This window comes from Corynebacterium pilosum DSM 20521 = CIP 103422 (assembly GCF_000373805.1).
GTDB lineage: Bacteria > Actinomycetota > Actinomycetes > Mycobacteriales > Mycobacteriaceae > Corynebacterium > Corynebacterium pilosum.
The window spans coordinates 1-57,509 of sequence record NZ_KB892471.1 but is presented as its reverse complement, the minus strand read 5'-3'; the positions used below and the strand labels follow the sequence as shown (position 1 = coordinate 57,509).

Annotated in this window: 52 protein-coding genes and 1 pseudogene (1 of these 53 running past the window's edge); 26 read left to right on the top strand and 27 right to left on the bottom strand. The window is 59.9% G+C overall.

The window, feature by feature from the left end; genetic code table 11:
• Both B097_RS0111480 and B097_RS0111475 read left to right on the top strand, forming a co-directional pair.
• Positions 1 to 287, top strand: partial view of a hypothetical protein gene (locus B097_RS0111480; protein WP_018582672.1) — the 3' end only. Its footprint begins 370 nt before the window's first position; only the last 287 of its 657 coding nucleotides appear in the window; its start codon lies off the left edge, out of view; its stop codon occupies positions 285 to 287.
• An 80-nt stretch (positions 288 to 367) separates the two neighbouring features.
• Positions 368 to 1,894 (top strand): DUF8451 domain-containing protein, encoded by a 1,527-nt coding sequence (locus B097_RS0111475; protein ID WP_018582671.1) that lies wholly within the window; start codon positions 368 to 370, stop codon positions 1,892 to 1,894.
• Positions 1,895 to 1,905: 11 nt separating this feature from the next.
• Here the strand turns inward: B097_RS0111475 and B097_RS0111470 are convergent, their stop codons facing one another.
• The 7 genes from B097_RS0111470 to B097_RS13385 form a co-directional block, all read right to left on the bottom strand.
• Positions 1,906 to 3,087 (bottom strand): N-acetylmuramoyl-L-alanine amidase, encoded by a 1,182-nt coding sequence (locus B097_RS0111470; RefSeq protein WP_026254499.1) that lies wholly within the window; start codon positions 3,085 to 3,087, stop codon positions 1,906 to 1,908.
• 111 nt (positions 3,088 to 3,198) lie between these two features.
• Positions 3,199 to 3,522 carry a thioredoxin gene (trxA, locus tag B097_RS0111465; protein WP_018582669.1) on the bottom strand — a complete coding sequence of 108 codons (324 nt, stop codon included), beginning with the start codon at positions 3,520 to 3,522 and terminating at the stop codon, positions 3,199 to 3,201.
• Between the two features lie 29 nt (positions 3,523 to 3,551).
• Positions 3,552 to 4,505 (bottom strand): thioredoxin-disulfide reductase, encoded by a 954-nt coding sequence (gene trxB, locus B097_RS0111460; protein WP_018582668.1) that lies wholly within the window; start codon positions 4,503 to 4,505, stop codon positions 3,552 to 3,554.
• Between the two features lie 83 nt (positions 4,506 to 4,588).
• On the bottom strand, positions 4,589 to 5,185 hold the full coding sequence (locus B097_RS0111455) for a sigma-70 family RNA polymerase sigma factor (protein WP_018582667.1): 597 nt from the start codon (positions 5,183 to 5,185) through the stop codon (positions 4,589 to 4,591).
• 151 nt (positions 5,186 to 5,336) lie between these two features.
• Positions 5,337 to 8,867, bottom strand: a complete 3,531-nt coding sequence (locus B097_RS0111450) for a murein biosynthesis integral membrane protein MurJ (protein WP_018582666.1) — start codon at positions 8,865 to 8,867, stop codon at positions 5,337 to 5,339.
• 86 nt (positions 8,868 to 8,953) lie between these two features.
• On the bottom strand, positions 8,954 to 11,605 hold the full coding sequence (locus B097_RS0111445; protein ID WP_244911210.1) for a hypothetical protein: 2,652 nt from the start codon (positions 11,603 to 11,605) through the stop codon (positions 8,954 to 8,956).
• Entirely contained in the window at positions 11,602 to 12,552 is a 951-nt protein-coding gene (locus B097_RS13385; protein ID WP_081618064.1) for an NUDIX hydrolase, read from the bottom strand. The genes B097_RS0111445 and B097_RS13385 overlap by 4 nt, the downstream gene beginning before the upstream one ends.
• Before the next feature lie 78 nt (positions 12,553 to 12,630).
• Here B097_RS13385 and B097_RS0111435 point away from each other — a divergent pair, with 78 nt between their 5' ends.
• Genes B097_RS0111435 through B097_RS0111420 form a run of 4 tightly spaced genes read left to right on the top strand, consistent with a single transcriptional unit; the run spans position 12,631 to position 15,802 of the window.
• Positions 12,631 to 14,079, top strand: coding sequence for a CCA tRNA nucleotidyltransferase (locus B097_RS0111435; RefSeq protein ID WP_018582663.1), 1,449 nt, complete (start codon positions 12,631 to 12,633; stop codon positions 14,077 to 14,079).
• On the top strand, positions 14,072 to 14,680 hold the full coding sequence (locus tag B097_RS0111430) for a YqgE/AlgH family protein (protein WP_018582662.1): 609 nt from the start codon (positions 14,072 to 14,074) through the stop codon (positions 14,678 to 14,680). The genes B097_RS0111435 and B097_RS0111430 overlap by 8 nt, the downstream gene beginning before the upstream one ends.
• Positions 14,681 to 14,693: 13 nt before the next feature.
• Positions 14,694 to 15,461: an AzlC family ABC transporter permease gene (locus B097_RS0111425; protein ID WP_018582661.1), complete on the top strand. Its 768-nt coding sequence runs from the start codon at positions 14,694 to 14,696 to the stop codon at positions 15,459 to 15,461.
• On the top strand, positions 15,461 to 15,802 hold the full coding sequence (locus B097_RS0111420) for a branched-chain amino acid transporter permease (RefSeq protein WP_018582660.1): 342 nt from the start codon (positions 15,461 to 15,463) through the stop codon (positions 15,800 to 15,802). Before B097_RS0111425 ends, B097_RS0111420 begins: the two co-directional genes overlap by 1 nt.
• On the opposite strand, the gene B097_RS0111415 is transcribed toward B097_RS0111420, so the two are convergent.
• Positions 15,799 to 16,104: a hypothetical protein gene (locus tag B097_RS0111415; RefSeq protein ID WP_018582659.1), complete on the bottom strand. Its 306-nt coding sequence runs from the start codon at positions 16,102 to 16,104 to the stop codon at positions 15,799 to 15,801. The genes B097_RS0111420 and B097_RS0111415 overlap by 4 nt on opposite strands.
• A 10-nt stretch (positions 16,105 to 16,114) precedes the next feature.
• A complete protein-coding gene (locus tag B097_RS0111410; RefSeq protein ID WP_018582658.1) occupies positions 16,115 to 17,107 on the bottom strand; it encodes a bile acid:sodium symporter family protein in 993 nt (330 codons plus the stop codon).
• Positions 17,108 to 17,140: 33 nt separating this feature from the next.
• Between B097_RS0111410 and B097_RS0111405 the strand changes: the two genes are divergently transcribed.
• On the top strand, positions 17,141 to 18,214 hold the full coding sequence (locus tag B097_RS0111405; protein WP_026254495.1) for an NADH:flavin oxidoreductase/NADH oxidase: 1,074 nt from the start codon (positions 17,141 to 17,143) through the stop codon (positions 18,212 to 18,214).
• 9 nt (positions 18,215 to 18,223) lie between these two features.
• On the opposite strand, the gene B097_RS0111400 is transcribed toward B097_RS0111405, so the two are convergent.
• Genes B097_RS0111400 through B097_RS0111390 form a run of 3 tightly spaced genes read right to left on the bottom strand, consistent with a single transcriptional unit; the run spans position 18,224 to position 21,094 of the window.
• Entirely contained in the window at positions 18,224 to 18,586 is a 363-nt protein-coding gene (locus B097_RS0111400) for a Rieske (2Fe-2S) protein (protein ID WP_040429636.1), read from the bottom strand.
• 22 nt (positions 18,587 to 18,608) lie between these two features.
• A complete protein-coding gene (locus B097_RS0111395) occupies positions 18,609 to 20,198 on the bottom strand; it encodes an efflux permease Rv1217c-related protein (protein ID WP_018582655.1) in 1,590 nt (529 codons plus the stop codon).
• 2 nt (positions 20,199 to 20,200) lie between these two features.
• Positions 20,201 to 21,094 (bottom strand): ABC transporter ATP-binding protein, encoded by an 894-nt coding sequence (locus B097_RS0111390; RefSeq protein ID WP_018582654.1) that lies wholly within the window; start codon positions 21,092 to 21,094, stop codon positions 20,201 to 20,203.
• Positions 21,095 to 21,236: 142 nt separating this feature from the next.
• On the opposite strand from B097_RS0111390, the gene B097_RS0111385 reads away from it, so the two are divergent.
• On the top strand, positions 21,237 to 21,935 hold the full coding sequence (locus B097_RS0111385; RefSeq protein WP_018582653.1) for a hypothetical protein: 699 nt from the start codon (positions 21,237 to 21,239) through the stop codon (positions 21,933 to 21,935).
• Between the two features lie 74 nt (positions 21,936 to 22,009).
• Here B097_RS0111385 and trpA read toward each other — a convergent pair whose 3' ends face one another.
• From trpA to B097_RS0111350, 7 genes are all read right to left on the bottom strand, one after another.
• Positions 22,010 to 22,852: a tryptophan synthase subunit alpha gene (gene trpA, locus B097_RS0111380; RefSeq protein WP_018582652.1), complete on the bottom strand. Its 843-nt coding sequence runs from the start codon at positions 22,850 to 22,852 to the stop codon at positions 22,010 to 22,012.
• Between the two features lie 2 nt (positions 22,853 to 22,854).
• Positions 22,855 to 24,117 (bottom strand): tryptophan synthase subunit beta, encoded by a 1,263-nt coding sequence (gene trpB / locus B097_RS0111375; RefSeq protein WP_018582651.1) that lies wholly within the window; start codon positions 24,115 to 24,117, stop codon positions 22,855 to 22,857.
• 24 nt (positions 24,118 to 24,141) lie between these two features.
• Positions 24,142 to 25,569, bottom strand: coding sequence for a bifunctional indole-3-glycerol-phosphate synthase TrpC/phosphoribosylanthranilate isomerase TrpF (trpCF, locus tag B097_RS0111370; RefSeq protein WP_026254494.1), 1,428 nt, complete (start codon positions 25,567 to 25,569; stop codon positions 24,142 to 24,144).
• Positions 25,556 to 26,584 (bottom strand): anthranilate phosphoribosyltransferase, encoded by a 1,029-nt coding sequence (trpD, locus tag B097_RS0111365; protein WP_018582649.1) that lies wholly within the window; start codon positions 26,582 to 26,584, stop codon positions 25,556 to 25,558. Before trpD ends, trpCF begins: the two co-directional genes overlap by 14 nt.
• A 3-nt stretch (positions 26,585 to 26,587) precedes the next feature.
• Entirely contained in the window at positions 26,588 to 27,241 is a 654-nt protein-coding gene (locus B097_RS0111360; protein ID WP_018582648.1) for a glutamine amidotransferase-related protein, read from the bottom strand.
• Complete coding sequence (locus B097_RS0111355; RefSeq protein WP_018582647.1) at positions 27,238 to 28,800, bottom strand: anthranilate synthase component 1; 1,563 nt, start codon at positions 28,798 to 28,800, stop codon at positions 27,238 to 27,240. Before B097_RS0111355 ends, B097_RS0111360 begins: the two co-directional genes overlap by 4 nt.
• 252 nt (positions 28,801 to 29,052) lie before the next feature.
• Complete coding sequence (locus B097_RS0111350) at positions 29,053 to 29,493, bottom strand: SdpI family protein (protein ID WP_018582646.1); 441 nt, start codon at positions 29,491 to 29,493, stop codon at positions 29,053 to 29,055.
• Positions 29,494 to 29,689: 196 nt separating this feature from the next.
• Here B097_RS0111350 and B097_RS0111345 point away from each other — a divergent pair, with 196 nt between their 5' ends.
• Positions 29,690 to 30,964 carry a dicarboxylate/amino acid:cation symporter gene (locus B097_RS0111345; RefSeq protein ID WP_018582645.1) on the top strand — a complete coding sequence of 425 codons (1,275 nt, stop codon included), beginning with the start codon at positions 29,690 to 29,692 and terminating at the stop codon, positions 30,962 to 30,964.
• A gap of 338 nt (positions 30,965 to 31,302) precedes the next feature.
• Entirely contained in the window at positions 31,303 to 33,168 is a 1,866-nt protein-coding gene (locus tag B097_RS0111340; protein WP_018582644.1) for a purple acid phosphatase family protein, read from the top strand.
• Between the two features lie 153 nt (positions 33,169 to 33,321).
• Here B097_RS0111340 and B097_RS0111335 read toward each other — a convergent pair whose 3' ends face one another.
• The 4 genes from B097_RS0111335 to B097_RS12990 form a co-directional block, all read right to left on the bottom strand.
• Positions 33,322 to 34,110, bottom strand: coding sequence for a metallophosphoesterase family protein (locus B097_RS0111335; protein ID WP_018582643.1), 789 nt, complete (start codon positions 34,108 to 34,110; stop codon positions 33,322 to 33,324).
• A 30-nt stretch (positions 34,111 to 34,140) separates the two neighbouring features.
• Positions 34,141 to 35,469, bottom strand: coding sequence for an MFS transporter (locus B097_RS0111330; protein ID WP_026254493.1), 1,329 nt, complete (start codon positions 35,467 to 35,469; stop codon positions 34,141 to 34,143).
• The gene (locus B097_RS0111325; protein WP_018582641.1) at positions 35,450 to 36,712 is read right to left on the bottom strand and encodes an alpha-hydroxy acid oxidase; all 1,263 of its coding nucleotides are present in this window, start codon (positions 36,710 to 36,712) and stop codon (positions 35,450 to 35,452) included. The genes B097_RS0111330 and B097_RS0111325 overlap by 20 nt, the downstream gene beginning before the upstream one ends.
• Before the next feature lie 72 nt (positions 36,713 to 36,784).
• Entirely contained in the window at positions 36,785 to 37,180 is a 396-nt protein-coding gene (locus B097_RS12990; RefSeq protein WP_018582640.1) for a YbaN family protein, read from the bottom strand.
• 79 nt (positions 37,181 to 37,259) lie between these two features.
• On the opposite strand from B097_RS12990, the gene B097_RS0111315 reads away from it, so the two are divergent.
• The 8 genes and pseudogenes from B097_RS0111315 to B097_RS0111275 all read left to right on the top strand — a co-directional run bounded on the left by B097_RS0111315 (position 37,260) and on the right by B097_RS0111275 (position 45,655).
• Positions 37,260 to 37,610: a hypothetical protein gene (locus B097_RS0111315; protein WP_115324683.1), complete on the top strand. Its 351-nt coding sequence runs from the start codon at positions 37,260 to 37,262 to the stop codon at positions 37,608 to 37,610.
• Entirely contained in the window at positions 37,607 to 37,993 is a 387-nt protein-coding gene (locus B097_RS0111310) for a hypothetical protein (RefSeq protein ID WP_244911209.1), read from the top strand. The genes B097_RS0111315 and B097_RS0111310 overlap by 4 nt, the downstream gene beginning before the upstream one ends.
• Before the next feature lie 488 nt (positions 37,994 to 38,481).
• Entirely contained in the window at positions 38,482 to 39,573 is a 1,092-nt protein-coding gene (gene rhuM, locus B097_RS0111305) for a RhuM family protein (RefSeq protein WP_018582637.1), read from the top strand.
• A 469-nt stretch (positions 39,574 to 40,042) separates the two neighbouring features.
• A complete protein-coding gene (gene nrdI, locus B097_RS0111300; protein ID WP_115324682.1) occupies positions 40,043 to 40,495 on the top strand; it encodes a class Ib ribonucleoside-diphosphate reductase assembly flavoprotein NrdI in 453 nt (150 codons plus the stop codon).
• A gap of 16 nt (positions 40,496 to 40,511) precedes the next feature.
• Positions 40,512 to 41,522 (top strand): annotated as a pseudogene (gene nrdF, locus B097_RS12985) (class 1b ribonucleoside-diphosphate reductase subunit beta).
• 132 nt (positions 41,523 to 41,654) lie between these two features.
• Positions 41,655 to 44,066: a DUF262 domain-containing protein gene (locus B097_RS0111290; RefSeq protein WP_018582635.1), complete on the top strand. Its 2,412-nt coding sequence runs from the start codon at positions 41,655 to 41,657 to the stop codon at positions 44,064 to 44,066.
• Positions 44,067 to 44,342: 276 nt separating this feature from the next.
• Positions 44,343 to 44,678, top strand: a complete 336-nt coding sequence (locus B097_RS0111280) for a HigA family addiction module antitoxin (protein ID WP_018582633.1) — start codon at positions 44,343 to 44,345, stop codon at positions 44,676 to 44,678.
• Between the two features lie 215 nt (positions 44,679 to 44,893).
• Positions 44,894 to 45,655: a hypothetical protein gene (locus tag B097_RS0111275; protein ID WP_018582632.1), complete on the top strand. Its 762-nt coding sequence runs from the start codon at positions 44,894 to 44,896 to the stop codon at positions 45,653 to 45,655.
• 84 nt (positions 45,656 to 45,739) lie between these two features.
• Here B097_RS0111275 and B097_RS0111270 read toward each other — a convergent pair whose 3' ends face one another.
• The gene (locus B097_RS0111270) at positions 45,740 to 46,009 is read right to left on the bottom strand and encodes a DUF1540 domain-containing protein (protein ID WP_018582631.1); all 270 of its coding nucleotides are present in this window, start codon (positions 46,007 to 46,009) and stop codon (positions 45,740 to 45,742) included.
• A 400-nt stretch (positions 46,010 to 46,409) separates the two neighbouring features.
• Here B097_RS0111270 and B097_RS0111265 point away from each other — a divergent pair, with 400 nt between their 5' ends.
• The 8 genes from B097_RS0111265 (at position 46,410) to B097_RS12975 (ending at position 54,743) form a co-directional block, all read left to right on the top strand.
• On the top strand, positions 46,410 to 46,640 hold the full coding sequence (locus B097_RS0111265; RefSeq protein ID WP_026254490.1) for a type II toxin-antitoxin system ParD family antitoxin: 231 nt from the start codon (positions 46,410 to 46,412) through the stop codon (positions 46,638 to 46,640).
• An 86-nt stretch (positions 46,641 to 46,726) separates the two neighbouring features.
• The gene (locus B097_RS0111260) at positions 46,727 to 47,857 is read left to right on the top strand and encodes a hypothetical protein (protein ID WP_018582629.1); all 1,131 of its coding nucleotides are present in this window, start codon (positions 46,727 to 46,729) and stop codon (positions 47,855 to 47,857) included.
• Positions 47,858 to 48,442: 585 nt separating this feature from the next.
• Positions 48,443 to 48,763 carry a hypothetical protein gene (locus B097_RS13535; RefSeq protein ID WP_147287092.1) on the top strand — a complete coding sequence of 107 codons (321 nt, stop codon included), beginning with the start codon at positions 48,443 to 48,445 and terminating at the stop codon, positions 48,761 to 48,763.
• Positions 48,723 to 49,877, top strand: a complete 1,155-nt coding sequence (locus B097_RS12980) for an ImmA/IrrE family metallo-endopeptidase (RefSeq protein WP_081618063.1) — start codon at positions 48,723 to 48,725, stop codon at positions 49,875 to 49,877. Before B097_RS13535 ends, B097_RS12980 begins: the two co-directional genes overlap by 41 nt.
• A 128-nt stretch (positions 49,878 to 50,005) precedes the next feature.
• Positions 50,006 to 51,580, top strand: a complete 1,575-nt coding sequence (locus tag B097_RS0111245; protein ID WP_026254489.1) for a type I restriction-modification system subunit M — start codon at positions 50,006 to 50,008, stop codon at positions 51,578 to 51,580.
• On the top strand, positions 51,580 to 52,755 hold the full coding sequence (locus B097_RS0111240) for a restriction endonuclease subunit S (RefSeq protein ID WP_018582625.1): 1,176 nt from the start codon (positions 51,580 to 51,582) through the stop codon (positions 52,753 to 52,755). Before B097_RS0111245 ends, B097_RS0111240 begins: the two co-directional genes overlap by 1 nt.
• Positions 52,755 to 53,666 (top strand): restriction endonuclease, encoded by a 912-nt coding sequence (locus B097_RS0111235; RefSeq protein WP_018582624.1) that lies wholly within the window; start codon positions 52,755 to 52,757, stop codon positions 53,664 to 53,666. Before B097_RS0111240 ends, B097_RS0111235 begins: the two co-directional genes overlap by 1 nt.
• A gap of 111 nt (positions 53,667 to 53,777) precedes the next feature.
• Complete coding sequence (locus B097_RS12975; RefSeq protein WP_018582623.1) at positions 53,778 to 54,743, top strand: type IV toxin-antitoxin system AbiEi family antitoxin domain-containing protein; 966 nt, start codon at positions 53,778 to 53,780, stop codon at positions 54,741 to 54,743.
• On the opposite strand, the gene B097_RS0111225 is transcribed toward B097_RS12975, so the two are convergent.
• Genes B097_RS0111225 through B097_RS0111215 form a run of 3 tightly spaced genes read right to left on the bottom strand, consistent with a single transcriptional unit; the run spans position 54,708 to position 57,432 of the window.
• Entirely contained in the window at positions 54,708 to 55,694 is a 987-nt protein-coding gene (locus B097_RS0111225) for an IS481 family transposase (protein WP_018582622.1), read from the bottom strand. The two genes, B097_RS12975 and B097_RS0111225, sit on opposite strands and share 36 nt — an antisense overlap.
• A gap of 51 nt (positions 55,695 to 55,745) precedes the next feature.
• Entirely contained in the window at positions 55,746 to 56,513 is a 768-nt protein-coding gene (locus tag B097_RS0111220; protein WP_018581286.1) for a MerR family transcriptional regulator, read from the bottom strand.
• A gap of 13 nt (positions 56,514 to 56,526) precedes the next feature.
• Positions 56,527 to 57,432 (bottom strand): DUF2268 domain-containing putative Zn-dependent protease, encoded by a 906-nt coding sequence (locus B097_RS0111215; RefSeq protein WP_040429357.1) that lies wholly within the window; start codon positions 57,430 to 57,432, stop codon positions 56,527 to 56,529.
• Between the last annotated feature and the right edge of the window lie 77 nt (positions 57,433 to 57,509).

The following is a 57,509-nucleotide window of genomic DNA, read 5'->3' as shown; positions in this document are numbered from 1 at the left end:
TTGATTCCTGCATCATGACGCTCTCAGACCGTGCTGTTCCAGCGGTCGAAGCCTTCGGGCGTCATGACGAGCCTCAGGGCCCAGCCGATGACCTCGCTGTCGCGCTTCTGCAGCGCGCCGATGAAATCGGGTTGATGAATCGCAGCACCCTTGAGAGCGCAGGCTTTTCTATCGTGGAAGACGATCCCGTTCTCCCGCGCCTCCGCCTCGAGCTGCCGCCACAGCGTGGTTTACTGTCCGCGCAGGAAATCGAGCAGCTGTTGCAATCTGTTTCGGTACCGCAATGATTAGATCACCATTCCATCAATCAATTACGTCGATGTAATCCTGATTGAAAGTGCAAGGAAACCCGGATAGTCTAAACCTCATGAGCAATGCCGAGATCCGCGAATTAATCGCCGGTGGCCAGTCGCTGACCACCGCTTTTGCTCGCCGCTCCTCCCCCGCCTACATCAATGAACGCGGAGTGATTGAACAACTCACCTGCCTAGCTAACGGCGAAGGCGGAACTTTATTGATTGGAGTGAATCAAGATGGAACGGTAACAGGATGTTATCCCTTCCATTCGGACACCACCAATCCCGCACTCCTAGCCTCTACGATTAGCCGGTACACCTCTCCCCCACTGCCGTCTTCCGTCACGGTGGAAGACATCGACGGCCGCGACGTCGTCGCCATTTCCGTGGCCGCCTCGCGCACGCCCGTGGCCACCACATGGGGCGTCTACCGCACCCGCCGCCTCAACGCGCAAGGCAAGCCCGAGTGCTTCGGCATGGATCCGAGCTATCTGTTTACCCGTTACCGCGACGCCAACGGCATCGACTGGGCTCGTTTGCCAGCACCCGGTGCGACGATGGACGACCTTGAGCCAGAGGTCATCGAACAGGCCCGCACGATGGCGGCCAGCAACGACGGGGACGCATTGCTTCCTGCGCTTTCCGACGATGACTTCGTACGCACCCTCGGGCTGCGCGACGATTCGATCGAACCCATCACCATTGGGGCGATTCTTCTTTTCGGAACCCACGACGCTATCGCCCGTCATCTCCCCCATCACCGCATGGTGGTCGTGGACCTCGTCGGCACGCGAAGAACCACTCGGACCACTGCTCCGCTGGTGACAATTTTTGCTGACCTGCAGAAACAAGAGGAAAAACTAGGACCGGCTGTGAAGCAGCTGATAACAAACGCGTTTCTGCACCGCGACTACTCGCTCCCCGGCTCCATCTATGTGCGCGCCGATGACACGCGCACCACCGTGACATCGCCGGGCGGGTTGCCCCGCGGGTTGGATCCGCGCGCCGTGAGCTCCGGGACCGCCACCTTTGCGCCGCGCAGCCCGGTGCTGTCTTCAGCGTGTGCGCGCTTGGGAGTGGCTGCCGGTGCGGGCCTGGGGTTGGCAGATGCAACGAGGCACCAGATCGTCTCGGGGCTGTCGGTGTTGGCGTGGTCGGGAACCCACGAGCAGGCAGTGACGGTGACGGCTGCTCGCGAAGTACTTAACGCAGAGCTTCCGGGTCTGCTCGCGGCGTTGCCGGAGAGGCTTACGGTGGATGAGCTGGTGGTCGCCGACTTCTGGGTGCTGCACCCTGACGCCGATGATGAGGATATCGCGCTGGCCACGGGTTTTGACCGCGCTTGGGTCACTTCGACGAAGAAGAAGCTGTGGTCCTTTGGGTTTCAGCCCGGAGGCGATGTGGACGTGGACGAGCTATCCCCGGAAGCTCACGCAGTCCGTGTGATTGCTACCCGTGGGCCGCTGGCCAGCGGGGATATAGCGGAGGAGCTTGGGGTGAGCCAGCAGCAGGCGTATCGGCTGCTGCGCAAGCTCGTTGATGCTGGGCGCCTCCAGAAAAAGGGGAAAACGCGCACCACCAGGTACGCGTTGCCCTAAGTTTTTCGTCGTTAAGCGCGCTCTTCGGCCAAAAGGTCGGAAAAATCGTAGGTTCCGGTTGGCTGTTTGTCGTCGTCGAGCAGGTAGAGGCGCTTCACGGCGACGACGATGGCCTCCGCGATCGCGTCGCGTTGGTCACGGTTGGTGAGAATCTTGACATCATCAGGGTTGGTCACATAGCCCAGGACAACTTCGACCGAAGGCATGCGGGTCAGACGCAATACCTCCCACGTGCGGCCGTGATTGTGGAGATTTTGCAGGTCAGTGCGCGCGGCGATCTCTCGTTGAATATAGCCCGACAAGGTCTCACCCGTCATCGAGGAAGCGCCGGTCTCCGAACCAAAGTAGAAGGAGGCGACTCCGTTGGCCTTCTCGTTGGCGTAGCTATCAAGGTGCAGGGAAATCATCACGTCTGCCTTGAAGGCATTCGCGATGTCGGCGCGCGCCTTCGGCGATGGGTTATCACCGCGTGGGCGGGAAATGATGGTTTCCATCCCCGCTGCGATCATGCGGCCCTCCACCCGGGTGGCCAGGTCCCACACAATATCCTCTTCGGTGATCTCGCCATAAGGCCCGTCAACAGTGAGGCCTTTGTCGGGGCCACCCAGCGCGGGGTCCAACACCACGCGCTTGCCGGACAGCATCGGCCCTGCCTTGCGCACGGTCTCACGCTCACGAATCGCCTGCGTGGATCCGCCGGTGATCCGGCGGCCCAGCAACTGCAGGGCGCGCAAGGTGTCTGGGCCGAAGACCCCATCGTCCTGGAGCCCGTAGTTCAGCTGGTAGTTCTGGACCGCTTCATGGGTGGCCTTACCGAAGTGGCCATCCACCTTGTGCGAATAAAAGCCCAGCTCCTGGAGTTGGCGCTGCAGCTGGCCCACGTCATCGCCTACCAGAACCTGGTTAGGTTGGTAGGACAGCACCCGGTTGCCCAGGGTGTAGGAGGCTTCGCGCAGCTCCCGCAGAGTGACCTCATCGATGGAACCGGAGGGCACGATTCCGCGGGATTGCTGGAATGCCTTCAGTGCCTCGGAGAGTTCTTCGTCGAAAAGCTTCTCATCCTGTGAAAAGCTCCGCTGATTCCATTCCCTGAGATCGCCGGAAAATCCCGGCAGCTGGCCCAGGCTCGCCAGCGTGGAGCGCACCTCAGCGACGCGTGCGCTGGAATCTCCCACATGGAGGACGCGAGTCACGGTACCCCTTTCCCGCACTTTCGCTGTTCCGTGGCAGCGACGTGCGCTTGGTAGACATCTGATCCCTTAGGGAAGGATCAACAAGCTGACGATTGCGTATCAGGATACCATTTATAGCTGGGATTCAATCTTTTGCATGATTTCGGATTTTGGCTTCAATCCGACGAACTCGTCGACCTTCTCGCCGTCCTTAAAAATCAGCACGGTAGGGATACTCATCACCTGGAACATGGCGCCGAGCGTGCGCTCCGAATCCACATCCACCTTCGCCACGGTGACCTTGTCACCCATCTCGCTTGCGATCTCATCGAGGATCGGCGACAGCTTCTTGCACGGTCCACACCACTCAGCCCAGAAATCCACCACCACGGGCTTGTCCGAGTCCACGACGACGGACTTGAAGGTGTCTTGCGTTACATCAACGGTATTGCTCATGATTGATCCTTTTTAAGCTGACGGTATAGTTAGAGAGTTTCCAGGTAGTGCTCGGCATCGATCGCAGCGCGGCAACCGGAACCGGCCGCCGTGATCGCCTGCTGGTAGTGGTCATCCACTAGGTCACCTGCTGCGAAGACACCAGGCAGGCTCGTCTTCGTGGATGGCTCCTCCACCTTCACGTAGCCCTCGTCGTTAAGCGCGACCTGCCCGCCGAGGAAACCAGAGCGCGGATCATGGCCAATCGCGACGAAAAGTGCGGTGGCGTCGAGCTCGCTGGTCTCGCCCGTCTTCACGTTCTTCAGGCGCAGGCCAGCCACCTTGCCCTCGCCTTCGATGACTTCCTCGACGACGGTATCGGTGATGAACTCGATCTTCTCGTTCTCGCGAGCGCGGTCCAGCATGATCTGGGAGGCGCGGAATTCATCGCGGCGGTGGATCAGCGACACCTTCGAGCCGAAACGGGTGAGGAAGGTCGCTTCCTCCATTGCGGAATCGCCACCGCCGACCACGGCGATGTGCTGGTTCTGAAAGAAGAAGCCGTCGCAGGTCGCGCAGGTAGAAACACCGCGGCCGGTCAGGGCTTCCTCACCTGGGATGCCGAGGTGGCGGGGCTGAGCGCCGGTGGCCAGGATGACGGTGCGGGCCTGGAATTCCTCATCGTCGACGAAGACTTTCTTGATCTCGCCCTCGAGCTCCACTCGGTCCACCATCTCGGTGCGCAGGTCCGCACCAAACTTCTCTGCCTGGGCGCGCATCTCCATCATCAGGTCAGGCCCCATGATGCCCTCCTGGAAACCCGGGAAGTTCTCCACGGTGGTGGTGTTCATCAGCTCACCTCCGAATTCATAGCCCTCGAAGACCACTGGGCTGAGGTTAGCGCGGGCGCTGTACAGCGCAGCGGTATATCCGGCGGGGCCGGAACCAACAATGATGACATCGTGAATCTGCTGTGATGCTGGTTCAGTCACGGGCTCAGACATGGACGGGAACTCCTTGATTTGGTTTAAGATCTAGCTGCTCCGGATAGTGTACTTCCCCAATTTCAACGCTCTGGCTACGCCACCTATTCCGATCCTGTGAGTTGCTGGTGTAACGCCTGACGAGCCCGCGCGCGGCGCGATTTCACCGTCCCCGGCTGCACACCCATTTCCCGTGCGGCACGTTCGATGGTCAGCCCAGCAACATCAATCAGCAGCAGGGCGCGGCGTTGCGCGATGGGGAGGCAGGACATGACCTCGCGTAAGACGATGGCGCGCTCGACGTTCGGCGTGGGGTCATGCGCGAGCAGCGGGTTCGCATCCTGGTTGATTTTATCGTCGTCATCCAAGCTGATGTGTGTGCTGCGTTGGCGGCGAACCATGTGGTCGTGCCCGGCGTTGATGACCAGGCGATGGAGCCACGTGGACAGGCTGGATTCCTGCCGGAAGGAGTGCATGTTGCGTGCGGCCCGAAACAGGGCTTCCTGCACGATGTCTTGAACGTCGTGGTCGTTCCTGGCGTAGCGCCTAGCGGTAAAGGTCAGCCGTTGGTGGTGGCGTTGGACGATCTCCGTGAAGGCGCGCGCATGCCCTGCGTTGTACTTATCGACGAGTTCAGCATCTGTTGCGTTGTCCGCTGAGTAGTTAGTGGTTTTCCCCGAAACCGATGGTGCGAGTGCCATGTGTTCCCCCGAACGTTAAATTATGTGTGCTTAGCAGTCATTGTGCCCGTGGTAGAAGAAACCCGCCGTGCGAGCGTGCACACTGTAGTGGACACGCATACCGCGCGGCGGGTGGGCTGATGCGCTATAGGGCGCTGTAGCGAGAAGTGACTTACATGGGCAGCCCGATCATCGAGATCTCGCTGATTTCCACGTGCGGGTTCTGGGTTGTAGGGATGTCCGTGATCCAGAGAATCACCCCGTTCACTTCGGGGTTCCCCTCAATTTCCAGGCTGTTGCGGGTGGAGCGCAGCGTGCCTTCTCGGAGCAGTGGCAGCTCTTCCAGTGGTGTGGTTTCAGCGTTAGTCTCGCGGTCCGCGGGCAGCCCGTAGAGGCTATAACGGGCACCTGTTGTCTCCGTTTCGATCAGGAGGTGTTGCAGCTGGAGCGGCTGCTCGGCGGTGAGCACCACGCCCACTCCAGGCTTAGTACCAAGCCCGTTGGGGTAGTCGTCGGTAGCCCAGGTGGTGTCATTGTCCCCGTCGATCACATTGTCCACCTGTTCCGGGTTGTCGGCGCTTGGGTCTTGGCCCGGCGCCTGCCAGACGCGCACTCGCGCTGTATCGACGATGACCGGCAGTGGTTGCGAATCAGCGCCGCCCTCAGCGTTGCTCGTGGTTGTATCGTCGACAGATTCGCTAGTCACCGGCGATGCTGGGTCGTCCCCGCCGATCACACCGACAAGATAGGTGGTCAGGGCGGCGATGAGCAGAACGACAGCGATGACGGCTGCCGCGACAGCGGCGAAGCCCTGGGCGGTGTAGCCGCGGGAACCGAAACCGCTGAGTTTGTCTGGCTCCGGGGTATCTTCGTCGACAACGTGGAGGGCCTCGCGTTGTGGTCGCCCGGATGTTGTTGGAGGGACCGCGGGGATTTCACCCGTAGCGTCCGCTGCCTTCGCCTCGGTAGCTTCTGCGGCGCTGGCTTCTACGACGATGTCTTCGTCGGCAGGCTCTGGGACGCCGCTGAGGTCGCGGAGCTCGTCCGCAATTGCGTGGAAGATGTCCGAAGTGGGGTTTTCGGTCTCGGGGTCGGCGGCATCGTCGGCAAGCGCGCGTGTCTTTTCCGCGATGGCGGTCAGGCGCGTATCGCTGTCCTCGCCGGTGCCGGCATCGAGCAGCTCGAGTGCGGATGCCAGCGCCGACATGTCCTTTTCGTCGCTGGCCTGAGGTAGCACCGCTGGGAACGCGAGCACGACATAGCCGTCGGTGGACACGCGCAGCCGGTTGCGGTTATCTAGGCCCATGGGGGCGCCCTGTTCGTGGGAGTCCGCCAGCGCATCGGCCAGCGGCGCCATAGCCCGGGCGACGGCCTGCGGGTGCAGATTGCCTTCTGCCTCCACGACGGATTTCACCGAGGCGCCCGGGACCCAGTCGGAGACGACGAGGCAGCCGGAGCGGTACGACAGCACCTGAATATTCAGCGCGATCGCCGGGTGGTTGAGTGTGCGCAGCTGGCGGGTGCGGCGCGCAACTTCACGTGAGCGTCGTGCGGCCTCATCGCCACCCACGGCAGCCAGTGGGGCTTGGTTGTGCGTATCGACGAAGACCAGCGCCACTTCCCTACCGGTGCGGACTTCGCGGGCCTGCCACAGGCGGGCGCCGTCGACGGCACCGTGATCGCGCAAGAGGCGGAACCGGCCGTCCGAGACGGGCGCGCCGGCCACGAGCCGGGGCCCGCGCACCACACCGGCGGACATCGGTGGCGGAACCGGGGAGGCGTTGAAGGAGTCGGTTGCCAGGAACTGCTGAGACATCACCCGCGGATCCGTCTTGCCGGTTTCGATGGCCTTGTCTTCGTCCGGCTTAATGAACTTGCCGACGACCGGAATGCGGGCGAACAGGCGGCCCAGGTTCTGCACCTCTGGCAGCCCGGAGCGCGAGAGCACGAGGCCGGCCACGATGAGGAAGACGATGCCGGCAATGCCGATCTCCACGACCAAGCCCAGAGACGGGCGGTAACCCCAACCGATCATCAGATCGACAGGGTTGAATGGCACCTTGCGGATCAAGAATTGTGTCAGCAGGGCGGCCGCCGCGCCGATGATGCCGGCTGCCGCGGCCCAGGTGCTGGTGTGCATGACGGTGGCGGACTGCAGGTCGCCCAGTTTGCGTTTCAGCAGGAACGCGCCGATCACCGCGCCGGCAACGAAACCGAACCCGTTGGCGGCACCGAGCAGAACGACGACGAACTCTGAAGATGACGCAGCCATAGGCGCAAGGTAGCTCAGCAACACCTTGGTGGCGGTGATCCCGGCGATGATGAAGGTGGGCGTCCACGCTTCCTCACGGGCGTAGAAGACGCGCAGGTGCAGCATCACCAAGGCGTAAGGGATGAGCGTGAAGGCGGAGAAACTGATCGTCATGCCGAGGGTGCGGGCCTCTTCGGTTTCGAAAGCACCATACCCAAAGAGGGCGTTGCCGATATCGGGGCCGAAGGCCGTCATGAAGATGACAACAGGAATCAGGGCGATGAAGGTCAGCTTCGTGGCCAGCGTAAGGTCGCGCACCACTGCGCGGTCATCGCCGTCGGCGGCGTTGCGCGACAGCCGCGGCATGATCGCGGTGAGCAGGGCGACGCCGATGATGCCGTAGGGCACCTGCAAAAGCTGCCAGTGTTGTTGGTAGATGGCGTAGGCGGACGCGTCAGCTTCGGTGGCGATACGTGCCGTAATCACATACCCCAGCTGGGAGACGGCCACATACGCGACGATCGCGACGGCCATCCCGCCGAAGGCCTTGAGGCGATCGTCGATCCCCCACTTCAGGCGCAGGTCAATCTTCAGCTTCTTCAGGTACGGCAGCATGATCGCGCACTGAACGACGACACCCAGCGTGGTGCCCAGGCCCAGCAGCAAAACGTGTGGATCTGTCACCGGCGACGGGGCGGCCGGGTTCAGCGATCCGGGCACCAGCCGATAGGCGGCCAGAACCGTGATGGAGATGACGTTGTTGACCACCGGTGCCCACGCGCCCGGCTTGAACACCCCCTTGGTATTCAGGATCGCCTGGAACAGCGAGAACAGCCCGTAGAAGAAGATTTGCGGCAAGAGCAGGTAGGCAAAAGAGGTGGACTGGACGATATTCGTCTTCGCCCCTTCGTCCATCATGATGCTGACGAGGAAGGGCGCAGCCACCGTAGCTAGCACGGTGACCGACAGCATGAGCGTCAACGTCAGCGTGAACAGTTGCCGGATGAACCCGGCACCGCCATCGGCGTCTTCCTTCTCGGCACGCACCAACACGGGCACGACCAGTGCCGTCATCACCGAACCCAGCACGATCTCCGTGATCATGTTCGGCAGCGTGTTCGCAAGGTTGAAGGCCGAGGCGATCGCACCACCGAGCATGGAGGTGATCATCACCGTGCGGATGAAGCCGGTGATGCGCGAGAGCAACGTGGCGATCGCCATCGAGCCCGTGGAGCGCACAACGTCTTCGTTGCTTGCCTTCTCCCCGGACGAGGCGGTGGCAACGGTGGAACCACCGTCGCCAGTATCGGCCGGGCTTGCCGTGAGGCCGGATAAGTCTTGGACAGGCTCGGGTTCAGGTTCCTTGACAGGACGAGGCACAGGGACCGGGGCTGGCGGACTTGGCGTCACGATGCGCCGGCGCTGCCCTGGGGTGTTCTCGGAGGGGGCCACGAATCTTCCTATCTGTAATCGCGGGATGGTGTAGGACAGGATAGAGGAAGAGTTCGCCACGATGCGGCGAGACTTCCCATCGCGGATCAGTCCGGTGGTCGATCGTCGTCAAGCGTGGGATCGCGTTTGACGCTAATGCTTGTCGACGAAGCCTTCCCCCGCTTCACGCGCCGCGAACGCAGCAGCAAGACCACCAGTGCGAGGAAGAGCGCAAAAAGCCCACCGACGGTGACCAGGCCCATCTCTGTGGCGGCTGTGCGGACCGAGATGTCCACCGGCGCGGAGATCGCCTGGCCTTGTGGGCTGGCGAGGTAGAGGCGCATGTCGGTGCGCTCAGAATTGTCGGGGATGGTGGCGGTGATCTCGATGGTGATGGAGCCACGCGCCGGGATGCGTATCCGGTCCGGCACGTTGAGTACAGTGCCTTCGGGCGCTTGGTAGAGCAAGGTGGCATCCACAGGCAGCGGCAGTCCATTTTCCGCCACGATGAACACGGGGGCGGATTCGGACGTGCGGGTAAACACGTTGCCGGGTGGGATCAGGTTCACCGCGCCGCGAAGTTCCTGCAAGGTGTCTCGGGTGTCGTTGAGGCGCGACTGGGTGGCCTCGACGGCATCGGAATAGTGTTCGGGTGATCGTCGATAAGCGATCGATAGAGCTGTGAGCAGGTCGCGGCGCAAAGGCAGCGTGTAGTCGTAGCGGGCCAGCGCGATCGCGGGATCGGGCACGAGGAAAGACGTGAGGTCGTCGACGTAGCGGGCCTGTTGGCTGGCGCTTAAGATCTCCGCATCGGAGAAGACGGTGGGGTCCGCATAGGGGCTCCCGGTGTGCTCCGCTTGTGGGATGGGGGCGTTTCCGGGGGCGGTGAGGTAATCCTCAAGAGTCATGGCGGCGGCGTCATCGTCGGCAAGCAAGGTGCCCACGACATCGAGCGCTTCACGTGCGGTGCGCGCGTCCCAGGAGCCCGGCGGGTTGATCATTACGGGCGTGCCGGCAGGCTCCGCGCCGGTGGTGGTGGACTCAGTAACGGCCAGGCGGATCGCGTTGGCGGCGGTGATGTCGCGGGCGGCGATGGAGTCCTTGGTGGTGTCATAACGCAGATCGGTGTTGGAATAGCCGGTGGTCAACGGGACTGAACCTGTTGATGCGAGCGTCGATGCAAGCGAGTCCTGGAAGGTGACCGCCGTGATGCCCGGGCTCAGGTGTGCGAAACGCTGCGCGGAGGGATTGGGCAATGTTTCACGTGAAACACTGTTGTTTGCGACGAGGACACGCACCGGGGTCGTCGGTTCGGGGGCGGCCGCCATCGCGGGGCTTGGGGGCAGGTCGCGCTCGAGGTTGGATTGGGGCGCCTCCTCCGCCTGCACGGTCGAGTCCTGCGGATCGGTCGCGGCCTGGGCAGCCTCCCACGCGCCCTCCATCCCCATCGTCGGGATCTTGGAACGGGAATGATCGGCCCAGCCAAGGGCTGCCGACGTGCCCTCCACAACATAGCCTGCCGGTGGAATGACGACGTTGCGCACCGTGGGCACGCCGAGGATACGTTCCACAGCAAACGGGCCACGCTCGATCGCCTCGCGCATCAACCACGGCACGCCGCCCTGAGCCACGGCGTTGACATCGCTATTGGCCCACGGCAACGACACCACGCACCCATCGGCGGCGGTGGCGCGCAACTTCTCCAGCCACGCAGAGGCATCTTCGGCGCCCGCACCCTGGGTGTATGGCACCTCGTCCGGCTCCACGTCCCAGGAGTCACGCAGGCGCCGCGGCTTCTGCGCAAGTGACGGCCGCGAATCGGCCACTACATAACCTTCGGTCATGCGCTCTACGGTGCTGATGAGCGCCGGATCTATCGCCAGGCATGTCGCCTCGCGCACCTCTGCTCCTGTTGGCGACTCCACGGCCTCGCTATAGGTATCCACCAGCGCCGACAACCGCCCATCCGGCTTCAGGTTGTCCGCAAGTTGCTCCGACTCGAGGACGAGCGGAGGGTTTTTCGGCGCCTCCCCCGTCTCGCCCGGCAGGACATCGACCGGTGCGGTGATCGGATACAACATTGTCATGCCCGGGGCGTTCCGACGCTCCTCCGGCATGCCAGCCTCGCCCTCGGGCGTGGCCACGCCAGTGGCCTCCTCCGTCGCTACGTGAAACCGCTCCGAATCCAGGTACTGTCCCCCATTGCCGTTGAGAACCAGCATGATCGGATACACGGAATTGCCCGGAAGAGGCAGCGCGCCGGGAATATGGGCAGCGGTCGGTACTGCCATATCCAGTTCAACGGACTCCCCCGGTGCAAGCGACTCGGCCAGCTCCACGCTGTCACCAATCACTGAGTACTCTTCGGGCTCGGCGACCATCGCCACTCGCGCGTCCGCCACGGAGGCAGAGATCGGACCGCGCCGCGGAGTTATCGATAGATCATCCACGGTTTCCGAAGAATTGTTGTGCACCGCGACGCGCAGCGACAGATCAGCACCTTCGGCCACCGTGGTCGGGCCGCGTACCAACTCGAGGGTGAGGCCCTCTTCCCCATCGTTCGGGCGAATCGCGGGGTTGACCCACTGCTCTGCCACAGCCTCATTCGTCGGTGCCGCGGGCACCGGGATTGCAGTCGCGGTTCCCGTCGAGGCGAGGGCAGCAACAGCAAGCACCGCAGCCACACTCGTCAGAGCAGCCCTGCCTTGGGGCGGGCCTGCTGAGGGGCTGCGGCGCACGGGCCGGCTGTGCGGCGTCACCGGGGTGTCGCCCTTCCGGCCTCGCGTTCCTTTCTGGCCAGATCGGGCAAGTTGTCATATGCGTAGCGTGCAAGCTTACGTTCATCGGCGTACGCCAGATGCTCAATCAGTTCGTCGACCGGGACCCATGTCACCTCGGTAACTTCGGGGTCCTCGTCGTTAAGCTCACCGTCCACGAAACGCAGCAGGTTGTGGTGCACCGTCTTATGGATGCGCACGCCGTCAGACACGAACCAGTAATCGATTGTGCCAAGCGTGGCGAAGGCCTCGCCCTCGATGCCGGTTTCCTCCCACACCTCGCGTTCGGCGGTTTGCCACTGGTGCTCGCCTTCCTCGACGTGGCCTTTCGGCATCGACCACAGCAGGCGCCCACGCCGGTCCAGCCGACCGATCAGTGCCACATAGATCCGCGATAGGTCCACCGAGTTATCCTCGCGCACGGCTTCCGCCATCCCAGAGACCACTAGGCCGCCGGCCGAGGTCTCATCGCGCGTCTTCATCCGCGGCGCGTCCGAGTACTGCTTCCTCTGGTGGTTGTTCTGGCCGCGCCGGTTCCGGTTGGAATTTCCGCCACGGCCGCCACGTTTCTTGCCCTGTTGCTTATTCTGCTGCTTTTCGCCCTGCTTGTTTGCTTGGGCGCTTGACGACGAACGCCTGCGCCCACGGCGCCGACGGGACCGTTTCGGCTGGTTGTCCGAGGATTGCGTCGCCGAATCACCTGACCCCTTGCCGGAGTTGCCTGAGTTGTCTGGGCCGGAGCTCTTCTGCTCATTCTGTTTGTTCTGGTTGCTGCTGTTTCCGGCAGGTCGACGACTGCGACGTCGTCTCCTGCGACGCCGCTGCCCCTGATTAGTGCCCTGATTATTGCCCTGGTTGCCGCTGTGGGAAGAGCGGGGGCTCGACGAACCACCAGTGTTGGGGTTCGAGGGCCGAGTAGTGTCAGTCATTCTTCGCTTATCGTATCCGCCTTTGGTTCATTCTGGTATTTTGACGTGCCGATTTAACCCACAGGTAAGGTGTTAGCGGTGAGCACCTCTAATAATCCTGATGCCCTTGGCCGGGCTGCCGACGCGATTCGGCAGCTTGAAACTCTGCTACGTCCGCTCGTCGAAAAGTTCGATGCCGCGGGGCACGAGCTGTACCTCGTCGGCGGTCCCGTGCGCGACGCATTCCTGGGCAGGCTGGGCAATGATTTGGACTTCACCACGTCTGCCCGCCCTGAGGAGACTTATCGCATTCTAGAGGACTTCGGTGAGACGGTATGGGATACCGGAATCGAATTCGGCACCGTGGCTACGGTGAAGGCGGGCCAGCAGATCGAGATTACGACTTTCCGCGCCGACCTCTATGATGGCGTGACCCGCAACCCAGAGGTCACTTTCGGCGACACCATCGAAGAGGACTTGGTGCGCCGCGATTTCAAGTGCAACGCGATGGCCGTGCGCCTATTCGTCGAAGACGGGGCCATGAGCACGGATTTTGTGGACCCTGTGGGCGGCTTCAATGATTTGGTAAATCAACGGTTGGATACACCACAAGAGCCGGAGATCAGTTTCCGCGACGATCCCCTGCGCATGCTGCGCGCTGCTCGCTTTGTCTCCCAGTTAGGGTTTCACGTGGAACAACGCGTCTTCGATGCGATGCGCGACATGGCCGATGAGATTCAGCGAATCACCGTGGAGCGAATCCAGGTGGAGCTGGACAAGCTGATGCTGGGAGCCGCACCCTGGGATGGCATCGACCTGCTTGTTGAGACGGGCCTGGCGGATTATGTGCTGCCGGAGGTTGCTGCGCTACGCATGACTCCCGACGAGCACCTCCAACACAAGGACGTCTACCGCCACTCGCTTACGGTGCTACGTCAGGCCATCGACCGCGAGGACGATGGTCCGGACCTGGTACTGCGTTGGGCCGCGCTACTCCACGACATCGGGAAGCCAGACACCCGCGCCCGCAAAGAAGGCGGAGGCGTGAGCTTCCATCACCATGAGGTGGTGGGAGCAAAACTTGCCCGCAAGCGTCTGCGGGCGTTGAAGTATCCGAAGGCGACCACGCAGGATATTTCCCAGCTGGTGTACCTGCACATGCGGTTCCACGGTTTTGGTGAGGGTCAGTGGACGGACTCGGCCGTTCGTCGATACGTGACCGACGCCGGCGACCTCCTCCCCCGCCTCCACAAACTGGTGCGCGCCGATTCCACCACGCGCAACCCGAAGAAGGCTGCGCGGCTGCAGCGCACCTATGACCACTTGGAGGAGCGCATCGCGGAGATCGAGGAGAAAGAGGACCTTGCGCGCGTGCGCCCCGATCTCGACGGCAACGAGATCATGAAGATCCTGGACCTGAAGCCTGGCCCGGATGTCGGTAAGGCGTGGAATTTTATGAAGGAACTGCGCCTGGAGCGCGGGCCGCTGGATCGTGACGAAGCCATTGCGGAACTACAGCAGTGGTGGGAAGGTAGGAAAGATGAGTGACTACTTCTACGCAGATCGCCTATTCAACGCCTTGGAACGCGAAGAACCTGAGGCGGGCATGCTGCTCGTGGCGGCTCCTGGCATGCTGAGCCCCGAGTTCTCCCGCAGCGTGGTGCTGGTGATCGAGCGTGACGCCGAATCGACCTTCGGTGTGATCCTTAACCAGCGCAGTGAGCTGGCCGTTTACAACGTTCTGCCGGATTGGCTGCCTGCGGTAGCGAAGCCTCAGGCGATGTACATAGGCGGCCCGCTAAGCCAGCAGGCCGCGGTGGCGCTGGGCGTGACGAAGCCAGACGTTGATATTGACACTCACCCCTACTTCACGCGTTTGGCTAACCGCTTGGTACACGTGAACCTGAGCGCGCAGCCGCACGAGGTGATGGAAGACCTTGACGGAATGCGTATCTTTATGGGGCATGCGGAGTGGGCGCCGGGCCAGCTCGAGGAGGAGATCGAACGTGGCGACTGGTATGTTGCTCCGGCTCTCCCAGGCGACGTGATTGCGCCAGCGGCAGCCGACCTCTGGGGCGACGTGTTGCGCCGCCAGCCGATGCCGTTGCCACTGTTTTCCACTTTCCCCCATAACCTCGAGGACAATTAGAAGTGGGTCAACCGTGAATGTTTCACGTGAAACAACGCCAGACGAGGGCGAAGGAAACACGCTCCACGAAATCAAAGAAGGGATCCGTGAGACCTGGGCGGTCGGCCTCGGCCTGATCCCGCTGGGCTTAGCCTTCGGTCTCCTCATGGCCCAGTCCGGCTTCGCTTGGTGGTGGACCCCGATCTTCTCCATCGTCATCTTCGCCGGCTCGATGGAATTCCTCGCGATCAGTATGGTCACCTCCGGCGTCGGCCCCCTCTCCGCCGCGTTCACCGGCTTCATGGTGAACTTCCGACACATCTTCTACGGCCTCACATTCCCCTTGCACAAGGTGAAGTCCGTGCCCGGCAAGGCCTATTCCGCGTATGCGCTTATCGACGAGGCTTACGCCATCGTCTCTGCCCGAGATCCTCAGAAGCCACTGACCGGCACGCGCATTCTCACCATCCAGATTCTGCTCCACCTCTTGTGGTTGATCCCTGGGATTGTGGGGGCGCTCGTCGGAGAGATCATCCCGCCCGGACTTAAGGGGATGGACTTCGCGCTGACGGCACTCTTCGTCGTGCTGGCGTGGGAGGCGTTTAAGAACAACCGCGACTATTCCCTGCCGGTGATCGCCGCGGTGCTCGCCATCATCGTCGGGCTGATCGCCCCGGGGTCGATCATGATGATTGCGCTGAGCGTCTACTTCCTGATTTTGATCGCACGCTATATGTCGCCACGCCTGGACGGGCTATTGACCTGGCGCCGTCCCGACGACACCATGGCGAAGGAGGTCTGATGTACGGGCTTCCAGAGGGCGTCACGCTTGGCATGGTGCTGGCGGTGCTGATCCCGGTGGGGATGGTCACCGTCGCCCTGCGCGCACTCCCCTTCTTCTTTCTGAAGCTACTGAAGGGCAATAACTTCATCGCTTCGCTGGGCTTGATGATGCCCGTCGGCGTGATGATCGTTCTCGTGGTGTACACGATCTTCGGGCAGCTTTCCGCCCCAGGTGGCCTCTTGGCCTCCCTGCTGGGCGTCGCCGCGACTCTGCTGCTGCACTGGTGGAAAGGCGACAGTGGCCTGTCGATCCTTGGTGGCACTGTCGTCTACATGCTGTTGGTTAATCTAGTGTTTTAGAACCCGGGGAACTTGGCGCGCACTTCCGCCCACAGGCCCTCGAACTCTTCCGGGCTGAGGTGCTCAGCCTCGATCCCCTCGAACTGGTCGTAGGTGTTGGGGTGCGGCACTTGCTCTAGGGGCTCGTTCGCCTGGCCGACGATCCGACCATCGGCGAACGCCCCCTTAATCGTCTCGTCCGGTGCCAGTTCGATCATGCGCACCATGGTGCAGCTTTCCGACGAGATCTCCTCCAGCTCGGCGATCGTGACCAGGGTGCCGGCACCGGGGACGGTGAGGGTGGTGCGAACAAAATGTTTCACGTGAAACTCCTTAAGCGAGAGCGGTGGACTGGTTGCGGGCATCGTCGGCACGCCCATAACGGGCCGCAAGCCATGAGCAAATCATCAACTGTACCTGGTGGTAGATCATCAACGGCAAGATCAACAAGCCCAGGGAGGCACCGCCGAAGATCACGCTGGCCATCGGCAGGCCGGTTGCGAGCGACTTCTTGGAGCCACAGAATTCGATGGCGATGACATCTCCTCGTGGGAAGCCGAGGCGTGCGGAGATCACGCGCGTGAGCCACAGCATGAATACCACCAAGAGCGCCGAGAACACCACGAGGAAGATGACCTCCCACACGGCAACACTCGACCACACGCCAGCTACCATGCCCGAGGAGAACGCCGAATAGACCACCATCGTGATCGAGCCACGGTCCACCACCTTCGTCGCCTTGCTCGCTGCGGCACCTGCCACCCCGGGGATGAAGTAGCGCGCCAGCTGGCCCAAGACAAAGGGCAGGAGCAGCAGGAGGGCGATATCGATGAACACTTGCGCGTCCACGTGAATCCCGTCCCCGGCGCCCATGATGAACATCACCAGGAGTGGCGTAAAGAAGACCCCGGCCAGGTTCGAGAGGCTCGCCGCCACAATCGCGCCCGACACGTTCCCGCGCGCGATCGACGTAAACGCCACCGAGGATTGCACCGTGGACGGCACCAAGGTGAGATACAAGATCCCCTGATACAAGCCGTCGGAGATAAACAGCGTGAGCGGACGCAGCAGAACACCAACGATCGGATAGAGAACGAACGTAAACGCCAAAATTGTCAGATGGAGTTTCCAGTTCGTCAGGCCTTTGAGCGCTTCGCTCGTCGATAAGCGTGCCCCGTAGAGGAAGAACAGCAGGGCGATCGCAAGGTTCGTCGCAAGCGCAAACCATTCAGCAAATTCGCCGCGGACGGGCGCGATGATGGCGACGACGACGGCGAGGATGATCAAGACGATCAGCGGATCGACGTTTTTGATTCTGGAGAGCATGACCGCCAGTCTACGGCAGGCTACGCTGGGCGTATGACGAATGTGAGACTTGCAAAACCGATGACTCTGCGCGGACTGACCATACGCAACCGCATGTGGGTGCCACCCATGTGCCAGTACCACGTGCGCGCCCAAGATGGTGTGCCGGAACCCTGGCACCTTGTGCACTACGGGTCCCTCGCTGTGGGCGGATTTGGGTTGATCATTGCGGAATCGACCGGCATTGTGCCTGAAGGCCGCATTAGCCCTGAATGTACTGGCATCTGGAACGACGAGCAGGTCGAGGCCTGGCGCGGCATCGTGCATTTCGTGCACAGCCAAGGGGCGGCGATGGGCGTGCAACTTAATCATGCGGGGCGCAAGGCGTCCACGATCCCGATGCGCCCCGGCCTCGGCAGTGGCTCGGTGCCTGTCGACGAGGGAGGCTGGGAAACGGTGGCGCCCTCCCCCATAGCTGCCGACGGCCAGGACACTCCGCGGGAGCTCACAACAGAGGAAGCCAGCGCATTGCCAGCACAGTTCGCCGCTGCCGCCGAGCGTGCTATGGCTGCAGGCTTCGACACCGTGGAGCTCCACGCTGCCCACGGCTATCTGCTGCACCAGTTCCTCTCCCCGCTCACCAATCAGCGCGAGGACGAATACGGCGGCGACTTTGAGGGACGCACCCGCTTGCTCCTAGAGACCGTCGATACCGTCCGCGGAGTGCTGAACAACGACACGCCACTGCTGGTGCGTTTGTCGGCCACCGACTGGACAAAGGGCGGCTGGCTGCTCGAAGACTCGGTGCGACTCGCGCCACTACTAAAGGAGCGGGGCGTGGACCTGATGGACATTTCCACTGGCGGTAATGTGCGCGCGAAGATTCCCGTGGAACCTGGCTACCAAGTCCCCATGGCCTCCGCTGTGCGGGAGACTGGCATGCCCACGGCGGCAGTTGGTTTGATCACCAACCCCGAGCATGCTGAATACATTCTCGAAGACGGGCACGCAGATGCAATCCTGCTGGGGCGTGAGGCATTGCGTAATCCGCAGTGGCCGAATCACGCCCTCAAGCAGCTTGGTGCGGACGATCTTCCGTTCGCGGAATCCTACTTCCGCGCCTGGTAGTCGGTTCGGCTATGTCGCGGTGACGGTACCACCCTTTTGGGTGGCTTCTGCCGGGTAGAGCGGGTCGCGCGCCACGCCGGAAATCACAGCACCGTCGACGATGCTGAACACGGAATCGTGTGCGGTGCAGCGCACCGTGTCGCCTTCGACTTCAGTAATCTTATTCCTCTGGTGCGGGCATGCGGAAGAGTAAGCCACGAATTGGCCCTCGGTCGGCTGCGCGATGATGAACTGATCCAAAATCACAGCAGAGCCCACCGGTACCTCTGTGGCGGCCACTTCCTCAGAGGGGGATTCGCCACAGGCTGCGAGGAATGCACCGGCAAAAGTGGTAGCGGTGCCCAACAGAAACATTCGACGTGAACAAGTCATGCTTCTAGTATGCCTTCTCGCTTTAGCGAATGTCTCTCTTTGCAGACCCGGCTAACCCAAATATGGCGAAGGCCACGCCGGCAGCACCCATGGTCGCCGGGATCCACCACTGATCAGACCCCGGCTCAAGCGCGTGTGTCAATGGCGATAGATCGATCACCCACTCAGGAAGCTGGAGGATTTCGCCCATGAGCGTGACAACCGCCGACAAGGCCAGTGGCGCCCAGACCCACCCACTCGCCACCGGGATCCACCCGATGATCGCGATTGCGATACCGACCAGCACGATAACCGCCCCCAGCAGCGACCAGGACGCCCACGCAAGAGCCGAGTAATCGTCGTCAAGCGTCTGTTCTTGCGTGGCCAACCCAATTGCGCCTGAAGCGTGCATGACGGAGACCAGCCCCACCACGGAAGCCAGCGCGATCGTCGTTGCAGCGGCCAGGGGTGCGTATCGACGAACGCCCGTAGAGCGCTGCATATCGACGATGCGGGCTTTCTCCTCCGCCCGATAACTGGTGATCTGACTGATTCCGGCTGCTGCGACCATGATGGCGACCATTTCGCAAATATAGGAGATGAAGGCCTGGTAGGCGTCGGTGCCACCGAGGAGGTCTCGGAATACTTGGCCCGTGGTGTCATCGCCGCCTATGAGGGTGGCGATATCTCCCGATAGTGGCATGAGGAACGCTGTGGTGATGGCGACGTTGATCGCCCACGCGATGATGCCGCCTTTGTTGAGCATCCAGCGCAGGTGCACGATTCCTTGTACGGATCGGGAACGGTGAACCTTGCTCCGGCGCGGGAAATAGCCTTCGCCGAATGTACGGCGTGACTCAGCGAAGCCAATGAGACCGATGGCAGCGAAGCACACGGCCGCAAGGATGGCAGCGCGGCCCATGTCGTTCTCGGTGAAGGGACCGATGAGTTCCCGCCATCCAAGGGGGCTGAGCCAATTGAGCCACGCGATTTCTTGCGTGTCTGCGACAATGCGAATGGCGTAGGACACCGCCACGCTAATTAACGCGGCTTGCGTCAGCCTCGACGCATCGTTGACCAGGAGCAAGGCCATCTGCGCGAAAAGGGTTGCCCCGATCAGCATCAGCGTGAGCGTAAACCCAAAAGCGATTGCTCCTTCGGTAGGTATTTCATCGCGGGGCAACGGTAGAGCCAGCAGGATAAGTGCTGACGCTGCACCAAGAGTAATCGCCGAGGTGACTCCGGTGATGGTGGCCGCGGCCCACGGCGTGCTGGCCTTGATTCCCGTGGAACGCGTCAGTTCGCTCAGTCCCGTGTGCTCCGGTCGGCGGTAGAGATCGACCATCAGCAGGGCGACCATGATGGCGCCGAGGAGACCGGCCCACATCGCCGCTTCCCACGTGGTCATTTGACCGACGGTTCCGGGCTTGTCGATTAAGCCGTAGATGGCGCGCGTGCCAACGTTATTTTCCATGCCTTGGACAATTCCTTGGCGGCTGGAAAGTTCTGGATAGTATTCGTAATAGGCCACGGGGAAGATGGCGATGATCGCGAGGATCGGCAACATCCACCCGAGGAGGTAGCCGCGTTTCAGGTGGAAGTTCAGTCGTGTCTGTGTGAGCACTTCGCGCATTGCTACTCCCCTGTCTCATAATGGCGCATGAAAATTTCCTCGAGGCTCGCCGGTTGTGTTTCGATGTCTGTCGCGTTGACATCCAAGAGAGTTCTTAGTGTGTCGGGGACCTTGTCGCGTTCGACGGTGAGTGTCGTTCGCCCTAGCTTGTCGACGACCACGGCGCCGTCCCCTAGCTCTCGTCGAAAAGCATCCGCCGTTTCACGTGAAACATTGGCAGAGACAGAATGCGTTGATAAGTGACGTAATTGACGAATTGTTCCGCGCTCTACTACCCGGCCGGATTTAATCACTGTGACGTAATCACATAGCTTCTCTACTTCGCTCAAAATATGGCTCGAGAGTAAAACTGTCGCCCCTTTCGAGTGTTCTTTACGAACTTCGTCGACGAAAACTGATTCCATCAGTGGGTCAAGCCCTGCCGTGGGCTCATCCAACAATAGGACATCCGCACCGAATGAAAGAGCGGCGATGAGACTCACCTTTCTTCGGTTACCGGTTGAATAGTCCCGAGTCTTCTTCGTCGGATCCAGGTCGAAGGCGTCGATAAGTTCGCCCTCGCGCTTCCTGTCCGTGGGTACGCCCCGCAGCGATTCGAGAGCCTGAAGAGTCTCAGCGCCGGTCAACGTGGGCCACAAAGAAACGTCTCCGGGGACGTAGCCGACGCGCTTTAATACTGAAGGGTCTCGCCCCGGGTCGACACCGAGGATGCGTACCGTTCCCGAAGTAGGCGCAAGCACGCCGAGCAGGGTCCTTATCGTTGTCGATTTTCCAGAACCGTTGGGTCCGAGGAATCCATGAATGCTGGCACGATCGACGGTGAGTGAAAAATCGTCGAGCGCGCGAAAGTCGCCGAATGTCTTTGTTACGTTGAGAACTTCTATTGCCGGTTCCATGTATTTTCCTAAGATTGGATGGCGATGTTTCACGTGAAACAAAGCCAAAGGCAGTGGGATATATCACCAGCTTAAACATTGTTTGATGTGGAACAAGTGAAAGTATTGTTCAAGAAGCCTGCTTCCTCTACCATCAGATACTGTGCAATATCGGGATCAGGTTTCGCATCTGCGAAAGCGAAACGAATTATCGCAGGGCGAGGCCGCTCTCGTCGGCATCCCGGGTGGAATCGGCCTAGCCTTGATGGGCGCAACGACGATCGGCGTCATCATCGCTTTCACCCTAGCCATCGTCGCGGGGATCGGATTGCATAAAAGTGGCCGGTTTGCTGGGGAGACGGCTTACCAGGATGAATTCCGCAGTACCGACTATTCCCCCATTCAGCGATTTTTGCCCCTAGTGGGCCTGCTGGCGACTATGTTCCTTGCAGCGGATGCGCCGTTCGACTCGTTGGTAGCAATTGGCGTTTCAGCGGAGGTTCAGCACGTGGTCTCAGCCATAGTCGCAATTGGCACAATCTCTGTGGGTCTTAAGTTCGAATCGGCGCGGTCGCACAAAATGGGTCGACGCCGGCTCGCGGCGCTTCAGTCTAAGCAGAAGGAGCTTAGCGACGAAGCCCTCGTCCCCTCCCCTAGGCATATGAAGGTGATCTCCGCGATAGTGGCAATCGGTGCAGTGGACGGGATGCGCACAAGCTCGACTGGAATAAGCCGTCTGTTGGGCTACGATGCAATTACCGAAATCAAAGAGTTGGAGAAGGCGGGCTACCTCAACTTGCAGCGACAGTATGGCTGGAAGGGTGAAACAACGTACGAGGTCACTTTGATCCGCATCCCCTGAGATGTTTCACGTGAAACAAGTACAAGCAAACGACCCCAGCACACAGAGCGCCGGGGTCGTCGAAAAGCGATGTGCTACTTCTTCGTCGCTTCCTTCATCGCGGAGACGAACTCAGTGAGTTCGGACTTCAGGCCCGCCATGTCGGTGACCCGACCCGGCTCAGGGTGGGTGCCCTCAACATACTTGTTGATGATCTTGGTGATTGCGGACCCGGATATCGCTCCAGCGGCCCCCGCCTCGATAGCCTCACGCACGTGGTCTGGGGTGGAAATGCCGAAACCTAGCAGCACGGGCGCGCCGCCGTAAGACTTCACGTTGTCGACAACTTCGCGCAGACCAGTGGTCTGAGATTCGTTCTCGGTGCCAGTCACGCCATCGCGGGAGACCGCATAGATATAACCCTTGGAGTGCGCGGCGACGCCCTCGAGCGTCTGAGGAGTGGCCTGGGCAGGTGCAATGAAGATCGAATCGATCCCGTTGCGTTCTGCCGCTTCGACGAAGGGCTTACCCTCACGGACGGGGACATCAGGCACGAGAATGGAATCCGCGCCGGCCTCCTTGAACTCCTTGTAGAAGGTGTCGAAGCCACGCACAAAGGGGACGTTCGAGTAGATCAGCATTCCGATCGGCAGGTCTGGATACTCGGAGCGGATGGTCCGAATCTGATCCAAAGCCTTATCCACGGTGGCTCCCCCGTCGAGGGCCCGGACGTGTGCGCCCTGGATGGTCGGCCCATCGGCGATGGGATCACTGAAGGGCACGCCGAGCTCCAGAGCGTCCGCACCCGCATCGATGACGGTCCGCAGGATCTCCAGCGCGTCCTCAGGGGTCGGGTCCGAAAGCATCAGGAATGGGACGAATGCGCCTTCGTCCTTCTCGGCAAGATCGGCAAAAGCCTTCTCATAACGGGTAGTCATGCCTAGTCCTCCTTCAGGACGTAGTCGGGGTTCGCCTCGAGGGTGCGGCGCACATGGTCAACATCCTTGTCACCGCGGCCGGACAGGGACACCAAAATAGTGATGTCTTCGCCCGCAGCATCGGCCTCCGCGGCGCGCTTCAGCGCATAGGCGAAGGCGTGAGAAGACTCGAGTGCCGGGATCATGCCCTCGTAGCGGGACAGCATCTGGAAAGCCAGCAAGGCCTCTTTGTCGGTGACGGGCACATACTTCGCACGGCCCGTCTGGGCGAGGTGCGCGTGCTGCGGTCCCACCGCCGGGTAGTCCAGCCCGGCTGAGATGGAGTAGGACTCCTCAACCTGGCCGTCGTCGTTACGCATCAAGTAAGAGCGGGTGCCGTGCAGGATGCCGATATTGCCCTCTGCGATCGCAGCACCATGCTTCCCGGAATCGACGCCTTCGCCGCCGGGCTCCGTGCCAACGAGCTCCACTCCCTCATCATCGATGAAGTCAGAGAAGATGCCGATCGCGTTGGATCCGCCACCCACAGACGCAACGACAACATCCGGCAACGCGCCGGTACGCTCCAGCATCTGCTCCTTTGCCTCCTCCGCGATCACGCGGTGGAAGTCACGCACGATGGTCGGGAACGGGTGCGGGCCAGCCGCGGTGCCAAGCAGGTAGTGCGTGTCGTGGAAGTTGGCGGTCCAGTCACGCAGCGCCTCATTCACCGCGTCCTTCAGCGTGCCGGAACCGGAGTCCACGCCGACGACCTTCGCACCCATCAGTTCCATGCGGAACACGTTCGGCTGCTGGCGCTGAATATCCTTCGCGCCCATGTAAATCACACACTCGAGGTCCAGCAGCGCACACACCAGTGCGGTCGCGGTGCCGTGCTGGCCGGCGCCGGTCTCGGCGATGATGCGTGTCTTGCCCATCTTCTTCGCCAGCAGCGCCTGGCCGATGACCTGGTTGGTCTTGTGGGCGCCGCCGTGAACGAGGTCCTCACGCTTCAAGAAGATTCGTGCGTAGCCAGACTTCGAGTCCTTGTCCTTCGCCGCGCGCGGGAGGTTGAAACACTCGGTCAGCGGAGTGGGGCGACCCAAGTAGTCGCGCAGAATGCGTCGGTAGTCCGCCATGAACTCCTCATCATTCCATGCCTCCACAAAAGCCTTCTCCAGTTGGTCGAGAGCAGGCATGAGCGATTCGGGCACGAACTGGCCACCGAATTCGCCAAAATAGGCCGGCAGGATCGTCGCCCCGCCGTCACGGAAATTATCAGTCATTGTGTTGTCCTTGGTTTTGTGTATTTAGTAGGAGAAGGTGCGGATGGCCTGGAAAGCTCGTCGGATAGCGCCGGCATCCTTGCGCCCGGCCCAGACGCCGGCATCGCTGCCGTACTCCAGCCCAGAGTTCAGATCTAGGCCGGCAGTGCCCACGCGCAACGCATCCTCGATGTTGTCCAGGTTCAGCCCACCGGCCAGGAGCGCCTTCTGCTTCACTGCGTCGGGCACGGTGGACCAGTCGAAGGTCGTGCCGGACCCGCCGTCCTTGGCATCGAGCACGAGCTTATCGACGATTGGCTCGAGCGCTTCTGCGACTGCAGGACCATCGGCTTCTGTCATGGAGACGGCGCGCCAGATCTCCACCTGCTCCCCTACCTCAGAGCGGGCTGCGTCCACCAACTGCTTCTCGGCGTCGATGCTGCCTTGGTACGGGGCATGCAGCTGGATGGCCGTCACGCCGTCGAGGGCAAGCTCGGTGAAGCCAGAGGTGCGGCGGTTCACGGCCACGTAGTCCAAGCCGGGCTCGTGGGCGATGATCTCTTCGGCCGTTTCACGTGAAACATTGCGCGGGCTCGCCTCTTCAAAGATCAGCCCGCCATAGACGGCGCCCGAGGCCTTGGCCGCTTGCGCCGCGGACCAATCAGTCAGGCCGCACACCTTATTCGGGCCGTAGACAAGCTCGCGGGCGGCGCGATCAATATCCGGCTGGCTGGTCAGCTGCGATCCCACAAGGTAGGCGTTGGAGTGCCCGCTGAGACGGCGGACAGTCTCCGTATCGCGGATGCCGGACTCGGAAACGACCACGGCATCGTCGGGAAGCAAGGCTGCCAGGCGTGCGGAACGGTCCAGATCGATCGACAGATCATGGAGGTTGCGGTGGTTGATCCCGAAGATTTTCGCACCCAAACGGATGGCGCGCTCCACCTCTTCCTCGTCGATCACCTCGGTGAGAACGTCCAGCCCGAAACGGTGCGCCTCGTCGGCAAGCTCGGCGTACTCCTCGTCGTTAAGCACGCTGAGCATGAGCAGGATCGCGTCGGCGCCGTAGTAGCGCGCGGCGTGCACCTGCACCTTGTCGATGACGAAGTCCTTGCACAACACGGGCAGGTGGGATTCGGAAGCGACCGTCGCTAGGTGGTTATAGTCGCCGCCGAAGCGGTCCGGCTCACACAGCACGGAAATGCCGGACGCGTAGCGGGAGTAAATGCGCGCGATCTGGCCGGGCTCGTAGTGCTCCCGGATGAGACCCAGCGAGGGCGAGGAGCTCTTGCACTCCATGATGAAGTTATTGGCGCCCCGGCCCCCGCGCGCCAGGGAATCGTAGAGCGAACGCTCGGACTTCGGGAGCGTATCGACGTCCACGTGAGCAATGAGTGCTCGGATCTCTTCGAGGTGGCCACGACGGCCCTCCACGATGCCTTCAAGAACGGTAGGAAGTTTAGCCACCGTAATTCGCCTCCTCGTGCTTTGCCAACCAATTCTTCACAGTGTCATCCTCCAACATGGCGATGGCCTTCGCCGCGCCATCCTTGATGCTGTCCGCGTCCCCGTTGAGGTAGAACATGGCACCCGCGGTGGCGGCGGTCGCGTCGCGGTGCGCCTTCTTGCCTTCGCCGGCGAAGGTGGCGCGCATCAGGCGGGCGTTCTCTTCGCCGTCGCCGCCACGCAGATCTTCCAGCGTGTGGCGCTCCAAGCTTAGGTCCTCCGGAGTGATGGTGTAGTTCTTGATCTCACCGTCTCGGGTCAGCTCCCAGACCTGGGTCTCACCGTGAACGGCGATCTCATCGGTGCCCGCGCCGTGGACGACGAGGGCGCGACCGCGGCCGAGCTCGCGCATGGTCTCGGCGATGACCTGGCCCTGGGCCGGGTTCGCGATGCCCATGATCTGGTACTCCGGGCGCGCAGGCGACAGCAGTGGGCCCATCGTGTTGAACAGGGTGGACACACCCAGCGCCTTACGTACCGGCTGCACGTGCGCGATCGCCGGGTTATAAGCAGGGGCGAAGAGGAACGTGAAGTTCGATGCCTCAAACTGGCGCACGGCACGCTCGGGGTCCAGGTCCAGCGGAATGTTCAGCGCTTCCAGCACGTCAGCGGAGCCGGACTTCGAGGAGACGGAACGGTTACCGCACTTGACCATCTTCACGCCACCAGCAGCAGCGGTGAGCGAGGCGGCGGTGGTGATGTTGATGGTGTTTGCGCCGTCGCCGCCGGTTCCGGCGGTATCCATCAGGCCCTCGCCGGTGATGGGGAATGGGCGGCCAGCGGCCAGGAAGGCCTTGGAGGCACCGGCGATATCTTCAAAGGTTTCGCCACGGGTGCGGATGGTGGCCAGGAGCGCGGCGATGTGCACATCGTCGTAATCGCCAACCGTCAACGGGGTGAATGCCTCGATCGCTTCGTCGAGGGTGGGGTTCTTGTTGTCCAAGAACCGCTTCAAAATTTCTTGGGACTTGTCACTTGCCATGAGTTAGTTACCTTCCTTGGATGAAGTGGAATTGCCAAGCAGCGTTTGCACGCAACGATTAAGGATTGTCGGCCCCGCTGGTGTCAGGATCGACTCTGGGTGAAACTGCAGGCCAATCGCCATTTTATCGGCGGTTTCAGCGGCCATGATCACAGGCCCAATGTCAGTGTTGGTGGTGGCCAAGGAGACCACACCCTGCGGGCACTTCACCGCCTTCGAACCCAGCGAGTGGTAGCGGGCCACCGGCACCTTCCGGCCCACATGTTCGGGCAGCTCCGCAACAGCGTCCGCAGCTAGACCCTCAAACACTGGATGCGCCACTCCACTATTGGTCAGCTCCATGACCTCGGACTTACCGTGGACGGGCCCGCAGGGTTCCACCTTGCCGCCATAGTGTTCCAGCAGCGCCTGGAATCCCAGGCAGATCCCCAGAACCGGGATGCGGCGGCGCAGGGCCTCGTCGAGAAGCGACATCATGCAGCCCGCGTCGGCCGGGTAGCCGGGCCCGGGCGACAAGATGATCAAGGCGGGGTCCGCGTCTAGGACTGTCTGCATGGGTACCGTGTTGCGGAAGACCTTGAAGTCGTAGCCGTGCAGGGCGTCGACAAGGTTGTAGACGAAGGAATCGTGGTTATCTAGAAGGACAATCTTGCTCATCGCACAACCTCCAACTGTGCATCGGCGGCCAACGCGATCGCGTTGAGTACCGCATAAGCCTTGTGCAAGGTCTCATCGGCCTCGCTCTGCGGGTTGGAATCGCGCACCACGCCGGCGCCCGCCTGCACGGCCGCCACTCCCCCACTGACGAATGCGGACCGAATGATGATGCAGTTATCCATATCGCCATTACCCCGCAGGTACCCGATGGCACCGCCATAAGAACCACGGCGGCGGCCCTCCACCTGGCGCAGCAGCTCCGTGGCCCGCAGCTTCGGCGCACCCGTCAGCGTGCCCATGTTCATGCAGGCACGGTACGCGTCGAGGGCGTCCAGATCGTGGTCCAGGGTGGCCGTCACGCGGCTGACCAGGTGCATCACGCGCGAATAGCGGTCCACCTGCAGCAGATCCTCCACCGTGCGTGTACCAGGCACGGCCACACGCGCCATATCGTTGCGCGCTAGGTCCACCAGCATGGTGTGTTCGGAGATCTCCTTGGCATCGGTGCGCAGTTCGAGCTCCATGCGGATATCCAGCTCATTGTTGATGGAGCCATCGTCGTTAAGCCCGCGCGGACGCGTGCCGGCGATCGGGTACAGCTGCACCTGACGGTTGGAATGATCGAACTTCAAATTCGATTCCGGGCTGGCCCCGAACAGCTCATACTGCTTGCCGGCGCGATCGATCCCGCGCGAATAAAACATGTACGGGCTGGGGTTGGTCTCGCGCAGCTGGCGGTAGGCGGCGAACGCATCGACGCACTCCGCGGTAAACGTGCGCGCCGGGACCACCTGATAAATATCGCCGTTATAAATGTTCTGCTTCAGCGCCTCGATCTGCTCGCGGAACTGCGCGTCCGGGATGTCGGTGGTCACGGTCAGCGTCGAATTTGGGTTCTCGGCGGCAGCATAAGAGTGAGTTGAGTCTGGCTCAGCAGCATCGATTTGCGCAGCGTACCGGTCGATTCGCTTATCGACGAGGTCCCCCGCCAACTGCACCCCTGCAAGGTGAGCGGTTTGCGACTGGTGATCAATGGTCAGCACTACCTCTGCCAGGATGAACTGATAATCCGGGTACGTGTTGACGGACTCCTCGACCTCGGGCAGCTGCTCGAAGCTCTCCAGGAAATCGAAGGCCATGCCGCCTGCCAGCATCGGCAACTCTTGGTCTTGGTAACCGGCGTCGCTCGTGAGCTTGCGCAGCACCTCCACGGAACTTATGGCGGTGAGGCGTTCGCGCTCATCGCTTGCCGTGGAGACCGGGAAGTCGTAGGTGTTAGGCCCTGTGGCGTAGTCCGCCAGCTGGTTGTGGAGGCGCTGGGCAATCAGGTGGCCGGAGTCTGTCAGTGGCTCCACGGTGACCTTGGTGCCGTTGCAGGTGACCCGCACACTGGCATCCAACACGGCCACGGACTGCAGGCCGGACTTCGTCGTAATGTCCGCGGACTCAAGCAGCAGCGAGTCAGTCGACTCCGTGCCACCGATATGAGCAAACAAACTGGAAGCGTCAGCGTGGTAGCGTACGTCGCGTCTGACCACGCGTGGCTGAAAATTTTCCATCAGTACTCTTTCACAATCGTCGGGCGGCTTGCTGTGGCCGGTCCCCCGCTGCGCTGTGGGTACTTTGGTGGATACAAAAAGACCCGCTGCGCTAGGAAACCTAGCCGGCGGGCCGTTAATTCTTGATGCTCGAAATCAGTGGCTCGCCGATTAAGCGCGCCACCACCACTGTGCGGAAGTCAGTTTCGTTTCGATCACGTAAGCAACCATATAACCAAGAAGTGAGCTGTGCAACTTTTATATGCGCGTCTACTATTCACGCTCGTCGGACTGCCCGGCCGCTCGTCGTAAAGCGTCCAAGTCCACAGCCGGGGACTCAGGCTGCGGCTCGGGTTCAGGCTCTGCCTTCTGCGCCTGGTCCAGCAGTGCCGCGGTGCGCGCACCCATGTTTCCTCCAACGGAGAGGAAGATGATGGCAAGCACCGCCGCCACCACGGGCGCCAACCACAGCCAGCCGCTAGCGATCCACGCGAAAGCCGCGCCGAACAGCAAGGCCACGCCGGCGAGGATCGAAAACGGGCCCGTCACTTTGTGCGCCTGGGTCCACACCGCTTCCTCTTGGCGGACCTCCCGCACACGCAAACCGATATAAGAATTGCCCTTCAACCTGCCGGTCGCCGCCAACATGCCCAACACGATGAGCACGACTGCGACGATGATGAAGAGAATGGTGACGATGAGGTTAGCGGTCATGGCCCAAAGTCTAGCGGGCGGGCACGCCTTTTCTTAAAAGAGTGGGACCTGGGTGCCTGCCGCGGTTTTGTGCTGGCTCTCACGCCGATGGATTTAGTGAATAAACCCACGATGGGGAACAATTGGGGCATGAAGAACACCGTCTGTGTGCTCTGATTGCTTCCATCCGTCGCAATTTTCCCGTGAAAGTATGCCCATGAACTTCAAAACCATTGCGAACTCTCTGTTGTTCAAGATCGTCGTAGCGATCATCCTTGGTATCGTGTGCAGCCTCTTCTTCCCGGAGTGGCTGGCGCGCGTCTTTATTACCTTCAACACGTTGTTCGGTAACTTCCTCAACTTCTTCGTCCCCGTGCTGATCTTCGCCCTGATCACACCCGCCATCGCAGGCCTGGGTCGCGGCGCCGGCAAGTGGCTGGGCATCACCACCGGCGTGGCCTACGGCTCCACGATCATCTCCGGGCTGATCGCCTACGGCCTCTCCCTAGCCCTCTACCCCACCTTGCTGGCGGGCCAGGAGCTGAATACCAACGTGGAGGATGTCGACGAAGGTTCGCTGCAGCCTTACTTTGACGTTGAAATCCCAGCGCCTTTCGAAGTGATGACAGCCCTGGTGCTTGCGTTCTGCGTGGGCCTGGCGATGACCGCCGTAAAGTCTGACACCCTCTACAGCGCCTCCCGCGACCTGGAGCGCGTGATCATGAAGGTCATCGAGGCCTTCGTCATCCCGCTGCTGCCCCTGTTCATCTTCGGCATGTTCCTCAACCTGGGCATGAACGACAACCTGGGCTCCACCATGGCCGCCTTCGGCAAGGTTCTGGTCCTGGCCGTGATCATGACCTGGGTCTACCTGGTGATCCAGTACCTTGTCGCCGGCGCCGTCGCGGGCAAGAACCCGTTCACCGCGCTGAAGAACATGATGCCCGCCTACTTCACCGCGCTGGGCACCTCTTCGTCTGCCGCCAGTATCCCGGTCACCCTGCGCTCCACCCTGAAAAACGATGTGGACCGCAACGTCGCTGGCTTCACCGTCCCCCTCTGCGCGACGATCCACCTCTCCGGCTCCATGATGAAGCTGGTCCTCTACGCCTTCGCCATCATCTACATGACCGGCATGGACGTCTCCGTGGGTAAGGCGATCGGCTTCCTGCTGATGCTGGGCGTCACGATGATCGCCGCGCCGGGCGTCCCGGGCGGCGCCGTGATGACCGCTGTCGGCCTGCTGAGCACCATGATGGGCTTCGACGAGAACATGGTCGCGCTGATGATCGCCGCCTACATCGTCATCGACTCCTTCGGCACCGCCGCTAACGTCACCGGCGACGGCGCGATCGCCATGATCATGGACCGTTTCGCCTCCGGAAAGATTGACGCAGTGCGCGACGAATACGGCTCCGACGGCGCCTACCCCTACAAGACGGACACGATCGACCAGTCACGAGAGTCACTCGGCGGGTCTAGCTCTGTTTAGCTAGCTTTCGCTTATCGACGATTGCCCGTCTGGCCGCGAACCCGGTCTCCTCCTGGTGTGGGGAGGCCGGGTTTTTCGTTTCTGAGGCCCACCTTTTTGCCAAACTGTCGAAGCTGAACTGTTGGATTAGGGCGTTTTTGGCGGTGAGGGGCCCGGAAACTCCCCTGTTCCTACAGTTTAGTTCCAGCAGTTTACGACGAGAGGGCGTGGCCGCGCTGCTGCCCAGCGCCCCAAAGGGCCAGAGTTCATCGCTCGTTTACCAGAACGCCACCGCCGGGCCACATCCTTGGGAAACACTAATAAATAAGGATCCCCTAGAAGGAGAGAATGAATAGCCCATGGCTAAATGGACTAAGACATTGAAGGTGCTGGCCGCAGTGACCGCCTCTGCGATGCTGGTGACTGGCTGCACGGATGACGGCGGAAACAATGAGGCAACCCCTGCAGAAGGGACCACCGCAACGTCGGCGGAGTCGTCGACAAGCGAAACTACCGAAGCCACGGAAGTTGACCCTGTCTACGGCGAGAAGAACGGCCTAGACCTGATCGAGTTGCAGGACGAGAAGCCTGAGGCCGCCCCGGTGAAGGAAAGCAACGAGCCGAACCGGGTCGCGATGAACCTGCCGGAGGACCCGTCCACCTCAATGTCCTTCAACTGGTACACCACCGACAAGCTGGATGATTCCGTGGTGCGCGTGTCGACCAACGAGGATATGTCCGATCCATTGGAGTTCGAGGCTGACGTCGCTGAGGTCACCTCGGACTACGCGGAGCGCGACGAGAACGGCTACTACATCTACGCGTCCGTCACCACCGATGAGGACGGCAACTTCCTGGTCGACGAGAACAATGAGCCCGAAGAGGTCCTGGGCTACTTCACGGATGAGCAGATCACCCGTGACAACACCCAGTGGACCGCTGAGGGTAATAACTTGGGCTACCTGTTCCTGCAGCAGGTGACCGAGCACACCAACAAGGCCACCGCAACCGGCCTGGAGCCGGACACGCAGTACTACTTCCAGCTGGGCTCTGAGTCTGAGGGTTTCACGGACACCGGTTCCTTCCGCACCGCGGGTGCTGATGATGGCTCCTTCCAGTTCATCCAGTACACCGACACCCAGAACGCGTACTGGAACGCGAACGTGAACAACGAGGCCGCCTACGGCGCGAACACCCTGGAGAAGGCGCTGGAGACCGCCCCGGAGGCAGACTTCGCGCTGCACACGGGTGACTTCGTGGAGATCGCCCAGGTGGAAGACGAGTGGGTGGATAACCTGGACATGTCCCAGGAATCCAACATGAACCTGCCGCACGCCTATACCCCGGGTAACCACGATGAGTACGTGCTGAACTACATGCGCGAAGAGTTGGGCACGGACCTGACCGCGTTCAACGAGCACACCAACGTTCCGGTGACCAACGATCAGGTCAACGGTGGTTCCTACTACTCCTTCGACTACTCGGGAGCTCACTTCGTCGTTCTGAACACGAATGACAACAAGGAGTCTGAAGACAACCCGGAGGAGGGTGCGATCGGTAAGGAGCAGATGGAGTGGGCGAAGGCCGACATCGAGGCCGCGCGTGAGGCTGGTGCCAACTGGATCGTTCTGGCGTACCACAAGCCCGTGTACTCGGCGTCCTACCACGCTCTTCAGGATGAGGACGTGCAGGTGACTCGCGAGGAGTTCGTGCAGCTTGCCGACGAGCTTGGCGTGGATATTGTGCTGCAGGGCCATGACCACAACCTCACCCGCACCAAGTCCTTGGTGTACACCCCGGATAACTTCGCGTACGGCGAGGTTGAGGACACCGAGAAGACAGACATTGATGGCGTCGAGCACCACGTGAACCCGGAGGGCGTCACCTACGTCATCCCGAACACGTCCGGTACCAAGACCTATGACGCGATCTACCAGAAGGGCGCCGACCACGTTGCGAAGGTCCGTCCGAAGCTGGATTGGATGACCGACGAGGACACTGACCTGTGGAACGGCCTCTTCGATGTTGCTGAGCAGCCCGAGGACTCCCCGAAGTTCGAGCACAAGCACGACAACTACCGTCAGTCTGAGAAGCAGACCTTCGCGGTGTACACCGTTACCCCAGAGACGTTCACCATCGATTTCTACATCGTGGAGGGCGACCTGCACGGTGGCGAGGAGCGCACGGTGACCCTGCGCGATTCCTACGGCATCACGAAGCAGTAGTTCGCTTAACGACGAACACCCCAACCATTCGCCCGGCTTTCCCGCAATGGGAAGGCCGGGCCTTTGCGTTGGTGCGCGCCGGGTGGCTCGTCGCATCGTCGGTCCACTCCATCACTACATCGATCACTGTCATCACTTAGGTAAGTGACGCCATCACTCCCGCAGCACTGGGAATGGCCACGGCCGCTGCACTGCCCCGGGCGGGTGTTTCTCAAACGGGTAGCCCAGTGACACCTCAATGTGCGGCACGCCGTCCACCACAGTCTCTACCGGGATGTGGAGGTGCCCGTGCACGGCTGCGCGCGCGTGATACTTTGGTGCCCAGTCGCGTGTTGCTTCGGTCCCGCACCACAGCGCAATATCGGGATACCGCAGCCGCCGCGTCGGTTCCACCACCAGTGGCCAATGGTTGACCAGCACCGTTTCGCCACGTACTTCGTCGAGACGCCCGCGCGAGTACTCCACGCGCTCGGCGCACCACTCTTCCACATTTACATAGGGTGCGATGGCGATCTCGTCGTCAAGCACAACCTCTGCCTGGGCGATCGCCTGGCGCGCGGACAGCCCCAGGGGGCGGAATGAGTAGTCATACAGCGTAAACAGGGGGCACACGGTCACGCCGGCAAAGACGGGAAACGGGTCCTCCGGCGTCACGATACCCAGCGCCCGCAGCTCCCCCACCAGCGCCCGGTAGCGGGCTTTGCCGTTGATGCGGTCGGTGCGCCGGTTGAAAAGCTCGTGGTTGCCGGGAACCCAGATCACTTTCGCGAAGCGCTGGGCCAGCGGTTCCATGGCGCGGACGACATCGGGGATCTTGTCGGCCACATCGCCGGTGACGATCAGCCAGTCCTCTGGGTGTTCGGGGGCTAGCTTATCGACGATCGCTTGATTCTCCGGGAAGGTGACGTGCAGGTCGCTGACTGCCCACAATGTGCGTGCCATGCTGGTTCAGTGTAGCGACCACGAAGTGGCCTAGGCCGGTGTCTCTGTTTTGTTGTCGCCCCGTCCTCGGGCGAGCGTGACTCCCAGGAAGGTGATGAAGAAGCAGGCGGCCATGTATCCGGCGGCCCAGGTGATGGAACCATCGCCGGCCTCCAGCAGCGCGGTGACGATCATGGGTGTAAGTCCTGCGACCAGCGCACCGTTGGTCTCTCGTGCCAGCGCAGTCCCGGTGAACCGTGTGCGCACGGGGAACAAGTTGGCCAGGAAAGCGCCCTGGGCACCCGATGTACACGCCAGGACAAAACCGTAGGACACAGCGAGTGCCGCGAATGCGATCCAGATATTGCCTGATTTGAAGGCGGTGAACAGCGGGTAGGCGAAGAATAAACCGGCTAATGCGCCGACCGCCATCACGCGCCCTGCGCCGAATCGGTCGCCAGCCATACCGCCCAAGGGGCTGAGCAGAATGCCCAGCAGGGAGCCCAGCAGCACAGCGGTCAGTGCCTCGGTGCGCTCGAGGCCGCCGTAGGTGACCATGATGGTGATCGAGGCGATCGAAATGATGTAGTTGTTGGCGTTGTGCCCGGTCACAGCCATGAAACCGAGGATCACCTCGCGCCACTGATTCTTCAGCACCTCCCCGAGCGGGGTGCGGGCCTCGCGCTGGACGGCATCGCGTTGCTCCATCGCGGCCTGATAGTCGGGGGATTCCTCCAACTTGGTGCGGATGAAGATCGCGACGAGGAACAGCACCACCGACGCCAGGAAGGGCGCGCGCCAACCCCAGCCGTAGAACTGTTCTTCCGGCAACGCAGCCACCGCAAGAAAAGCGAGCGTGGCGATCGCCGATCCCGCCGGGGGCATCGACATGATCAGGGACGTCCACAAGCCGCGCCGGGCTGGGGTAGCGTACTCGGCGACAAGGGTCATCGCACCGGTGAGCTCCGCGCCAGCGCCCAAGCCTTGGAGGAGGCGCAGGCCGACGAGCATCACGACGGCCCACACGCCCGCCACCTCGGCCGTGGGAAGCAGGCCAATTCCGACGGTGGACACACCCATCACAATCATGGTGAACAACATCGCGGGCTTGCGGCCATGCTTGTCACCCCAGTGTGCGATGAGCAAACCACCAAAGGGCCGCGCGATGAAACCCACGGCGAAGGTGGCGAATGCCGCGACGGCCTGGCCGGCGTCGAGCTGGCCGAAGAACAGCGGACCAATTACCAGGGAGGCCGCCGCGCCGTAGAGGGCGTAGTCATACCACTCGACCAGGGTTCCCAGCATCGATGCGAAGACCGCGCGCCCGCCGCCTTTGCGCAGGCCAAGCGTATTAGGTGCGCTAGATGAAGTCGTGCTCATGGTGTCCTGCTTTCCAGTCGAGGGAGACCATGTCTAGGTTGAGGTCGGTGATGGATCCCACGCCCATCAGCTGCATCGTGCGGATCATCTCCGCCTGCATGATGTCCAGCAACCGCACCACGCCTTCGGCGCCGCCGGCCATCAGGCCGTAGAGGTACGCACGCCCGATCATCGCGGCATCAGCACCTAGGGCGACGGCGGCGATGACATCGGCACCGCTCATGATTCCGGTATCGACGATCACGGTCGGCTCATCGCCAACGGCCTTGCGCACCGCAGGCAGGGTGTACAGCGGGACGGGCGCGCGGTCCAGCTGCCGCCCACCATGGTTGGAGAGGATCACGCCGTCTGCACCTGCGTCGATGGCACGTGCGGCGTCGGATGCAGTTTGGATCCCCTTCATCAACAAGGTGCCCTTCCACTGGTCGCGCAGCCACGCGATATCGTCGAAGTTCAGCGATGGGTCAAACATGTTGCCGATCTGCGCGATGGACTTCGTGCCCTCCCCAAAGTTGGTAAAGCCCAGGGGTTTCGTCGTTAAGAAGTTGAACCACCACTCCGGGCGGTAGGACGCATCTAGCACCGTCTTCAGCGTGAGCTGCGGCGGGAATGTCATGCCGTTGCGCGCATCGCGGTGGCGCGCCCCGGCGACAGGCGTGTCCACGGTGACGATGAGCGTGTCATAGCCGGAGCGTTCAGCACGTTCGATGAGGCCTTCGGAGATCTCGCGGGATTCGCCGGCCATGTACAGCTGGAACCACTTGCGTCCGTACGGACCCGCAGCGGCGACTTCCTCGATGGTCGCGGTGCCGACAGTCGACAGGGAGAATGGGATGCCCGCCTGGTGAGCTGCGGTGACGCCGGCCACTTCGCCTTCCGCGTGCATCATGCGCGTGAACCCGGTTGGTGCGATGGACAGCGGCATTGCGGCCTCTCCCCCGGCGACGGTGGTGGAAAGATCCACGTTGGACACGTCGCGAAGCACCTGCGGGTGGAAGCTGAGGTTGGCCCATGCCTCGCGCGCCCGGCCCAAGGAGATCTCTTGTTCGGCAGCGCCTTCGACATAGTCGAAAGGCCCGGTAGGCGTTCGTCGTTTGGCGATCTTGCGCAGGTCCCACACGTCTTGGGCTGCGTTGAGCCGTGCTTGACGACGATCACCCGTAGGCTTCTTGAATTTCAGGAAGTCGGTGAAAATCTGTGGGGCTGGAAGTTGTCGTTTCAGAGGGACAAGGCGTTTGACCATGAGGGCGTCCTTACTGTGGCGAGGGGATATTTATGTAGAAATACCATAGCCCCCGCGGTAGAGCGGCTATCTCTAATGGTTGCTGGCCTCGTCGATAAGCTCCGGCGTCTTCTCGGGCCGTGGGGAGAGGCGCACGATGTGGATGCTGACCAGGATCGCGATGATGGGCAGGATGATCCAGGTGACGGTCTTGCCGATCAGCCATGCGGAGAGCAGGATGCCCAGCCACATGATCGTGAGGGTGCGGGCCTTGTGTTTCGGTGTCATCGACTTGTTGTAGTAATTGGCGATGTAGGTGCCGAAGACTTTGTGGTTGATGAGGTAGTTGTGCAGCCGTGTTGAGCTGCGCGCGAAACAAAAGGCGCTGAGCAGGAGGAACGGGGTGGTGGGGAGGACGGGAAGCACGATGCCGAGCGCGCCCAGGGCCAGCGCGATGACGCCCACGGTGGCAAGGATCGGCTTCAACATACCCGCCACTATACAACTAAAGGATGATTCTGCCGCTAGTCGGCGGCGCAACCGCATGCTGGTTACTACTCTGGCTTCCATGAACCAACGTTACGAGGTTGATCCTGACTGGATCCGTCAGCAGCAGGCCGACGGCGATGGTGAGTCCGTGACCGTTCGCCTGACCGTGACTGGCCCCATGGCGCGCGAAGGCGTGCTGGAGTGGATGCGCGACCTGGGCGCCGACGCGTTGGGTTCGCGCGGGCGCGACGACTGGCTCGTGCGCGAGGTCAAGTCCGGCACCGATTATGCGATGCTAGACATCACCGCCGGCGGCGACAACGCGGAAGAGGGGCTGCGCGACGGCACGTCGGAGGCTTTTGAGGTCCTCGATCCGCTGGGCTGTGAGCTCGAGTGGGCGCAGCTGGATCAGCACGACCCGAAGCCATGAGCGAAGACTTGACGCGTCAAAGGCCTTCGACCGCGCCCTACCGCATGGATTATGACTGGCTCTGGGGCTCACCGGAAACCGGCGGGCCGGGCAACGACGGTTCGAGTGCCACCGTGCGCCTCACCGTGACCGGTCCGAATGCGCGCAACGCCGTGATGCAGTGGTTCGATGACCTGCGTCCCGACGAGTTCGGCCTGCGCAGCCGCGGCGGGTGGCTTGTCACCGAGATGAAGTGGGAGCCGGAGGAAGTGATCGTCGATATCACCTCCGGCGGTGAGGACGTTGCCGACGGGATCGAGGACGGCACCACCGAGGCTTTCGACGTCCTCTCCCCTTTCGGCGTCCAGTTCGAGTGGGAGCAGTTGCCGCGCGACAGTGTGTAGTGCCGTAGCGGGCCTGCTGCCGGAAATTATCCGCACTGCCAGTGACAAACAAAACGAAAACATCTCGACGGTTGCTTGCCTTGACCGTAGGGAAGCGTGAGGCAATTCATGACTGTGAACAGCGCGACCCATGCGTTGCTTCGTCCTTTCCAGTGTGGCTGCGAGCTTTTCGTCACTTCTGAAGTGATGAGGGCTTCGGGCTCCAATGAGAACAACGGGATTCAGGGGATGCATGCTGAACCCTTTTTGCTCTACGCTTAGCTCCGAAGATCAATTTGCAGACGAAATACTTCGACGAATGAAGCGGGGTGTGCAGACCGACAATTTCACCACTCGATTGACGAGCTCGACGCACACCGGCGTTCGAACACTCTCAGCCACATGTCCACCACACATGATGAACTCGATAATGGAATTGTCCGGCCCTTCGACAACGACGATTAGGTCACCGACAGCACCCAAAGAAAACGAAGCGCGAATGAAACGAGATGAAGATCCCATTGACTAGCGAAGTACCCAAAACGCTCAGTACCTCCCAAGGCGAGTTCGTCATCTACACCACTGAAGACAATCGAACCGAAGTACACCTACGACTCATCGAGGGAACCGTCTGGATGACCCAGGCCGACATGGCTGAACTTTTTGATGTCGGCGTGTCGGCTATAAGCAAGCACCTCAAAACCGTCTACCAAGACGGAGAATTATCCCGACAAGCAACTGTTTCCAAAATGGAAAATGTTGCCGTTGAACAGGGTAGATCCGTTAAAAGACACATCGAACACTACAACCTAGACGCAATCTTGGCCGTCGGATACCGTATCCGAGGCCCCCGGGGAGCTCAATTCCGCAAATGGGCGACAGAGGTCCTGCGCGAATACCTCATCAAAGGTTTCGCCCTCAATGATGACAAACTCAAAGACCCACTTGGGGCAGACTATTTTGACGAACTACTTGCCCGCATCCGTGACATTCGGTCTAGCGAAGCCCGTCTCTACCTCGAACTACGCAGCATCATCGCGCTTGCCGATGATTACGAGCCGAATTCACAGCGCACGAAACGCTTATTTGCCACTATCCAGGACAAACTACACTACGCGATCACCGGAAACACAGCAGCAGAGATCATCGCTACACGCTGTGACCCAAACGCGGACAATCTAGGCCTAACCAACTGGAGAGGCACCATCGTCCGCAAAAGAGACGTCACCACCGCCAAGAATTACCTCACCGGCAAAGAATTAAACCGACTCAACTACCTCGTCTCCGGATTCCTCAATTACGCACAAGACCAGGCTGAACGCCGAAAAGTCGTCCACATGCGCGACTGGCTCATAAAAGCGGATCAGTTCATCGAATTTAATGACTATGAACCATTAGTCGACCACGGGCGAATCAACAGAAAGCAGGCAGACGAATACGCGCGACAGCGCTATGAACTCTATCACCAAGGTAGAAACAAACTAGAACACGAAGACGCTGAAAGCGAGCTCGTTGAAGCACTCAGAGAAGCTGATCGCCAGTTGATTGCCCAACGTAAACGGCTGCAGCCACGGAGAAAAGGCGAAGAATCTGTCGACTAACACCCCGAACGTCGGGTTCACGCCTGGTCGTCGTTGAAGTCGATGCGCTGTCGGCGGAAAAGGTCAATTTGGCTTCGGTTACGCGGCGTTGGGGCATCTCGCCGGCGACGGTAACGCCGAAGAAGGTCTCCGAGACGGCACCACCGAGGCGTTCGACGTCCTCTCCCCTTTCGGCGTCCAGTTTCTGTGGCAGCAGTTACCACGCAGCAGTGTGTAGTGCTGTAGCGGACGTTGGCAACCCATCGGGGGATCAGCTAGATGTTTTTGATCGGCTCGCGTATTTGTCATCGCTGAAAATGGGGCCTTCTAAAATCCTTGCGCGCATGGCAAATGCTTGCTGACCAGCGTAAACTGTGCATTATAGGTGCGTGTTGATTCGCGTCGCTTAACGACGATCGCCCCTGCCGAACCCAGCCAAGAAGGTAGGCCTTCTTGCGTGAAGTTTCGTTCCACACTACTGTTCAGTCACATGATGAAAGAAGTTCAATGCGATGAACTTATGGACGTTGTGTATTTCTCTTCAGTCTCTGAGAACACGCACCGCTTCGTCGGCAAGCTCCAGGACAAAGTTGAGGTCGCTGCCTACCGTATCCCGTTGCGTCGAACGGACCCTGCATCATTTGTGACCCGTCCGTACGTTTTGATTCTGCCTAGCTACGGCGGCGGTGATCAGCGCGGAGCAGTGCCGAAGCAGGTAATCAAATTTCTCAACGTGCAAGAGAACCGCGCGTTGATTCGCGGTGTCGTCGTTAGTGGCAACACCAACTTTGGGGTGCACTACTGCTGTGCGGGGCCGATCGTCGCAAAGAAATGTGGCGTGCCCATCCTGCACCGATTCGAGCTTTTAGGCACGGCCCGAGATGTTGACACCGTCGCCAGCCTGCTTACTTCACCGCAATCTGTCCTAAGCACTACAACCTAAAACCCGAGGAAGATCAATGACCCAACCAGATTTCTATCTCAACCGTTCTGTGCCTCCCACTGAACACCCGCGCGGGCCGCTCCGGCCGATCAACTGGAACCACCTGGAAGACCCGAAGGATACCGAGGTGTGGAAGCGGCTGACCAGTAACTTCTGGCTTCCTGAAAAGGTGCCGTTGTCCAATGATCTACCGAACTGGAACGAACTATCGCCACAGCATAAGGAGCTAACGGTCAAGGTGTTTACGGGGCTGACCATGCTGGATACGGTGCAGGCCACGGTCGGGGAAATCGTGCAGATTCCCGATTCCCGCACCGAGCAAGAACAAGCCGTGTACACCAATATCGCGTTTATGCAGGCGGTGCACGCGCGCAGTTACTCCTCCGTCTTTTCGACGATGTGCTCTACGCAGGAGATCAATGACGCCTACACCTGGGCTATCGACAACCCAATTCTGCAAAACCGAGCGACCTGCGTGATGGACTATTACCGTGGCGACGATCCCCTCAAGCGCAAGGTGGCCGCTACGGTTTTGTCATCGTTGCTGCTCTACGCCGGTTTCTACTTGCCGCTCTGGTACGCCTCGCGCGGGATCATGCTGAATACCGCCGATATGATCCGCCTGATCCTGCGCGACAAGGCGGTGCACGGTTACTACTCCGGCTACAAGTATCAGCGCGGGTTGGAGGCACACCCTGAGCGTGCCGACGAGATGCGCACCTTTACCTATGAACTGATTGACCGGCTGCTGCGCCTGGAACTGGACTATTCCAGCTAGCTGTATGCGCTGGTGGATAACCCGAAGATCGACGGCGTGATGGCCTTCGTCTATTACAACGCCGATAAGGCCCTGATGAACCTGGGTTATGAACCGCGCTATGAAGATGAGGCCGCAACAGTTGAGCCGGAGATTCTGGCCGCGTTGGCCCCAGATTCTACTGAGACGCATGACTTCTTCTCGGGTTCCGGCTCTGCCTACGTGATCGGCCAGGCGGAAGAGACTGAGGATGCGGACTGGGACTTCTAGTCGGTGGTGCGGGGCTGATGTCAAGGGCAAGCTGGTAGGCGGCGAGCTCTTCGCGGACAGCGTGTAGAAGCTCAGTATGCGTCCCCGTTGAATTGGGGCCAGACTCATCCCCTGTCAGGCATAATTGTGGGCATGAAGGGTGAGGTTCGCGATATCGTTAGAATCTTTGATGGAAATGACACTGAGCTCATCATTCCCGTCTATCAAAGAAACTATGACTGGAGTGAGGAACAATGCGCACGGCTTTTCGACGATCTCGTCGACGTGATTACTCATGACCGTCCTAAGCATTTCTTTGGTGCCGTCGTGGGAAATCCAGAGACAAAGTTCCGTTGGGTAGTCATCGACGGTCAACAGCGAATTACTACCGTCAGTTTGCTTATCCTCGCGCTTGCCGACGCCCTCGACGAAGGCGAGATTGAATCTACTGACGCTGAGCTTGCCGATCGCCTGCGTCGCAACTACCTAGAGAATGCCGGCTCGACTGTCGCCGAGCCTAAGCTGAAACTCAAGCCCGTCAAGGATGACCTTGATTCCTATCGTCGGCTACTGACCGGCCAGGAACTGAACGAACGCTCCAACGCCACCGCGAATTATTGCTACTTCCGTGAGCGTATTCGAGACGCGGACTTCGATGGAGACAAACTGTGGACCGCCATCGGCCGCCTTGAGACCATGATCTTGGACTTGGAGAACCATGACGATCCGCAGCGTATTTTCGAATCCCTTAATTCGACCGGTAAGAGTCTTACCGAGTCGGATAAGATTCGGAACCTCGTCCTCATGGGATTGACCGTGAAGGAGCAGGAGAACCTTTACGAGAACTATTGGAACCGCATCGAGCATAACGTTGCCTATGACACGGATGCCTTCATCCGCCTCTACCTTGTTACTCGGACGCGCAAGACTCCACGTTTGGACCACGTTTATGAGGCATTCAAGCGTTTCCTCGATTCTACGGATGATTCCATCGAGACGGTCCTGCACTCCATGCGGGATTACTCCGAGTACTACCGCGATCTCAACACTGCTAAGACCGGCATTACGCAGGCGGATCGTCGGTTGCGCCGTTTCAATATCATGCGCCGTGAAGTGGCAATGCCCACGCTCATGCCGTTGCTCGGCGACCACCGAGCCGGCGACCTCCAAGCTGAGGACGTCGCTGCCACTATCGAACTCATCGATTCCTATATCTTCCGTCGCCTGGTCGTTGACATACCCACCCACGGACTCAACAAGATTTTCGCGACGCTCTACAGCGAAGCCCGCCGCATTCGCCACCACGATGCTCTTATCGCGGATGTCATCGCCTACCTGCTCTATCGTCGTGCAGGCACTTCTGGTGAATTCCCCGACGACAACACCTTCCGAGAAGCTTTCGGCACTCGCAATTTCTTCGCATTCCGGCCGCACAACCGTCGTTATCTTTTTGAGTGCCTGGAAAATCGCGATTCCAAGGACATCGTCGATGTCGCCGGAGCATTGGAGCGAGGCGAACTTTCGGTCGAACATGTTATGCCGCAGACTCTGACTAAGGCCTGGCGCGAGGAGCTCGGCCCTGATGCCGAGGAGATTCACCACGAGTGGCTACACCGGATCGGCAATCTTACTGTTACCGGTTACAACTCCGAGTACTCAAACTCTTCATTTCAGACGAAGAAATCTATCCCTGAAGGCTTCGATTCCTCCCCGTACCGGCTCAACGATTCCATCAAGAAGGCCGACACCTGGGGTGAAGAACAGATTGAGCGCCGATCAAAGAGGCTTTCGGATATCGCTGTCGCCTACTGGGCTAAGCCGAAGACCGGCTTTGAACCCGTACGCGAACCCCTGCCTGAGGTACCGATGGGGGATGACACGGACTTTACCAGCCGCAGCATTATCGCTTATGAATTCAACGACGTATCCGTTACGGTCAAGTCCTTCAAAGACATGATGCGCTCGCTGCTTAAGACACTGATCGCTCAGCACAGGGAGAGCATCTTCGAGTATGCGGAGGCAGGCGCCTTCGGTTTTAGCGCTGGTCCGAAGCCGACGAATCGCTACCAGGAAGAAATCGTGTCCCAATTGTGGGTGCAGACTCGCAACAGCACGGCTGAGAAGATGACGATTCTGCGCGGCCTCTTCCAACACCTTGGGATTGACACTGACGACCTCGTCTTTACTCTTCGCCCGCTCACCGACGACGAGGAACCGGAGGATAACGGTCCTTACGCAGACATCCTGAAGTTCCTTTCCCAAGCCGAGTCCTTCATCAATACGGATGCCGTCGCTGACGACATCGCAGATCTGCGTTCCGGGCTTCGCGATGCGATCCAGCCGTACCTGACGAGCCAGGCTCAACCCCGCGATATCCAGACCTTGCGCGAGGAAGCCACGCAAAACTCTTTCACTCCTGAAGAAGTTTTCAACGCCTTCCAATCGCTGGTGGAGATCGACAAGTACCTGCCCGGCAAATTTGTCGGTGCGGTCACTGATGGCACGATCGCCGCTTTGATTCGCCAACTGCAAGGCGCGGAGGCTACGGGCGCAAGTGGTGGTTGATGCTTATCAACGATTCGCTCTTCCTGAAGCAAAAGTGGATCAGTATGGAGCAACTCCCTGAAGGCCTACCTGCTGTTTGCCTGGTGACACACATTGCGTTTGCCGGTTAGCCGCTTCATCGTAGGGGCTGTTCATTTCGCGACTACTCGTGAACTTAAGTAGGTTGATACCTGAGATCAGACCCTTTCGAGACTAACGGGCGGGTGAAATCGTTTGATTGAAAACTTCAACGTGCGGTGCTTCGGAAGTTGTCGATTATCACTAAGAGGAGAGACCATGACGAACGATAAGATTCCACCGATCCACCCAGGTGAGGTGCTGCTGGAGGATTTCATTAACGGTTTCGGCATCACGCAGCACAAGGTTGCGGTATCTATAGGAGTGCCTCCGCGCAGGATTGACGAAATTGTTCATGGAAAGCGCTCGATTACCGCAGATACTGCGGTCCGTCTTGCACGGTATTTTGGGACCTCGGCTGAATTCTGGATGAATTTGCAGTCTGGATATGAGATCCGTCTTAGCCGGGGCAATCTAGCTGATACTTTGCGCGATATCACTCCGCTGCAAACGGCCTCCGGAACCGATGTTGCGCCTACTCCGACCTCTAGATAGAGATCCAGCCCACTCCCGACCGGAGTCGAGGCGGGCTGAACGGTTAACTCGATCATATCTCTTAGCATTCTTAAGGTCCAAGCGCGTTTACATGTAAAGCCGGCCTGCTGTGATAGCCCCCTCCCTTTTGTTTAAAAAACTTTGCCCAAAACCCTTGACACCCTTCCATCGGCTAAGTTAGGTTAGCCTTACCTTAAGCAAAAGGAGGTTTTGGCATGGCGGATAACCTGCAACGCGTGGACGTCAAGGTGGACGCGGCTCAGCGTTTGGGAGTCAGCTTGGCGGCCCGCATGATCGCTGGGCAAGGCGACATGTCCCTGCTGGATTACGCCAGCGGCACGCCCCGACACATTCGGGTGGCTGCGCATGGGCTCAGCGCCCAGGGTCTCGACGCTCACGGCAAGCTGATCGTGTCCTGCTATCGGGAGGACGTGGAGCACCTAGCGCCGACGAAAGTGCGTGTTGACGTCACACTGCGCGCCCCGCACTTCCAGCTGGTCGCCACCACTGCCAGCGTCCATGCTTTAGGTGAAGTGGAGTGGATCTCTGACAACGGCCCGTGGATCACGGGTGTTGTCGATCTCTCTACCGTGTACGTCCACTACGTGGCCGGCACCTGTGCCATCCCGTTTGACCACGTGGTCACGCACGTGAACCGTCTGCCGCTACTGGCGATGGATCGCTTAGCTGCTTACGACGAGGCCACCGCACTAGCCAGTGCTGAGTTGGACTCAGTAATGGACGGGGTTGCCCGCGGAGTGCTCGTCGGCGAGATGCTCCCGCCGCTGGACCAGCCGGTCTGCGAGCACCTGCGCAACCGCATCATGGTGATCGATGTGTGCGAGGTGGGCGTGACGCTGTTGCGCACGACGGATACCTCTCGCGTCGCGGCGTATGTGATGTTCCCGGAACCTGTGCGTTCTGTTCAAGACTTGTCTACCGCGCTGCAGGCGTTGGTAGCTCAGACCTCGGCGTAACGCAATTTCGCGTATCTGTGTCCACGTCGAGACAGTGAAGCGGGCCCCTTCCGTCCCGGGAGGGGCCCGCTTCCAGGTATTTCGCTAGGCGACTTCGTATGCGCCGCACTCCGCGTTCTCACCGGTGATGGTGATTGTGGAGTTGGTGCACAGAAGGTCCTTGTTGTGGGTGCATTCCAGACGGTGGCAAGCACCGACGGCGCCGTCTGCAGGGCGGCCAGCACGCACATCGATAGTCGTGAAGGTAGCGCAGGTAGCAGTGGAATCGCCGGCGACGGTGATGCCCAATGCTGTGCAGCCTTCATTGTTGAATGCGCAGGTGGTCGTGGAGCAGGAAGCAATTGCGGTTGTCATGGTGTGAACCTCTCAAGTTGATGTGTGAAGGGGTTCGCGTATCTGTTGTTTTCGAGTATAGGGAACTTAAAAGGTACTCACAAGCAAGGTAAACCTACCCTGACCTGCGGAAATAACGTCACAAAAGTGTGCTTTAATTCGTGCCGCTTTACGACGATTACCCCTCCCGGGCCATCCTGTTTCGGAGGGACTGGGCGCGCCTGTGGATAACTCGGAAGGGGTTATCCACAAGCCGACCTGGGAAAATATACTTTTTCAAAAACTGTTGCGTGGGAACGGTGCGGGCGGGCTATGTTGAGTCTTAACGGCGCTTCAGGGGCGAAGCGCCGGGGCACAACAACCACAACAAACTTAGGGGGAACGCCATCGCATGATTACCAACAATTGGTACTTTGGCTCTATGTCTACTAACACATCCGTCAGCCTCGACGACCATTTTGTCCAGTTCATCGCAGACCAAGTTTCGTCAGGAAGGTACCGCAATGCCAGCGAGGTAATCCGAGCCGGATTGCGTCTTCTCGAAGAGCGCGAAACTTATCATGAGGCGGTGAGACAAGCGCTGATCGAAGGCGAAGAAAGTGGGCCACTGACCAGCTTCGACTTTGACAAGTTCATCGCCGAACGAACTTAGAAATATAAACACGAGAACAACCACCTAACGGCGCTTCAGGGGCGAAGCGCCGAGACTTAACAATCACACAAAGGGGGAACGCCATCATGGCGAACACAACAACCAAAGAAACAACTGCACTGGCCACACTGTACGAACTGGCAGGAATGCTGACAGAACGAATCGACGAAGGTATCTCCGCATACCAGGACCTCGCACCAATGACCGAGAAGGACACCGCTCTTTTCCTGGTGGCGTTGACGATGCACCACCATCAAGTCGAGACGGAGGTCCGCGACCTCGTGCAAGATGCATTCGGGATCACACCGAATTTTCCCGAGATCGAAGCCGCTTTCGAAGATGTCACGAACAACATCCGCACCCACCGCGCGAACTTCACACCGCTGGATATGGATGATCAGGACAAAGCGTGGGTGCGCGGCATTCTGCTCAGCTCCCCAGTGATCACCAGCCTGATCTACGGCGGCCACGTGAAAGTCCCAATCACCAATCTCCACAACACCGACCCATCACCCCAGGGCGCCCTAGTGCGCTACACGCAGCAGCTTGTCGACGCCTGCCAGTTCAACGAGCGCGATCTCAAGCTGATCGACTATGAGATGTGGGAAATGGGTGCATATGCCTCCGAACGTTTCGACTCGCTCCTGCGCATGATTGATCGCCACGATCCGCACCTGCCGTTGCACCCATTTGCTCAGCCGGATCCGCGTCTGCAGCGCTGGATCGATAACAACGCGCCAGAGTTGCACATGTTTAACCCGCAGATGCAGCAGACCATGCTGATCGCGGTCTTGGGGCGCGGCATGTTGGCCGCGGTGGATCCGAACTGTGGCGGCGTGAACATCACCGAATATGCCCGGGCCTGTTTGAAGGATTCGGCACATTATGCGACAGCGATCGTCGATATGCTGCCTGTAACCATGCACGACGATGAAGCGCCGATCGCGTACATGGACAACGCGATCGCCTACCTGGGCAGCCACGAGGCCGCACGAGCCATGGGCATCGACAAGGACGCCGTGATGACTGAACTGCACGAGCTGTGCCACGTCCCCGCGACCGCCTCAGCCGCAACCCTCCCCCGCGACAATTGGGCCGCGCGGGTGATCCTGGGCGTGCAGCGGGCCGATATTTGGGAGCTTGACGACGAACCCCTCTCCCCCATGGGCCGCATGATCCTGCGCAAGAGCCTGGCGAGGGAGACTCGCCAGTACTAGGATCGCGGCTACGACCCCCTTTTCTAAGGCATATCTGCTCAGACTACAGCTTCTTTCCCCGCGCAAAGTGGGAGACGCACTGAAGGCGCGGGGGCTGAGCTCTAAAGCGCATGGGCGGAATTGTTAAATTCAAGTCTATTTAGCCCAGAAAAGGTGTCAGTCCAACTTACGAAAAATCTATAGCGGGCTAACAAGAAGCCATGTAACCTGGAATGTGTCTGGTTTTGGTACGTGAAATGAGGGGCCATGGGTCAGCCGATATCGGCCAACGAATTAGCTGTCATTAGCGAGAATGATGCTGCTGAATATGTGCAGTCACTTGGACTAGACCTAGAGCTGATTAGCGCTGCTCTGCGGGACGGAGAGTTCGGAACACGGGACGTGTATCGGGACCCATCGTTTCCGCCCACGGCTCCCGGTTACTTTCGGTGGGCCCATACAGTTGCTACGCTCCGGCGCGGGCACGTAGCCGATGGGGATTGGGAGCTGCACGATGATCACAACCGACCACTTATCAGGGCTCGTGACGCGGATCGGACCGTCACGGCCTGTGGAGGGACCGCTGACGTTGGTAATCCCGACGGCGTGCCAAACGTAGCGAACCGTAAAGGGCGAGCAACTGAACGCACCTATGAGCAAATGCCATTGATTTCTTTATCGCAGGTGGTGAAAATCATGGGCAAAGATAAATCAGCACCAGACGAAGGACATTGGATGCTGTTGTACTACCGTGGTAAGGACGAGCTGAGGGCCGAGCTTTCTCTCCCAGAAGGTATCAAAGAGGGAAAAGTTACTGGGTGGCGTGTCCGAGTGATGCTGCCGCCTCACCTATTCAATCAGGGCCTAGAGGAACTGCCTGAACGAAATGGAGAAGACGATGTCGATTTCTACCTCGAAGAGGCATAGAGACTGGCTCGTTGAACCAACTCGAATCACTAATGCGCGACTGCGCCGCGGTCTAACGAAAACGGAACTAGCACGCAATCTGGATGTAACTACTAGGACGGTAGCTAGGTACGAAGAAGATGGGGCCCCGACAGATGTGGCGGCACGTCTCTCATCGACGTTGTCATTCCCAGAAGACTACTTCTTCCTCGAGTCGCCAGCTCGTCTTGAGCGGGAAGATTTAGCGTTTCGTTCTGCAGCCCGTACTTCTGCAGCCGTGAAAGATGCCGCGGTGTCGTCGGCAAGCCATGGCGTTGACTTGCACCTCTGGCTGAACAAGCGGTTAAAGTCGCCCCAGCCAGACGTTCCATTCTTAGGAAACATGAGCCCAGAAGAGGCTGCGGGGCAACTCCGTCATGATTGGGGCCTCGGTTTGGAACCGCTCCCAAACCTCGTGCAACTAGTGGAATCTCATGGCATTCGTGTCTTTGGAATCCCCGCTCTTGGGGATTCAGTGGACGCATTTTCCATGTATCACGAACGCCAGCCATACATTTTCTTGACGCGCCGCAGGACACCGGAAGGCGTGCGGTTCGACATCGCACATGAACTGGGCCACCTTGTTCTGCATTCTCGTGGAAACAATTACGCCGCCGGCAAAGAGGACGAACGTGAGGCAGATCGCTTTGCCTCTGAGTTTCTCATGCCCACCGCATCTGTGCGTAATTACATGCCACAGGACCCAACGCGGGAGCAGCTTTTTGACCACAAGCGGTATTACGGCGTGTCCGCCATGGCGATGGCAGTAAAAGCAAAGACGACAGGGAAACTTACAGAGTGGTCTTTCCGGTCCGTGAGAAAACGCCTAGTGCACGCGGGCTTCGACGTAGCCGAGCCCGGTGGCTTGAGCAGCTATGAACAGTCACGGGTGTTCACTTTCCTTTTCTCTCCCGAACGCACCCAGCGCTGGACACCTACTAAAGTCGCGCACGAGCTGTCACTGCCAATCGATGATCTGCAGTCCCTCACATTGAATACCGTCTTGGCGCCGGTACCGATGAGGAATCAGGAAACTGTTCGGATCGCAGAATCAAAGGGCGAGTCGAAGCTCCGATTGCGGATTGTAAAAGGCTAGTTTCCCATCTACTAAAACGGAACAAAACCTAGGACACTTCAGTGCCTAGCCCAGAGCTGGCTGTTATGCCTGCGCCGAGCATGCCCCCTTCGCCCACTATTTCGGGCCGTTCCATTACGCTAAACACCATGATTACAGGCGCGTTAAAGTCCAAGGTGGACCGAATCTGGGACACTTTTTGGTCAGGCGGTATTTCCAACCCCACCACGGTGATTGAGCAGTTCACCTATCTACTGTTCATTAAGCAGCTCGATGATCAGCAAAATGACATCACGCTGCGCAAGCAGCTCGGCGATCCGAACGCGCCCGACGACATTTTCAGCGAGAATCAGCAGCACCTGCGTTGGCGCAACCTCATGCAGCTCAAGGACGAGGAGCTCAAACAGACCATTAATGATGAGGTCTTCCCTTTCATCCGTGCTGGTTTGGGCTCGGAGGGTTTCGCCCGCCACATGGAAAGGGCATCGTTCGGTATTGACAATGAGGGCACTCTTGCCAGCGTGATGCAGCAGATCAATGATCTGAACTTCTCTAACCGCGATATAGCCGGTGACCTCTATGAGTACATGCTGTCCAAGCTGGCTACTTCGGGTACCAACGGGCAGTTCCGTACACCCAGCCACATCGTCGATCTCATGGTCGCGTTGATGCAGCCCACGCCAAGCGACAAGATCATTGACCCGGCCGCAGGCACCGCCGGTTTCCTAGTGGGTGCTTCTGACTGGATCAGGCAGAACCACAAAGATGACCTTGCTGATAAGCGTATCCGTGAGGACTTCTTTGCCAATGGTCTGACCGGCTATGACTTTGATGCCACCATGGTCCGCATTGCCGCCATGAACCTGTACATGCACGGCTTCCAGAACCCGAACATTTCCTACCGCGATTCCCTACAGCAGATCCCGGATGCGGAGAAGGAAATCTATGACATGATCTTGGCGAACCCCCCGTTTTCCGGCTCGATTGATCAGAAGAAGCTGGATCCAGACCTCAGCAGCTTGTTCAGCACCAAGAAGACGGAGCTGCTGTTCGTCGCCCGCTTCCTCTCGCTGCTTAAGCCGGGTGGTCGCGCTGCAGTGATCGTCCCCGAGGGCGTCCTTTTCGGTTCGACGAAGGCCCACAAGGCCCTGCGCAAGGAATTGGTAGAGCGCCAGCAGCTCGATGCCGTGATCAAGCTGCCCTCCGGCACGTTCAAGCCCTACTCGGGTGTGTCTACCGCGATCCTGTGTTTCACGCGCGCTGATCATGAGGGCGCTACCGATGGCGTGTGGTTTTATGAGGTGCGTGCCGACGGCCGCTCCCTCGACGACAAGCGCACGCCGCTTCTCGACGAGCACCTCTTGGGTCCCCTCCCCACTGAGCGCCCGCGTGATTCTGACAACATCAACGACAACCCGCCCCTTGTGCCGCTTTCCGACGAGCAACTCGCCCACAACAATTTGCCCGATACCTTGGCTCGCTTCCGTGATCGTGACGGCGCCGAGAAGGAACGTGAGCGCACCGAGCAGTCTTTCATCGTGCCTGTCGACGAGATCCGCGAGGCAGATTATGACCTCTCGATGAACCGTTACAAAGAAATCGTCCTCGATGCGGAAGAGACCCGCAATCCGCTGGAGATTCTTGCCGAGATCAAAGAACTCGATACCAAAATCTCATCCGGTCTCGCAGACCTGGAAGCGATGCTGAAGGGTGGGCAGAGCTAATGGCTGGCACTAAAAGTTCGGCCAAGTGGCCAATGGTGAAGCTGGGGGAGCTTTATCGGAAGACGAAATCTGTCGACCCAAGAAAGTATCCCGATCAACCTTTCGTCTTGTACAGCGTTCCAGCATTCGATGAGAATGAACCGGAAAGACTCGTCGGAAGTGAAATTGGTTCTTCAAAAACCATTTTGGAGAACGGCGACGTATTGTTGTCGAAGATTGTTCCCCATATTCGGCGTTCATGGGTTGTTGGGAGCCATGAGGGTCAGGTGGTAGGAAGTTCAGAGTGGATTGTCTTCAACGATGAACGTTTCGATGCCCGGTTTTTGCAGCACTTTCTAATTTCAGATATTTTCCACGCAAAGCTAATGACCACCGTTGCTGGGGTTGGAGGTTCGCTTAGTCGCGCTCGGCCTAGTTCGGTAGCACTAATTCCTATCCCCCTCCCTCCCCTCGACGAACAGCGCAGGATCGCGGATATCCTAGATGTATCTCAGGATCTTTGTCGCAAGGCGGAACACCAGCTCCTTAATCTGAATGGGCTCTTGGCATCATATTTTGCGGGGGTTTTCTCCAATGTTGTCAAAAGTCAACCCTTAGGCGAGATGCTGCGCGCCAAGCCCGAATACGGAATTGGAGCACCGTCAACAGAATTCGACCAAACAATAGGACGCTATATCCGAATTACTGATATCACTGAGCAAGGTTTGCTGCGGTCGGACTCAGTCCGGAGTCCCGACTTTTCTGAAAAGACGTATCCGCAGGCGAAAATCGTCAACGATGGAGACCTGTTGGTAGCTCGTACAGGCGCGACCGTTGGAAAAAGTTATCTTCATCGGACAGAGAGTTCAAATCCATTTTGGTACGCCGGATACTTAATTCGTTTTAGGATCGATCCAGCGATTGTACAGCCGGAGATTGTTTATGACTTCATGCATACTCCGGCATATTGGGCGTGGGTTGAGGCTAGGAAACGAACCGTTGCCCAACCAAATATCAACGCTCAGATCTACTGTAAGGAGCTGAAAATCCCTGTACCGGAGAAAGGAGTCGCCGATAAATATCTCGAGGTTCGGAAGTTAGTCACGGGGCAGATTGAAGTGGCAAAAGAACGCCTCTTCAAGCTAAACGAACTCCACAAATCCCTCTCGATTCGCGCGTTTCAAGGGGAGCTCTAATGCCGGTACCCAAATGGCATGAGTTCATGATCCCGAGCTTGCGGGCATTGAGCGATGGGAAAGAATGGCGCCGTCGCGACATCATTAACTGGGTCGCCGACGACCTCGGCCTCTCAGAAGATCAACGGCAGGTGTTGATTCCATCAGGTCAAGAAATGTACGCCAACCGTGGAAACTGGGCGGTCACTTACCTCTCCAAAGCTAACGCAATATCCTCGCCACGTCGTGGGCATTGGGAGATCACCGATTTTGGTCGTGAGCTCGTCGAAAAGTATCCCGGCGGGATGACCGAGATGAACTTGCGTGAGGCGGTTGGACAGCCCGATGGGTCGTCAACGTACTTAGCCCTGAAGCTGGCCGCAGGGGATCAGGATATCGTCGAAAAGCCAGAAGAGCTTGACCCGTTCGAACAAATCCAAGTCGGTGTGGAGCGTAACCACGCATCGGTAGCCGGTGAACTACTTGTGCGACTCCATCAAAACGAGCCCGCGTTTTTCGAACAAGCCGTGTTGGCTTTGCTCATGGCCATGGGATATGGCGGAACGCGCGGCAAAGCAACGCGCACACAGCTGTCGAATGATGGTGGGATTGATGGCGTGATTGACCAAGACGCTCTGGGATTGTCCCGGATCTATGTTCAGGCCAAGCGCTATGCACCGGATACGGCGATTGGGCGACCAGACATTCAAGGTTTCGTCGGAGCGCTCCAAGGCGTGCAAGCGAACCAGGGAGTTTTCCTCACCACAGCTAAGTTCAGTCAGGGTGCCCAGGAATATGCCGATAACCTGCAATCGCGGGTTGTGCTTATCGACGGTGAACGGCTCGCTCGGTTGATGATCCGCTACGGGGTGGGTGTACAGACCAAGCAGACCGTGGAAGTTGTGGAGATCGACGAGGACTTCTTTGAGTAATTCCTGCCGTCTGGATTCAGCCCTATGCGCACTGAGTGTTAGATTTGTAACCGAAAAATGTGATAGATTCTAGATTTGTAACAGCTTGGATGATACAAACCTAGAAAAGAGGTGATACAAATCGACAAAGCTGAAGTAATCGAAGTTCTAGTGTTAGCGGCCTCCGCACAGTGGGGCATCATTTCCACCGCCCAGGCAGAGCGTGAAAGTGTTTCGCGCGTGCGCTTGGGGCGCCTCGCCTCTGAGGGGGTTATCGAACGCGATAGGCAAGGCGTGTACTTCATGCCTTCTGTTGGTTACGGACCGTTGCTGTCTCTGTGCTCGGCGTGGGTATCGCTGGATCCAGCCCTCTATCCTGATGAAAGGTGGAGCCAAGAGACCCTCCCGGCAGTTGTATCGCACGAGTCCGCAGCCTTGGTGCATGGTATTGGAGACCTGATTCCGGCGAAGCATTTCTTCATCAGTCAAAAACCGAAACAAACAACGCAGAAAGACATCCGGATTCATCTCCGCCGTGACATCACCAGGGCTGAAGTAACCCTGCGTGAGGGCCTTCCTGTGACCTCTGTCGTGCGCACTGTTGCAGATTTAGCTGATAAAGGTATTGAGTTTGATTACCTTGCCACGATCATCTCCGACGCATTGAAAAAAGGAGATGTTGAACAGTCCGAGCTGGAGGAAGCGCTAAACGCGCATGCTGCGTCTTATGGTTTCGATAATGGAAGGCACCTTCTAGGGAAATCCCTAGCCCTTAACATGGATCAGCGGCAGACAGAAGACGCTGTGGCAACATCCCTCGGAGTACTTCCTTATTTGAGCCCCGAGGTGTTTCGCTCTATTGAAGAACAAATCCCAGGTTCCATCCCTTTTGCTGTGTCCGCGCAACAGTCAAAGATTTTGGAGTCGCTAAGAGGCGATCTTTTTCCACCGCCCGCCATCTGGGAATATTTGGACAAGACGCAGGGTGCAATGAATGAGATCATGCGAGATTTTGCTTCGCGCGTAAATGCCTTCGCTAATCCCCCTGCGATCGCGGCAGCTCTAGCTGTACTGACCGGGAACGTTGATCAATCGTGAGAACGGCGGTTGGTTCCCACAGGCCGTGTGGGGCCGATGGTGGTTGTAGTAGTGCAGCCAGCCCTCGAGCTCACCGCGCCGCTCAGCCTCGGAGGTGTAGCAGCGAGCGTAGGCCCAGCCATCGGCCAGGGTGCGGTGGAAACGCTCGACCTTCCCGTTGGTCTGCGGCCGATACGGCCTCGTGCGCTTGTGCCGGATGCCCAGCTCGGCGCAGGTGTCTCGCCACAGGTGTGAACGGTAGGCGCCGCCGTTGTCGGACAGGATCTGCTCGACCGTGACACCGCGGGCGTTGAACCACTCGACAGCCCGAACGAGCACGGCGGCGGCGGTGAGGGAGGTCTCGTCGTCGTGGATCTCGGCATAGGCGACGCGGGAGTGGTCGTCGATGACGGTGTGGACGTAGGCCTTGCCCATGAGCGGATCCCGCCACTTGTTGCGGGGCTTGTCGGGTGTGGCGGCTCGGTTGCGGTCGCCTTGTTGTCGGCCGACGTAGCGCCAGCCGCCGCCGTCGGGGATGTTGCCGAGCTTCTTCACGTCGACGTGCAGCATTGCCCCGGGGTGGTCGTGCTCGTAGCGGCGCACTGGCTCCCCGGTGGCGCGATCGACGTGCGACAGCCGGTTCAGGTGCGCGTCGACCAGGATCCGGTGGACCGTGGACGGTGCGATCCCCAGCCGGCAGGCGAGTTGGACTGGGCCTTCGCGCAGTCGGAGGCGGAGCTGGACGCAGCGCTTCGCGGTGGCGTGGTTGGTCTTGTTCGGTGACCGGTGCGGCCGCGAGGTCCGGTCCTGCATGGACTGGCCTGTGCGGTAGCGGTCGGCCCAGCGCTTCACGGTGGGCCAGGAGACCTGAAACCTGGCGGCGACCTCGCTAATCGGCCAGCCTTGGTCGACCACGAGCTGGGCGACGATCAAGCGGTGGCGCGGCGTGAGGGCAGCGTTCGGATGTGACATGAGGACCTTTCGTGCTACGCCGGGCGGCGCGCAGTGGGACCTGGATGAGTGTCAGGTTGGGCTGACGTGGATCCGTAGTGCTTGGGCCGCGAAGTCGGCGGCTTCGGAGCTTCCGAAGGCGGGATGGAAGTCGGGATTGGTGACGTAGAGGTTGGCCATGCCGAGCACCATGGCGGTCGCGTTGGCCGGGTCGTTGGCATGGGTGGGGGTGCCGGGGATCTGGGCGAACCAGGCGACATGCGCAGCTGCATGGGCCTGTGCCTCGGGGCTCGATGGCCCATGGCCGGCGGCGTGCAGCTCGCCCCAGCGGGCAAGTAGCTGCTCGGCATCGGCCTGGAACTGCTGCTGTTGTGCCAACGTCTTGGCGTGCCACCACTGGTTGGAGGCGTCGAAAGCTTCTTGCCCCCAGCGGGAGACCACCTCGGTCTTGTAGCGGTCGTTGAAGCCCTCGAGCATCATGTCCATGCGGGGCAGACGCCCCTGGCGGCGCATGGCGATGGTGTTCTCGACAGAGGCTATGCGCCGGACCAGAGCTTCACGGTCACGACGGAGTCTGACGAGGTGCTTCTCCAGGGCAGCTACCTCGTCGGCCTGATCGTGTTCGGAGTCGAGGACTGTGGCGATCTCGTCGAGCGACACCCCGGCGTCGCGCAGCAGCAGGATGCGTTGGAGGCGGGCCACGGAGGTTGGGCCGTAGTAGCGATAGCCGTTGGCGCCGATCCGGTCAGGGGTCAGCAGGCCGATCTGGTGGTAGTGCCGCAGGGCTCGGCCACTGATCCCGGCACGTTGCGCCAGTTGCTGGACGGTCCACTCCACCACGACCCACCCTCCTTCACTGTCCAGTCGTTGCCAGACCCAACTGTGGCAGGGCCACGGCCAGGATGTCGGCTGCGGGGACCGTCACGCAGTCGGCTGCACTGCGACCGGTCGCGGACAGGTAGGCGTTGGCGATTCGGGCACCCGCTGCATAACCCGCCCCGGTGGGCAGGCCCACCGGGGTCCCGCCGAACAGGCGCGCGCTGGCATCGCCCAGAACCCAGGCACTGAAGTCCCGCATCCCGGTCACCCCCAGCCCCTCGACGACCCGCGCCAGCACCGGGTCACTGGTTCGGGTCTGATCGCTGACGAAGTGGGTGAATCCCCGCGCACCGTAGGTCTCGGCAGCGAACAGGTCCGCCAGGCCCTCAGCCACGACGTGCTCACCGACGGTGACGGTCCTGGGGTCCCACACCACGCCGCCGGGCGAGTAGCGCACGTTGTGGTGGAGCTCATGCAGTGCGATGGCCTCCAAACGGTCCAGTACCTGCGAGGTGGGCCAGACGGTGATTGCGATGAAGCCGCTGATCCCGCCGAAGGCCGACAGTCCACGGATCTCGTCCATGAAGTGCTTGTTGTCGGGGTCGCCCAGGACGAGTAGCACGCGAAGGTCAGGCATGGACATACTCGGGTTGGCTGCTGCCAACCGCTCCAAGCCGTCCTGCACGGCGCGCTCGACCCGACCCCACGCATCGGCTGCTTCCAAGGCCTCCAGGCCTTCGAGGACCAGGTCGCGTGGGGCTTCAGGTCCGAAACCGAAGTTCTGGGCATGTACCTGGGCCAGGTCCGGGCCGCCCGGGATGAATAAGTACATGCCGGCCATCGGCGCCCACAGGGCACGGGCCGCCTCATCCCATTCGCCCGGCTGTGCTTGAGCCAAGCGCCGCATGCCAGCGAGGCTGTCGATCATCGAGACTGTCATGCCCACGACTGTACACGTTGACGTCACGGCAAGGTCAATCTCTCGCTTCGATCAACGTCTCCGGTCAGTACATCTAG

Coding starts and splice junctions, on each gene's coding strand:
- B097_RS0111475 (WP_018582671.1), top strand. CDS start 368: ATGAGCAATGCCGAGATCCGCGAATTAATCGCCGGTGGCCAGTCGCTG.
- trxA (WP_018582669.1), bottom strand. CDS start 3,522: ATGAGCAATACCGTTGATGTAACGCAAGACACCTTCAAGTCCGTCGTC.
- trxB (WP_018582668.1), bottom strand. CDS start 4,505: ATGTCTGAGCCCGTGACTGAACCAGCATCACAGCAGATTCACGATGTC.
- B097_RS0111455 (WP_018582667.1), bottom strand. CDS start 5,185: ATGGCACTCGCACCATCGGTTTCGGGGAAAACCACTAACTACTCAGCG.
- B097_RS13385 (WP_081618064.1), bottom strand. CDS start 12,552: ATGACTGACACTACTCGGCCCTCGAACCCCAACACTGGTGGTTCGTCG.
- B097_RS0111430 (WP_018582662.1), top strand. CDS start 14,072: ATGAGTGACTACTTCTACGCAGATCGCCTATTCAACGCCTTGGAACGC.
- B097_RS0111420 (WP_018582660.1), top strand. CDS start 15,461: ATGTACGGGCTTCCAGAGGGCGTCACGCTTGGCATGGTGCTGGCGGTG.
- B097_RS0111410 (WP_018582658.1), bottom strand. CDS start 17,107: ATGCTCTCCAGAATCAAAAACGTCGATCCGCTGATCGTCTTGATCATC.
- B097_RS0111405 (WP_026254495.1), top strand. CDS start 17,141: ATGACGAATGTGAGACTTGCAAAACCGATGACTCTGCGCGGACTGACC.
- B097_RS0111400 (WP_040429636.1), bottom strand. CDS start 18,586: ATGACTTGTTCACGTCGAATGTTTCTGTTGGGCACCGCTACCACTTTT.
- B097_RS0111395 (WP_018582655.1), bottom strand. CDS start 20,198: ATGCGCGAAGTGCTCACACAGACACGACTGAACTTCCACCTGAAACGC.
- B097_RS0111390 (WP_018582654.1), bottom strand. CDS start 21,094: ATGGAACCGGCAATAGAAGTTCTCAACGTAACAAAGACATTCGGCGAC.
- trpA (WP_018582652.1), bottom strand. CDS start 22,852: ATGACTACCCGTTATGAGAAGGCTTTTGCCGATCTTGCCGAGAAGGAC.
- trpB (WP_018582651.1), bottom strand. CDS start 24,117: ATGACTGATAATTTCCGTGACGGCGGGGCGACGATCCTGCCGGCCTAT.
- trpD (WP_018582649.1), bottom strand. CDS start 26,584: ATGGCAAGTGACAAGTCCCAAGAAATTTTGAAGCGGTTCTTGGACAAC.
- B097_RS0111360 (WP_018582648.1), bottom strand. CDS start 27,241: ATGAGCAAGATTGTCCTTCTAGATAACCACGATTCCTTCGTCTACAAC.
- B097_RS0111355 (WP_018582647.1), bottom strand. CDS start 28,800: ATGGAAAATTTTCAGCCACGCGTGGTCAGACGCGACGTACGCTACCAC.
- B097_RS0111350 (WP_018582646.1), bottom strand. CDS start 29,493: ATGACCGCTAACCTCATCGTCACCATTCTCTTCATCATCGTCGCAGTC.
- B097_RS0111345 (WP_018582645.1), top strand. CDS start 29,690: ATGAACTTCAAAACCATTGCGAACTCTCTGTTGTTCAAGATCGTCGTA.
- B097_RS0111340 (WP_018582644.1), top strand. CDS start 31,303: ATGGCTAAATGGACTAAGACATTGAAGGTGCTGGCCGCAGTGACCGCC.
- B097_RS0111335 (WP_018582643.1), bottom strand. CDS start 34,110: ATGGCACGCACATTGTGGGCAGTCAGCGACCTGCACGTCACCTTCCCG.
- B097_RS0111330 (WP_026254493.1), bottom strand. CDS start 35,469: ATGAGCACGACTTCATCTAGCGCACCTAATACGCTTGGCCTGCGCAAA.
- B097_RS0111325 (WP_018582641.1), bottom strand. CDS start 36,712: ATGGTCAAACGCCTTGTCCCTCTGAAACGACAACTTCCAGCCCCACAG.
- B097_RS12990 (WP_018582640.1), bottom strand. CDS start 37,180: ATGTTGAAGCCGATCCTTGCCACCGTGGGCGTCATCGCGCTGGCCCTG.
- B097_RS0111315 (WP_115324683.1), top strand. CDS start 37,260: ATGAACCAACGTTACGAGGTTGATCCTGACTGGATCCGTCAGCAGCAG.
- B097_RS0111310 (WP_244911209.1), top strand. CDS start 37,607: ATGAGCGAAGACTTGACGCGTCAAAGGCCTTCGACCGCGCCCTACCGC.
- rhuM (WP_018582637.1), top strand. CDS start 38,482: ATGAAGATCCCATTGACTAGCGAAGTACCCAAAACGCTCAGTACCTCC.
- nrdI (WP_115324682.1), top strand. CDS start 40,043: ATGATGAAAGAAGTTCAATGCGATGAACTTATGGACGTTGTGTATTTC.
- B097_RS0111290 (WP_018582635.1), top strand. CDS start 41,655: ATGAAGGGTGAGGTTCGCGATATCGTTAGAATCTTTGATGGAAATGAC.
- B097_RS0111280 (WP_018582633.1), top strand. CDS start 44,343: ATGACGAACGATAAGATTCCACCGATCCACCCAGGTGAGGTGCTGCTG.
- B097_RS0111275 (WP_018582632.1), top strand. CDS start 44,894: ATGGCGGATAACCTGCAACGCGTGGACGTCAAGGTGGACGCGGCTCAG.
- B097_RS0111270 (WP_018582631.1), bottom strand. CDS start 46,009: ATGACAACCGCAATTGCTTCCTGCTCCACGACCACCTGCGCATTCAAC.
- B097_RS0111265 (WP_026254490.1), top strand. CDS start 46,410: ATGTCTACTAACACATCCGTCAGCCTCGACGACCATTTTGTCCAGTTC.
- B097_RS0111260 (WP_018582629.1), top strand. CDS start 46,727: ATGGCGAACACAACAACCAAAGAAACAACTGCACTGGCCACACTGTAC.
- B097_RS12980 (WP_081618063.1), top strand. CDS start 48,723: ATGGAGAAGACGATGTCGATTTCTACCTCGAAGAGGCATAGAGACTGG.
- B097_RS0111245 (WP_026254489.1), top strand. CDS start 50,006: ATGATTACAGGCGCGTTAAAGTCCAAGGTGGACCGAATCTGGGACACT.
- B097_RS0111240 (WP_018582625.1), top strand. CDS start 51,580: ATGGCTGGCACTAAAAGTTCGGCCAAGTGGCCAATGGTGAAGCTGGGG.
- B097_RS0111235 (WP_018582624.1), top strand. CDS start 52,755: ATGCCGGTACCCAAATGGCATGAGTTCATGATCCCGAGCTTGCGGGCA.
- B097_RS0111225 (WP_018582622.1), bottom strand. CDS start 55,694: ATGTCACATCCGAACGCTGCCCTCACGCCGCGCCACCGCTTGATCGTC.
- B097_RS0111215 (WP_040429357.1), bottom strand. CDS start 57,432: ATGACAGTCTCGATGATCGACAGCCTCGCTGGCATGCGGCGCTTGGCT.